The following is a 50408-nucleotide window of genomic DNA, read 5'->3' on the forward strand; positions in this document are numbered from 1 at the left end:
AAGTTGGCTGCGATCGCGGGCATTCCGAGCGGGTATTCGCTGACGATGCAGCCGTTCTCCGCGATTTCCTGCGCCAGGTTGCGGTTGCGCGCCGGGTAGGCGATGTCCGCGCCGGTGCCGATCACGGCGATCGTGGAGCCGACACCGCGCAATCCGCCACGATGGGCGGCGGCGTCGATGCCGAGCGCAAGACCCGACACGATGGTCAGTCCCGCGTCGCTGAGCGCTTCCGAAAACTGTTCCGCGTTGAGCATGCCCTGGGCAGTCGCATTGCGGCTGCCCACCACTGCCACCGAAGGCGCAGGCAGCAGATCCGGCCGGCCTTTCAGGTGCAGCAGCAAGGGCGGGTCGGCGATGTCGAGCAGTGCGCGCGGATAGGCGTCGTCCGCGAGCGTCACGACCGCATTGCCGGGTCGGCTCGCCCATTCCAGCGTCCGGTCGATCAGTGCGTGCGCGTCATCGTCCAGCGGCGCGGTCAGGGCGCGGGCAACGCGCTCCGGGACGACCTGCATGAGGGCCGGGAGGTCGGCGTCGAAGATCTGTGCGGGCAGTCCGAAGGCGCGCAGCAGCTTGCGCGCCGTTTCCGGGCCCACGCCCGGCGTGCGCCCGAGGCGCAGCCAATGCGCGAGTTCGCAAGCCTGCCCGGCCGGCGTCATCCGGGAAAAGCCTTATTCGGGAGACCTGGCGACGTCGCCGACCTGCACCGGCTCCGTCACCTGCATCACCAGGCCGTAGGCGATCTTGTCGAACACGCGGAAGATGAACAGGCTGCCGTACTGCATGTCCGGGAGTTTCACCGTCTTCTGTCCGAACAGCGGACCCATCGACCAGAAGGATTTCTTGTCCGTGCGGTCGACGACGGTCGAGCCATAGCGGTACAGCTCCAGCACGGTGCCGAGGTTGAGGCCTTCGTTCCTGCCACGGTTGATCGCCACGATCTGGTTCTGGCCTGCCTGCGACACGCCGCCGTACACTGACATGACGCGCGCGCTGACCTGCTGTTCCGGCGGATGGGGGACGTAGTTCAGCATGGGCGTGGGCGGCACCGGCAGCAGGCGGTCGCCGACGCCCATTTCCTGCTTGACGTTGACGACGTTGAACACATGCGCTTCGTCGGGCGCGCGCGCGGCGCGTTCCAGCTTGATGGTGCCAAGGTAGGCGGCTTCGTAGCCGATCACCGTGTTGGTGTCGGGGTCGCGCAGCGGCGTGCCGGGGCGGAAGACCTGGAATGAGGTGCCGGACTGGATGTCGCCGCGCACGTAAGCCTTGTCGTCCTTGCCCAGCATGACGCGCGCTTCCTGCGTCGCGACGATGCGCGGCGCGTCGTTCAGCTCGTCCTCGCCGACCACCAGCGGCTGCGACAGGAAGGGCTCGATGACATTCGACGGGATGGCGGGGACCGCCTGCTCGCCCAGGCCCTCGGTGCGAAGCTGCGGCGAGAGCCTGACGGTCGGCAAGCCGCCGGCCCCGGCCCCGGCGCTGTCGGAGGCGCCGCCGCCGACCCTGCTGCCCAGCCGCAGGCGCCCGGCGGCGCGGTCGAAGTAGACGACCTGGCCGGGATAGATCCAGTGCGGGTTGCGGATTTCTTCCTTGTTCATGCCCCAGACCTGCGGCCAGCACCAGGGGTGCTGCAGGAACCGGCCTGAAATGCCCCACAGCGTGTCGCCGCGCACGACGGTGTGCTGATCCGGCGCATTCGGCAGGAATGCACAGCGCGGGTTGTTCATCGCTTCTTCGCCTGCCGCCGCCGCGCTGCCCGAGGCGGAGGCGAGCGCGAGAACAAGGGCTGCTGTGCTAAACTTTTTCATAATCTGTCCGGTAAATGTGGCCTGGAGAAGCTAAGTTTATTACCGCCACTGCATATTGACATTGTGTTAATTATTGCCTGGCTAAAACTTGTCAAAGTGAATCAAATTCTGCACATAAATCCTTGAACTAGCAAGAGAAACCGCGCTCCTAGTTCGTGCAGTTGTTGCGCAAAAGCCGTATGTCCATACTCAATATTCTTCGCTATCCCGATCCGCGCCTGCACAAGGTCGCCAAGCCTGTCGCCGTATTCGACGAGCGCCTGAAAAAGCTCGCCGCCGACATGGCCGAGACGATGTACGACGCTCCCGGCGTCGGCCTTGCGGCCACGCAGGTCGACGTGCACGAGCAGGTGATCGTGATCGACGTGTCGGAAACCCACGATGCGCTGCAGGTGTTCATCAACCCGGAAATCGTTTGGGCCAGCGATGAAAAGCAGGTCTATGACGAGGGATGCCTGTCGGTGCCGGGCATCTACGACGGCGTCGAACGCCCGCGGCGGGTGAAGGTGCGCGCCTACGATCTCGAGGGGCAACCGTTCGAAGTCGAGGCCGACGGCCTGCTTGCGGTCTGCATCCAGCACGAGATGGACCATCTGAAGGGCAAGGTGTTCGTCGAATACCTGTCACCGCTCAAGCGCAACCGCATCAAGACCAAACTGCTGAAGGAAGAGCGCGAGCTGGCGCGCGACAAGAAGCGCGCCGGCGTGCGCTGAACCCCGTTTCGCTTTTGCCCCGTTCAGGGCCCGGCCTCGCACGAGTGCCGGGCCTTTCATCTATAAGAGCAAGAACACATGAAAATCGTATTCGCGGGCACGCCCGAATTCGCCGCCGTCGCGCTCAAGTCCCTGCACGACGCAGGCTTCGAGATCCCTCTTGTGCTGACCCAGCCCGACCGCCCGGCGGGGCGCGGAATGCAGCTGCAGGCCTCGCCGGTCAAGCAGTTCGCGTCCGCCCACGGCATGGCTGTCGCGCAACCGGTGTCGCTGCGCCTGACGGGGAAGTATCCGGCGGTGGCAGAAGAGGCGCATGCACTGCTGCGCGCCACGCCGCATGATGTGATGGTGGTCGCCGCCTACGGCCTGATCCTGCCGCGCAGCGTGCTCGACATCCCCAGGCTCGGCTGCATCAACATCCACGCGTCGCTGTTGCCGCGCTGGCGCGGCGCCGCGCCGATCCACCGCGCGATCGAAGCCGGCGACGCCGAGACCGGCGTGACCATCATGCAGATGGAAGAGGGGCTGGACACGGGCCCGATGCTGCTGATGGAGCGCTTGCCGATCGCCGCGGACGATACCACCGGCACGCTGCATGACAAGCTCGCCGCGCTGGGCGGCAGGATGATCGTCGATGCATTGCGGCGGCTGGAGCAGGGCGGGATGCAGGCGACTCCGCAGCCGGAGCAGGGTGTGACCTACGCGGCGAAGATTGCAAAGGAAGAGGCTGCGCTCGATTTCACGCTGCCGGCGCCGGTCATCGAGCGCCGCATCCGCGCGTTCAATCCTTTCCCCGGCGCCTTTGCCAGCTTCGACGGCGTGCCGGTCAAGTTCTGGCGTGCGGAAGCCGCCAACAGCGCCGGCGGCGCGATGCCCGGTCATGTGCTGGCCGCGTCCCCCCAGGACGGCGTGCTCGTTGACTGCGGCGAAGGCGTGCTGCGCGTGCTCGAAATGCAGAAGCCGGGCGGAAAGCGCCTGCCCGCCGCCGAGTTCCTGAAGGGCTTCCCGCTCAAGGCCGGCGACCGGTTCGCCTGATCAGACGTGGAGCTGGCGGCCGCCGCCGAACGACCAGTTCTCCCAGGCCGTCTCCTTGAAGCAGACCATCACATGCTCCGGGTCCAGGCCCGGCTCCCGGCGCACGCCTTCAAGGATGTCTGCCAGGATCTTCTTCTTGACCTTCACGCTGCGTCCGACCGACAGCAGGATCTCGATCAGCACGAAGTCGTCGGTACGCGCGGATTTCAGGTCGGGATAGACCGGATCGAAGCGGAAGTCTTCCGCGCCGAGTTCCAGTACGCGCTGGAACCGGTCGGTCTCCGGCACGCCGGACGCGACCAGCGCCTGGTGCACTGCCTGCAGCACCGCGGATTTGAACGCCGGGGATTTCCCGTTGCGCACGGTGAGTGTGACGAGCGGCATGATGTTCTCCTTTTCTTCGTTCATTGCACCGCGAGGGCGGTGATCTTTTCGGTAGTCAGCACTTCGGCAAAGCTGTCCGCCACCTCCGTCAGCGCGGCGCGGTGCAGTTCCGCATGCCCGACCACGCCGCCGTCCCACGCGTCGATCGCGCGGGTGGCGCTGGCGTCGCCGGCGACCAGCACCTGGTAGCCGAGCGGACGCGCGTCGCGCGCGGCGGTCGAGACGCACATGTGCGTCATCAGGCCGGCGATGATCAGCGTCTTGATGTCGCGCGCTTGCAGCCGCTGATGCAGGTCGGTGCTGGCGAAGCTGCTGGCGGTCGTTTTCCGCACTACCGCATGATGCGGCGCCGGCCGGATGTCCGGATGGATTGCGACGGTCGCGCCGTCCTGCGCGAACAGCGCGCTGCCGGCCGGGCCGACATGCTCGATATGCAAGACCGGCATGCCGTGCGCATCGGCGAACGCGATCAGCTGCTTCGCATTGGACAGGGCCGCCCGGCCGTCGGGAATCGGCAACTTGCCGCCTTCGAAGTATTCGAGTTGGAAATCGATGACCAGCAGCGCTGTGGTTTTCGCACGCAGCGAGTCGGTGGCGGGCGTGCCGCTCAGCGCGCGCAATGTCGGGTTCATGCTTCCTCCTGTTGTGTTGTCCACGGAGTTACTTTAGGTTACCGCCAGGGCGAAAAAAACCGGTCGTCAAGCACAGGATTTGTGCAATATCGAGACTAATTCGCACAGACCATGCACTATTCCTGCTGTTTTTCGAACAGTTACATGTTCTTATTGGAAAGAGATTGCGAGAATGCGGCTATTACAATTTCTTAACCAAGCCCTTGATTTCCCGTATAATTTTCTTGCGCCGATTTGATTGCACAAGTCAAAACCAGCTTGCGGGCGCCAGGGTGAAGTCCCATTAACAAATGCAGCTAAAGCGGAGATCAAACCCGGTCCTGCTTTGGCCGGGTTTTTTGTTTTCAGAGGAAGAAAAATGAAACGCGATGCCATTTCCGCCACCGAAGCGCTGCTGCGCGATCTGCTGTCCCGACGCATCCTGATCCTCGACGGCGCGATGGGTACCATGATCCAGCAGTACAAGCTGACGGAGGAGGATTACCGCGGCGCGCGTTTCGCTGATTTCAGCGTGCCCGGCAAGGAGCTCTTCATCAAGGGCAACAACGACCTGCTGGTACTGACCCAACCCGACATCATCCGCGAGATCCACGAGAAGTATCTCGCCGCCGGCGCCGACATCATCGAGACCAATACCTTCGGCGCGACCAGCGTCGCGCAGGACGATTACCAGATGGGCCACCTTGCATACGAGATGAACGTGCAGGCGGCGCGGCTGGCACGCGAAGCGGTCCAGAAGCATTCGACGCCCGACAAGCCGCGCTTTGTCGCCGGCGCGCTCGGCCCGACGCCGAAGACTGCATCGATTTCCCCCGACGTCAACGATCCCGGCGCGCGCAACATCAGCTTCGACCAGCTGGTCGCGGCCTACCTTGAGCAGACCCGCGGCCTGGTCGAAGGCGGCGTCGACGTGCTGCTGGTGGAAACCATCTTCGATACCCTCAACTGCAAGGCGGCGCTGTTCGCGATCGATACCTTCTTCGAGGAATCCGGCAAGCGCCTGCCGATCATGATTTCGGGCACGGTGACCGACGCGTCCGGCCGCATCCTGTCCGGCCAGACGGTGCCGGCATTCTGGCATTCGGTGCGGCATGCGAAACCGCTGACCATCGGCCTGAACTGCGCGCTCGGCGCGGCCGTGATGCGCCCGTATGCGGAAGAGCTGTCGAAGATCGCCGACACCTTCGTCTGCATTTATCCGAACGCGGGCCTGCCCAATCCGATGGCCGAGACCGGCTTCGACGAAACGCCGGACGTGACCTCCTCGCTGCTGAAGGAATTCGCGCAGAGCGGCTTCGTCAACATCGCCGGCGGCTGCTGCGGCACCACGCCGGCGCACATCAAGGCGATCGCCGACGCCCTGCGCGACGTCGTGCCGCGCCAGGTGCCAGAAAGCGACCACCGGATGAAGCTGTCCGGCCTGGAGCCGTTCATCATCGACGATGCGTCGCTGTTCGTAAACGTCGGCGAGCGCACCAACGTGACCGGCTCCAAGGCCTTCGCGCGCATGATCCTGAACGAGCAGTACGACGAGGCGCTGTCGGTGGCGCGCCAGCAGGTGGAAAACGGCGCGCAGATCATCGACGTCAACATGGACGAGGCGATGCTCGATTCGGTCGCCGCGATGACGCGCTTCCTGAACCTGATCGCTTCCGAGCCCGACATCGCGCGCGTGCCAATCATGATCGACTCCTCCAAGTGGTCGGTGATCGAGGCCGGCCTGAAGTGCGTGCAGGGCAAGGCGGTGGTCAACTCGATTTCGCTCAAGGAAGGCGAGGAGGAATTCCTGCGCCAGGCGACGCTGTGCCGCCGCTACGGCGCCGCGGTGATCGTGATGGCGTTCGATGAAACCGGCCAGGCCGACACCTATGCGCGCAAGACCGAGATCTGCGCGCGCGCTTACAAGCTGCTGACGGAGCAGGTCGGCTTCCCGCCGGAAGACATCATCTTCGACCCGAACATCTTCGCGATCGCGACCGGCATCGAGGAGCACAACAACTACGCGGTCGACTTTATCAATGCCACCCGCTGGATCAAGGAAAACCTGCCGCACGCAAAGATCAGCGGCGGCGTGTCGAACGTGAGCTTCTCCTTCCGCGGCAACGATCCGGCGCGCGAAGCGATCCACACCGTGTTCCTGTATCACGCGATCAAGGCCGGCCTGACCATGGGCATCGTCAACGCCGGCATGATCGGCGTCTACGACGACCTCGATCCGGAACTGCGCGAGCGCGCCGAGGATGTGGTGCTGAACCGGCGCCCGGATGGTGAAATGAGTGCGACCGAACGCATGATCGAGTTCGCCGCAACCCTGAAGGCCGGCGCGAAGAAGGACGAGCAGAACCTGGAATGGCGCAACGACCCGGTCGAGAAGCGGCTCGCGCATGCCCTCGTGCACGGCATCACCCAGTGGATCGTCGAGGATACCGAGGAAGCGCGGGTGAAGGTGCTGGAAGCCGGCGGGCGTCCGATCAATGTGATCGAAGGCCCGCTGATGGATGGCATGAACATCGTCGGCGACCTGTTCGGCCAGGGCAAGATGTTCCTGCCGCAGGTGGTGAAGTCGGCGCGCGTGATGAAGCAGGCGGTGGCGCACCTGATCCCCTTCATCGAGGAAGAAAAGCGCCTGGAGGAACAGAAGACCGGCGTGACGGCCAAGCCCAAGGGCAAGATCGTGATCGCCACCGTGAAGGGCGACGTGCATGACATCGGCAAGAACATCGTGTCGGTGGTCCTGCAGTGCAACAACTTCGAGGTGGTGAACATGGGCGTGATGGTGCCCTGTTCCGAAGTCCTGGCCAAGGCGAAAGCGGAGAATGCCGACATCATCGGCCTGTCCGGCCTGATCACGCCTTCGCTCGAAGAAATGGCTCATGTCGCGAAGGAAATGCAGCGCGACCCGCATTTCCGCATGCTCAAGATTCCGCTGCTGATCGGCGGCGCCACTACAAGCCGCGCGCATACCGCGGTGAAGATTGCGCCGAACTACGAAGGGCCGGTGGTCTACGTGCCGGACGCGTCGCGTTCGGTGTCGGTGGCGCAATCGCTGCTCACGCCCGGGCAGCGCGACAGATACGTCGCCGAACTCGGCAGCGACTACGAACGCATCCGCGACCAGCATGCGAATAAAAAGGCGACGCCATTGCTGCCGATCGCAGAGGCGCGGGCGAACAAGACGAAACTCGCGTTCGCGCCGGTCAAGCCGAGGTTTATCGGCCGCCGCGTGTTCAAGAACTACGACCTTGCGGTGATTGCAAGGTACATCGACTGGGGCCCGTTCTTCCAGACCTGGGATCTCGCCGGCGCCTTCCCCGCGATCCTGAAGGATGCGGTCGTCGGCGAGCAGGCCGGCAAGGTCTATGAAGAGGGCCAGGCACTGCTGAAGAAGGTGATCGAAGGCCGCTGGCTGACCGCGAACGGCGTCATCGCCCTGCTGCCGGCCAACAGCATCAACGACGACGACATCGAGATCTATACCGACGATACCCGCAGCAAGGTCGCATTCACCTACTACGGACTGCGCCAGCAGACCGAAAAGCCGGTGATCGACGGCGTGCGCCGCCCCAACCAGTGCCTGGCCGACTTCATTGCGCCCAAGGCCTCGGGCGTGGCCGATTACATCGGCCTGTTCGCGGTGACGGCCGGCATCGGCATCGAAAAGCATGAAAAGCGTTTCGAGGATGCGAACGACGACTACAGCAGCATCATGCTCAAGTCGCTCGCCGACCGTCTGGCCGAGGCGTTCGCGGAACACCTGCACGAGCGCGTGCGCAAGGAGCTGTGGGGTTATGCGCCGGAAGAGTCGTTCACCAACAGCGAACTGATCGGGGAAGCCTACCGCGGCATCCGTCCGGCCCCGGGATATCCGGCCTGCCCGGAGCATACGGTAAAGGCCGACATGTTCCGGTTCCTGCAGTGCGAGGAAATCGGCATGCAGGTGACCGAATCCTTCGCGATGTCGCCGGGCGCGTCGGTGTCGGGCTTCTACTTCGCCCATCCGGAGTCGAAATACTTCGTGGTCGGCAAGATCGGCGACGACCAGGTCGCCGACATGGCGGCGCGGCGCGGAGTGAGCCGGGAAGAACTGGAGAGGTGGCTGGCGCCGAACCTGTAACGGCTGCGACCGAAGCCAATGCCGCCGCAAGGCGGCATTTTTCCATGGGCATGGCGCCGGTCAGGCGTTGCGCGCCACCGCATCGCTCCATTCGAACGCGCTGAGCTGGAGCGTGTACAGGTTTTCGGTGGACAGGCTGAATTTATCGACGAGGTCATCCAGCATGCTGCCGGCTTCCTCGATGCGCTCCATCTGCTCCACCAGGCGCAGCATCTCGCCGTACAAGCCGCCACGGTTGAGCAGCGCATCCGTCACCGCGTCGACCACCGCCACCTGTTCCAGGATCTCTTCCATCGGCATCGAGAACAGCGTATCCATCAGCGACATGATGCCGACGGTGAAAGCAGTGTCGGCGACGTTGCGGTTGCGTGGGTGCAGGTGCTGCGCAATCAGCTCCAGCAGCTTGCCCCGGGTCGCGGCGAGCGTCAGCAGCGGCGTCATCGCATGCCCCTTCTTGCATGGTTCCGCGTAGAGCATGATCTGCAGCCAGCGCTGCAACTGGCTGCGCCCGAGGATCATCAGCGCCTGGGTGACGGAGTCGATGCGGCGCGGCATGCCGACCGCCGGCGTGTTCACCAGGCGCAGCAGATTGAAGCAGAGCGACACATCCTTCTTGATGCTGCGCTCGATGTCGGCATTGTCCGCGTCCGAATTGATCTGCGACATGAGCTGCATGATCGCCAACTGCGATGGGGACAGCTTCTTGCCGGACAGGATCACCGGCTTTGCAAAGTAATAGCCCTGGAAATAGTCGAAGCCGAGTTCCAGGCAAGTCTCGAACTGTTCCTGGCTCTCGACTTTTTCCGCCAGCAGCTTCTTGTTGGCCTGCTTGAAGCGCGGCGTCAGCTTCAGCAGGGCCGACAGCGGCATGTCCCGCAGGTCGACCTTGATCACCTCGACCAGCGGCAGCAACTGCTGCACATCTTCGGTATCGGTGATCACGTCGTCCAGCGCGAAGCGGAAGCCGTCATCGACCAGCTCCTGCACGCGCGCCAGGATCTCCGGCGTCACCTTCATCGTCTCCACGATTTCCAGCACCACCTTCTCGCGCGGCAGAAACTTGAAGATGTCGCTCATCAGCACCGCTGCGTCGACATTCAGGTAACCGACGGAATCGCCGATCACTTTTTCCATGCCGAGCTGCGAGGTGTGCGCGATCACGGAGGCGGTCGCCGAAAGATCGCTGGTCACCATCGCCGGGCCCGCCGCGGCATTGCGGAACAGGAGTTCGTAGGCGACCAGCGACTGGGCGCGGTCGAGGATGGGCTGGCGTGCAAGGAAAAACTCCCGCACGCGCAGCGGTATGGCGGTGGCTGAATCGCTTGTCGGATTGGCGGTCATTCGGTTCTTGTTATTTTCCCGTTTGCAGTGGCTTGCTGCAGCAAGCCGGCATCCGGACAGGAGTGCGGACAGGTCGTATGGGTCGCAGTCGCCGGGCGGGCGCGTACTGGATGGCGACGCTGGCCGGCCGGGAGCTGCAACGCATACGGCCTGTCCGTACTGGCGGCAGGACAAACCGGATGCCAGGCTTGCAAGTACACTCTAGCGCATTTTTATTTCCCTATCGCAACTTTCGATTGTGCAGTGCATATCACCGTGATTCACGAAAGAAACAGAGCGTGCGCTTACCTCCGTTGATGACTATACGGCGTGAACGCCGGGGGGGAGGAGCGGCCGATGCTGCATGTCCACACAGGAGGTCAAACCGGCGCGCCCTCGACGAATACCTTCATTTCGCCCTGGGCGAACTGGGTCCATGTCTCATTGTCCGTCAGCGGTGCGGTGACGATGATGGCCACCCGGTCGTTGGGCGTGGTCACGCGCGAGAAGTCGACGCTCAGGTCTTCGTCGGCCAGACTGGCGGTGGCGAAGGGATGCTGGCGCACGATGTAGTGAAGATGCGTGGAGCAATGCGCAAACAGTGCCGAGCCGTCCGACAGCATCATGTTGAAGGTGCCGTAGGAAGCAATGCGGCCGCTCAATTCGCGCAGTGCCTCGCCGAGCGCGGCGAGTTGCGGCGGCGTGTCGCCAAAGCGGCGACGCAGCTCCTGCAACAAATAGCAGAACGCCCATTCACTGTCGGTCGTGCCGACCGGCCGGAAGGCCCCGTCAAGCTCGGGTGCGAAGTTCTTGAGGTCGCCATTGTGTGCGAACACCCAGTAGCGCCCCCACAGCTCCCGCACGAACGGATGGCAGTTCTCGAGCGCGACCCGCCCCTGCGTGGCCTTGCGGATGTGGGCGATGACGTTCTTGGACTTGATCGGGCAGCGCTTGATCAGTTCGGCGATCGGCGAAGCGACCGCCGCTTCGTGATCGACGAAGTGGCGCACGCCGGCGCCTTCAAAGAAGGCGATGCCCCAGCCGTCGTTGTGAACGTCGGTGCGGCCGCCCCGGGTGGCAAAGCCGGTGAAACTGAACACGATGTCCGTCGGGACATTGCAGTTCATGCCGAGTAGCTGACACATGACCTGGATCGAAAATGCGGATGATATGAAAACATATCACGTCCGGGGCCGCCGAGGGGAGGCGTCAGGACAGCCAGGGATCGGTATCGGGGCGCGGGAACTGCTGCGCCATGAAATCGACGAAGCTGCGCACCTTCGCCGACAGCAGGCGCCGGCTCGGGTAGACCATCACCACGGTCAGGCGGCCGAGTTCGTGATCGGACAGCAGACGGACCAGGCGTCCGGCCGCGAGATCGTCGCCAAGCGAGAACGAGGGGCGGATCATGATCCCCATGCCGGCCAGCGCGCACTGGCGCAGCAGCTCGCCGTTATTCGACACTACCTTGCCGGTGACCGGGATATGGATCGTCTCGCCGTCCGGGCCTTTCACCGGCCAGTGGTGACGCAATTGTTCATACGAGAAATTCAGGCAGGCGTGGCGCGAAACTTCTTCCAGCGTCCCGGGCGCGCCATGCTGTTGCACATACTTTGGCGATGCGCACAGCAATGCTTCGCTCACGCCGATCTGGCGCGCGATCATGCCGCCGTCGAATTTCTGGAAGTCGATGAAGAGACCGACATCGAAACTTTCCTCGACCAGGTCCACGGTCCGGTCCGACAGCGTCACGTCAAGCGTGACGTCCGGATACTGCGCCGCATAGACCGGCAGCAGTTGCGCCAGTTGGGTCTGGCCGAAGCCAAGGTGGGAGTACAGCCGCAGAGTGCCGGAAGGTTTCTTCGATTGCGAGGAGGCGATTGCTTCCGCGTCCTCGATCTCCTGCAGGATCTGCAGCACCCGCTCCAGATAGGCATGGCCGGTCTCGGTAAGCGACAGGCGGCGCGTGGTGCGGTTGAGCAGGCGGGTACCCAGATGGTCCTCGAGGTCCGCGACGTGGCGGGTCACCACGGCATTCGAGATGTCGAGCGCCTTGCCGGCACCGGCAAAACTGCCTTGTTCAACGACCTTGGCAAATACCCGCATCGACTGCAGTCGGTCCATGGATCCGGCCCTCTTATTGTTTCATGATCGGAAATAGTGACCGGGAATTATTCGCCCTTTTTGTGGACGGCGCAATCGCGCTGCAAGCGCCACGACAGCGCGGTACGCCCGCACGCACATGACCGCCATGTTCCATCGCTTGCCGTTACGCAGCGTTCGCTCTTGTTACGTTATCTGACACGGGGTTTTTATCTCCCGTCTGCAAAAGATGCGCGGCGAGAGCAGGTGTGTATGCGCCGGGCCGGGATGCCGTGGTCCCGATGCAGGGCCGCAGTCGATTTTCGCTGCGCGGCGATGAAACACTTGTGGACGAGATCTTCGGCCGCCAATCGGAGGCTGTGCACTTTATTCATAAAGATCAAGAACTTGCGGTAGGTGGCATGTCACTTGCGATAGTGGTTGCGACTGACGGTGTGCATTGGTCGCATACCCAACCTCTCCGGTTCCCGCCATTGTCTGCGCAAGCAGGCGTGGCGGGTTTTTTTATGCGAGCAAGCAGCGCGGCATGCCTCGGGCCAGAGCCCCTGCCGATAGTTGCTCGCAGGGCTTGCAGCAGGTATCCGGAACAGGAGGGGGCAGCGTGGCGATTTTCCGACACGGGCGATACAGGTTTGACCTCGGCGAATATGCGGGCATATGCGGCTTGCATAATGGGTTTCAGCCCCCCGTGCAGGCCGGGCCTTTTGTCTGCATCCGGTGATGAACGAATCTGGATCGCGTTGATTGACCGGACGTTGACAGATCTGGGCAACCAGCGGTGGCGGGTGGCTTAAAAGCCTTGAAAAATCAGCGGCTTGCGGCAACGGGCGCAGGTTTTGCTTGAGGATTTCGCAGTAATTCGAAAGGCGTCCTGCAATGCTGTGACTTGCAGGCGCGCGGAACTGCAGTCACGGCAGGTAATGTCGCCTGGCGACGATCTCGGATGTAGCGGACCAGTCGCGGCACGATTCAGGACGGCATGCCTGCCAAACAGGAAGGGACCAAGATGACGCAATCGAGAAAGCAAGCGATGAAAACGGCGATCCACCACGACGGGGACCGCGCTACCTACCGCTCGCGGCCGCACGACATCCATAACCTCTACGTAAGTCTGAAGCAGTGGCGCATTTTCCACGCCGTGGTTGATTGCGGCGGGTTTGCGGAAGCGGCCAAGTCCTTGCATTTGAGTCAGTCGACGATCAGTTATACCGTCGCCAAGCTGCAGGATCAGCTGGGCACGGCGTTGCTCAGGATCGAGGGGCGCAGGGCGATACTTACGCCGGAAGGACGTGCCTTGCTCGAACGCTCGCGCAATGTGCTGAAGGAAGCGGTGGAACTGGAAACCTTCGCGAAGAATCTGGGACAGGGCTGGGGTGAGGACGTACGCCTGGTCGTCGACCACAACTTCCCCGTTCATCTGCTCACGCGTGCGCTGAGCAGGTTTACCGGGATCGGCAAGGGCGCGGCGCATGTGCGCGTGCGCGAAGTACCGACGTTGCAGGCGGAGGATATCCTGCGCGATCCAAATGTGGACCTGGCGATCAGCGAGCGTGTGCCGCTGGGTTACCTCGGTGAACCGCTGACCGAAATCGAGTACATCGCCGTGGCGCACCCGCGCCACCCGCTGCTGCGACTCGGGCGCGAAGTGACGTCGATCGACTTGCAGCAGCATATCCGGATCGACATGGGGCACTTGCACGCGGTCGACAAGTTCGCGCAGACAGGTTCCCAGCAGGCGCGGCGCTGGATGATGAACAGTTTCGATACGGTGATCGCCGCGGTGCGCGAGGGCCTGGGCTATTCCTGGCTGCCGGCGCATCGCGTGCAGAAATGGCTTGACGAAGGGGAGCTGGTGCGCCTGCCTCTGGGGGAAAAGCGTTCGTACAAGTCAGTGCTGTACCTGATCCACGGTCGTCCGTGGTGCGTCAGCCCGGCTGCGAGCCGGCTTGCGGAAGTGCTGCGGGGATTTGCCGGCAAGGAGCTCCGGTCGGGCGAGGACGAGTCGCCTGCGCCGGCAGCGCTCTCCTCCTGAGCGGGGCGGCGCCAGCCGGCATGTGGCGCCGCTCGCCCTCTGAGCGTTGCGCATGCGCGCAACGTCCTTTATTTATGCGCTTCGAGGTCGGCCTTGCTGCCGGCCATGAACGGCGGTGGCGCCGCGGGTACGACATCCGGGCGGATATTGTATTTCTCGATTAGCCGGTACAGCGTTACGCGCGACACGCCGAGCAGCGAGGCCGCGCGCGAGATCTGGTTGCGCGACTGCGAAAGGGCGCGCCGGATCATCATGCGTTCGGCCGCCGCGCGCGCATCCTCCAGCGACATCAGCTGCGACTGTTCGTTGGCACGCTCCAGGCCGAGGTCCTCCGGCTGGATGAAGCGTCCTTCCGCCATCACCGTCGCGCGCTGCACGCGGTTGACGAGCTCGCGCACGTTGCCGGGCCAGCTGTGGCTCAGCATGGCATTCATTGCCGCCTTGGAGAAGCCGCGCAGGCTGCGGTTGTGCGCGTTGGCGAACTTGGTGAAATAGTACTTGGCGATGTCTTCGATATCCTGTCCGCGGTCCGCAAGCGGGGGCATGCTGATGCAGACGACATTGATGCGGTAGTACAGGTCTTCGCGGAAGCGTCCCTGGCGCACCGCCTCCAGCAGATCGATATGGGTTGCGGCGATCACCCGCACGTCGATCTCGATCGTATCGTTGCCGCCCACGCGCTCGATGGTCTTCTCCTGCAGGAAGCGCAGCAGGTTGACCTGCATGTCGAAGGGCATGTCACCGATCTCGTCGAGGAACAGCGTGCCGCCCTGCGCGGCTTCGATGCGGCCGATCTTGCGCTGGCTGGCGCCGGTGAATGCGCCTTTTTCATAGCCGAACAGCTCGGACTGGAACAGCTGCGGCGCGATTGCGCCGCAGTTGACCGCGACGAAGGGGGCATCGCGGCGCACCGACTGCCGGTGGATCGACAACGCGGCCAGTTCCTTGCCGGTGCCGGATGGGCCGCTGATCAGCACCGAGGCGTCGGTGCGGGCCACCTTGTGCAGCTGGCTGAACAGCTGCTGCATCTGCGGCGTCCTGCCGACCATCACGAAATCGGCATTGTCGGGAGCGGGCAGCGGCGATGCATCGCGCCGCACGTCGCGCATGAAGGCCATGCCCCATGCATGCCGCAGCGTCAGCACGATATGGTCGAGGTCGGCGGGCAGGGTGATGAAATTAAACAGGTGTTCGCCGATGAATTCGCGCATGCGCGGCATCGAGATCAGTTCCTGTGACACCAGGCCGACCCAGGAAATGCGATTGTTGCTGATGAAGGGTTCGCACTTGTCGAGATGCGCGAGTTCGGATTCCTGGGTCACGATCAGCAGGCCGACGCGGCATCCGCTTTCCATTGCGTCGTAGGCTGCTTCGAGCGTGAAGCATTCGATCAGGTTGAGCCCGTGTTCCTTGAGTGTCTCGGTATAGGTGCAGGCTTGGCCGTTGCGGCTGGTCAGGCGAAGGACCAGGACGGGCTGGGTCGTCGATGCAGAATTGGAAACGTTAAGCATGTCGCAATACCCTTGTTGGTGTTGTTGCGGTCCGGGGCCGACGATGGTTTCCGCGTTCTTGCGGCAGGCGTTTTTGCTTCGTTGCAGTTGCTGCACAGACGCTCCGGAAGCCTCGCCGTTTGCCGCCTCCGGGGCGGTCAGAACGTGATTAAGCGCCGAGATTACCGCCTTTTAGTAACCCTAACAATGCCATAAATTAGGGAGTTGACAAGAACAGAAATCCCGTTTGTGCTCGGTCAAATCGATGTTTCTTGATTGAAATCACGGCCATACGCAGGTTCCGGTACGGTTTCCCCCCAAAGCCCGCGTGAATACTCATTGCCAGAATGTGTAACGCAAGAAAAATCGATTCTTACATGAAATTTACGGAGTAATGGAAGCGGGGGGGAGGACGGCGCTGCAACGCCATAAGCGGTGCCCGGATGCCCGGTATTTCTGCTCGAACGGCGTGATCGCCGGGAGCGCTTCCCAGCTCTCGACCGGCACGTCGATGCCGCTGAGCTGGGACAGGGCCGCCGCGCATTCCTCGACGTAGATGCGCCAGTTGCTCCGGCATTCAAAGCTGCCGCCCAGCGCCGCGACCACCGGGAACACCGGATGCCCGTGCCAGCGGCGCGACAGGTGTCCGATCTTGGGCCAGGGGTTGGGGTAGAGCAGGTAGTGCCGCGCAAGCCGGATGCCGGCCTCATGCAACAGGCGCCAGTAGTCGACCAGGTCGGCGCGCACGCGCACCTGGTTCGGCGGCGGCGTACCGTCCCAGGCAGTATTGCGCGCAATGCGATCGGCAGACTGGTCGACGCCGATCACGAAATGATCGGGAAATCGCGCCGCCAGGTTCAGGGTGGACAGGCCGACGCCGCAGCCGGCGTCGAGAATGAGCGGCGGCTGCCCGGCAGTCCGCCAGGCCGACATGCTGGCTTCAAACGCGTCGCGGTTGTACCGCGCAACCGGCTTGCGGAACACGGTGCGCGCATGCTTGGCAACCAGTGCGGACAATTGCTCGTGGATGCCGGTCTGGGCGCTTGCCACCGGGCTGGAGTTGCCGTACATGGCATCAACCCCACGCCGGCGAACGGTATTCGTCGGCCGCGAAATCGACAAAGGCGCGCACCTTCGGTGACAGGTGGCGGTTATGCGGATACACCGCGTAAAGCTCGCGCGCGCATCGCGTAGCCGGGCAGGACCGGCACGAGCGTGCCGTGCGCCAGATCCTCGTGCACGATGAAGGCGGCAGTGGTGGCGATGCCGACGCCGGCCAGCGCCGCCGAGCGCAGGGCGATGCCGTTGTTGGACTGGAAGCTGCCGGCGACCGCGACGTTGATCCGGCTGCCGTCGGGCCCGTTGAATTCCCATTCGTGCGGCCGCGGCACGAGGGTGTAAGTCAGGCAGTTATGATGCGCGAGATCCTGCGGCGCCGCAGGCGTGCCGTACCGCGCGAGATAGGACGGGGTTGCCACCAGCATGGTGGCGGTCCTGGCCAGCCTGCGCGCGATCAGCGAGGAATCCTGCATCTCGCGCGCCAGCCGCAACGCGACGTCGAAACCCTCTTCGATCAGGTCGACGAAACGGTCGTTGCATACCAGGTCGACCTTCAGCTCGGGATGGCGGGCCATGAAGCGCGGCAGCCATTGCGCCATGTCGAGCGTGCCGAAGGCCATCGGCGCATTGATGCGCAAGGTGCCGCGCGGTGCGGCATGATGGCGGCTGACGGCGAGGTCTGCTTCCTGCAGTTCGTCCAGGATGCGGCGCGCGCGTTCGTAATACGCCTGCCCGGCCTCGGTCAGCGCGAGCCGGCGCGTCGTGCGATTGAGCAGTTGCACGCCGAGCCGCGTTTCCAGCTGCCGCACCTGTTTCGACATGACCGTATGCGACACATTCAGCCCTGCAGCGGCCGCGGAGAAGCCCCCTGCATCCACCACACGGCAGAACGCCTTCAATGCGCTGAATTGATCCATCCGAAACCTCGCTGGTTGCCCCCGATCGCGCAAGCGACACCAGTCACGGGCGCAGCCCGTGCGGGAGTGCTTGTCGTTGAAAGGGGGATTCGACTGAATTGCCCGCCATCATGCCACAGGGCGGCAATCAGGCACAGTCGCTGCGAGATCCCGGATGGCCACAGAATGCCGTGTATTCTGCGGCGGAAGTTTGTAATTAGTGCAGGGTGACCGGTTGACGCATCAGCGCGTCGTATTTGCCGAGGAAGTCATCGATCTCTTCCACCGTCGGTTCGGTCGCGATCAGGTTTTCCACCTCTTCGCGGAACGACTTGGCGAGAGTGCCGCCGATAAAAATTTCACGCTTGCCGGATTTGTCCATGATTTCGTATCCGCCAAAGCGCAAGGCCTCGCGACCGTCGTCTGCGCCGAACTCTACCACGCTGTACTGCTCGCTGTTGTAGATCAAGTTCATGTTGCGCTCCTTTTGCTACGGAATATTTGCAGTGTACCCGTCTGCTGTAATGCAAAAATGAGGCCACCCCCGGGAATTTCAAGCGATCGCAGGAACCGGGCGGTTTTGCATGCCATCGATTGTTCCCTTGGAAGGAAAATCGGCGCTAGGCCTGCAAATCTTTAGTCAGGGTGAGTAAATTGTCGTAAGGCGGCGCATTGAGAAACGCGCGTATCCGGTCGAGATGAGCGACGCTTGCCAGGCCGATGTAAAGTCGTGCCGGCCGTGCACGCAGCATCCGGTTCAGCGTGACGCGCATGGTCAGGTTGCCGCTGCAGCAGAGGCAGCCAGGCGCAATACGGACGATGCGTGCTTGCGGGAGCGCATGTTCCAGCAAGGCACTACCGTCCGGCATTCCTTCAAGGATCATGGCCGCGCCATTTTCATTGCCGGCGGCGGCCGCGATCGCCGCTTCCCGCGCGGTCGGGGAAGCGCCGACAACCAGCGTGGTCGGAATCACCCCTTGCGCGAGAGCTTGCTTGGCTCGACACCCAGTTGCTTGAGCTTGCGATACAGGTGGGTGCGTTCCAGCCCGGTCTTTTCCGCCACGCGCGTCATGCTGCCGCCTTCGCGCACCAGGTGATGTTCGAAGTAGGCCCGCTCGAAGGCATCACGCGCCTCCCGCAGCGGCAAGTCGAACGACAGGCCGAATACCTGTGACTCGGCCGGCGCGACGGCTTGCGATGCGGCAACCGGCGCCGTCGCCACGGATGTGGCATAGGACACTGTTGCCGGCATCGCCGGTTCGTCAACGGGCGCCGCCGCTGCCGGGCGGGCCGCATGGTAGACCGGGGCCGGGCGCACCACTTCCGGCGTGCGCGTCAATCCCTGCTGTACGGCTTTCAATAGTTTTTGCAGGGCAATGGGTTTTTCGAGGAAATTCAGCGCGCCGATGCGGGTGGCTTCGACCGCGGTGTCGATGGTCGCATGGCCGGACATCATGATCACCGGCATCGTCAGCAGGCCGTCGCGCTGCCATTCCTTGAGCAGCGTAACGCCATCGGTATCCGGCATCCAGATATCAAGCAGCACGAGGTCGGGTGCTCCCTGGGCGCGCGCTTCACGCGCCTGCTGTGCGTTCTCCGCGGTGAGGACGACGTGGCCCTCGTCGCCGAGAATCTCCGAGAGCAGTTCCCGGATGCCCATTTCATCATCGACTACCAGAATGTTTGCCATATCCTTACCTTGTACGCTTCCATTGTCGCTGATTATTCTACGTCGCCACACGCTGGAGCCGGAGAGTTGTCACGAGTTGTTTCACGCTGCCGCCTGTTCCTCGTCCGGCGCTAACTTTAACAGCAAAATCGACACCTTTGCACCGCTGCCCTGCGACCGGTTCTTGATGTCGACCCGTCCGCCGTGTTCATCGATGATCTTTTTTACCATGGCCAGCCCAAGGCCGGTGCCGCGCGACTTCGATGTCACATAGGGTTCGAATGCGCGCGCCAGGATCTTCGGCGAAAAGCCCGGACCGTTGTCGCTCACCGTCAGCCGCACCGCGGCGCGCTGGCCGCCGTCGGAATCGTCGTAATGCACGGCTTCGGTCACGACTTCGATGCGCGCCTTGTCTTGCTGGAAATCACGATCCGCAACCGCGTCCTGCGCATTCTGCAGCAGATTATGAATCACCTGCCGCAGCTGCGTCGCGTCGCCCATCACCTTCGGCAGGTTCGGGCTCAGCGTCGGGTGGATGATGTCGCGTTCGTCGCCGCCGACGTAGAGATGCAGGATTTCCTCGACCAGTGCATTCAGGTCGAGCGGCGAGAGCACCGCGGGCGGGGTCTTCGCGTAATCACGGAAGTCGTCGACCATGCGCTTCATTGCGGAGACCTGGTTGACGATGGTGGCGGTGCCCTTGGTCAGGATCGCCGCATCCGGTCCGCCGAGCTTGGGCTCCAGCTTCATCTGCAGGCGCTCTGCGGATAGCTGGATCGGCGTCAGCGGATTCTTGATCTCGTGCGCCAGGCGGCGCGCCACTTCGCCCCAGGCGACCGAGCGCTGGGCCGATATCACGTCGGTGATATCGTCGAACACGACGATATAGCCGGTGCCGCCGGCGACCGGGAGATAGGAGCCGCGGGCGAGCAGGGTGATGTCGCTGTCGCCGTCCGGCTCGGCGCCGGCGCGCGGCACTTCGATCTGTTTTTGCCAGTGCAGGTCGGTCGACGCGCCGCCTGCCGACTGCGCGCGCTGCTCAGAGAACGAGCGCGTGATCGCGTCGGCCATCGGTTCCAGGCCGCGAATCGCCGACAGCGGCTTGCCGATGTGCGAATCGAAGTCGTTGAGCAGGATGCGTTCCACCGACTCGTTGCAGGTGACCAGCCGGAACTGGCTGTCGAGCACCATCACCCCGGCCGACATGTTGGCCAGTACCGACTCCAGGTAGGCTTTCGCATTCGCCAGTGCCGCGCGGTTGCGCTCGGCGGAAGCGCGCGCCTCCGACAACTGGCGGGTCATGGTGTTGAACGACTGCGTCAGAGTGCCCAGCTCGTCGGAAGTGGCGACGATCGGACGTGGCGACAGGTTGCCCTCGGCCACCGCCTTGGTGCCTTCGGCAAGCACCAGCAACGGCTGCGCAAGGTCGCCGGCGATCAGGAAAGCGGCGGCGATCGCGCCGAAAATCGCCAGCAGCAGCGTCAGCGTCAGGGTGACGAGGTAGATCTTGCGCAGGCCGGTGCGCGCCAGAGAACGTTCCTGGTATTCGCTGTACGCCGCGCGCAGCGCTTCGGCGTTGGTTGCCAGATGCGCCGGAACAGGCTGCAACAGTTGCAGGTAGCGCGTTTCGCCTTGCAGCGACAGGTCGTTGTTGGACGCCGGGATCGCCACCACCACCCTCAGCCGCAAGTCACCCGCGCCGGCGGGCTGGCTGGACGGGGAGCGTTGCTCCTGAGCGCTTTCGGCGGAACCTTCCTTCGTCATGCTGTCATGGAAGTCGAAGCCGCCTTCGATGGCGGCGTAGGCGCGCGTCATCCGGGCCTGCCGCATCATCGTCGCGCTGGGCAGGTCCGGTACCAGCGTGCCGATGCGGCCGCCGACGGTTGCCACGATTTGACCGCTGGAAGTGACAATGGTTGCTTCCTGGAGTTGAGTTTGATCACGCAGCCGCGACAGTTGCGTGACCTGCGACGACTCCGACATTTCGGACAGTTCGAGCGCGACGCTGCGCGCCTTCGCCGTCAGGTCGGTGAGCGACGCGTCGAGCGCGGTGCGTCCCAGGGTCAGGCCGGATTCCAGCGCCGCTTCTACCCGGACGTCGAACCAGGATTCGATCGAACGCGAGACGAACTGCACCGATACCGTGTAGATCACGGCACCGGGCAGGATGCCGATGAGCGCAAACAGCAGCACCAGCCGCGTCATCAGACGCGAGCCGAATTCGCGCCGCTTGTAGCCGCGGTACAGGCGAGTCAGCAGCAGCGCCACCAGCGCCAGCAGCGCGACCGCGATCAGCGCATTGAGGACCAGCAGTTCGGGATAGTGGCGGTCGAAGAAGGCGGAGTTCTCGGACGCCGACGCCAGCAGGAACAACAGGATGCTGACGACCGCGCCACCGACGACCAGGAAATAACGCAGGAATCTTTGCACGATTATTCCGCCCTGAAAGAGAATTGCTTCCAGTCGGAAGAGAAGCGCCAGTCGGAGCTGTTCATCGCATGGACCTGGAATGGTTTGGGCAGGCGCGCCACGTCCAGGCCCATGCGCACCGCGACGTTGTAGACTTCGCCGGACTTGAGCGCACCCTTTTCCGCGACTACCCAGCGGCTCGGGCGCCGGACCAGCGACAGCGCATCGTCCAGCGTGGCAAAGCTCTGCTGCAGGCGGCCGCTGATCGCCGCCTGGTACTGGTGCGTGAGGACATTGTAGGAAATGCGGATCGTCTGCGACGTGCTGACCGCCTTTTCGTCGAACCAGTACCAGCGCGGCCGGGTCAGCTGCACCTCGGTGGTGAAGTAGAGCGGGATGCCGCGCGTGACCGCGTCTTCCAGGCTGCGCGTCAGTTCGAAGGAAAAGCCGAGCGCGAGCCTGTAGCCCTCATCCGTGTATTCGAGCGCCGCCTGCGTGATCTCCACGCCTTCGGCGCGCACGGCGGCCGGCGCCAGCGCGCCCGCCAGCAGCAGGGCTGTCAACAGCCAGCGCGTCAGAAGTTGAAGGGCAGGACGGATCACTCGTAGAGGCGCAGTCGATAACGGGAAATCGGAAAACCGGTCAGGAAATGCCGCTTGTTCCTGGAGCGCCAGGCCGCCGGACGGGCAAGCGCCCCTCCGGTTGTCGACATGCATCTGGCTTGCCCATGCGTCTGTCCGGTCACGTCTCCGCGGAGATACTATCAGACGCCGGTCTTTTGGAACAGCGCGTAGAACAAGCCGTCGTGGTCCTCGCCGGCGTCCGCCACCGGCAGCAGCTGGCCGGGAGCATCGAGGCGGGCCGCGTTGTTTCGCGCCGCAAAGGCGGCGGCTTGCAGTTCGGACTCCTTGGGCCACAGCGAGCAGGTGACGAAAGCGAGTTTGCCGCCAGGCTTGAGCATGCGCCACAGGTTGTCGAGAATCTGCGCCGACAGGCCGGCGAGCCGTGCCGTGTCCTCCTTGCGCCGCAGCCAGCGGATGTCCGGATGACGCCGCACGATGCCGGACGCGGTGCAGGGCACGTCCGCCAGAATGCGGTCGAAAGGCGTGCCGTCCCACCATCCGTCGCCGGCGGCATCGCCCGCTTTCAGCGTCGCCCGCAGCTGCAGGCGTGCCAGGTTGTCATCGATGCGCGCCAGCCGCAGCGGGTCGCTGTCGAGGGCAAGCAGTTCGATGTCGGCGCTCTCCAGCATATGGCCGGTCTTGCCGCCCGGTGCCGCGCACGCATCAAGCACGCGCATGCCGTCCTGCAGGTCCAGCAGCGGCGCCGCCAGCTGGGCGGCCGCGTCCTGTACCGACACCATGCCTTCCGCAAAGCCGGGGATCTGCGCAACCGGTACCGGCCGTTCCAGGCGCACCGCAACCGGCCCGACACGCGTGGCGGCCATGCCGCAGCCTGCCAGTGTCTCCAGATAGGGGCCGACCTCGGTCTTGCGCCGGTTCACCCGCAGCGTGAGGGGCGGCGCGCGGTTCCCGGCGCGCAGGATGCTCTCCCAGTCTTCCGGATAGGCGGCACGCACCGAGTCGACCCACCAGGTGGGATAGTTCCAGCGGCCGGGCGGATGTTTTACCGCCTGCGCCAGCAGGATGGCGCGTTCGCGCAGGAAGCGGCGCAGCACCGCGTTGACCATGCCCTTCGCGTGCAGCATCGCGGGGTCGGACGCCGCCGCGTTCACCGCCTGGTCGACCACCGTGAAATCCGCATAGGGCGCATCCCGCGCCCCCTCCTCGTGCGCGAGCAGTGCCAGCGCGCAGCACAGCAGGCCGCGCAGCTCCGCGGAGGCAGGCGGCTTGTCGGCGAGCAGCGCCAGCAAGGCGTCGGCGCGGCCGAGTTCGCGCATCGCGCGATAGGCGAGGTCCTGGATCGCGCCGCGCGCCTGCGGCGGCGCGCCGGTTTGCGTGAAGATCGCGGCCAGCGCCTGCGGCAATGCGGTGCCGGCCTTGACCCTGGCGACGGCATGCGCGGCGCCCAGCAGCGCATGCGCGAGTGAATCGGTTCTCAGTTGGGTATTGGACACGTGGGTATGTGCGGATGGACCCGCATCATTTCAAAAAGGTCGGTCAAGTCTTGCTCAATGCGAGTTTTGCGCCGAGCGCGACGAAGGTGGCGCCCACCGTCCGCTCCAGCCACAGCCGTACGCGCGGACTGCGGCCGGCGCGGCGCGCCAGGGTGCCGGCGAGGAAGGCGGTGCCGCTGTTCCAGCACATGCTGATGGCGGCGAAGGCGACGCCGAGCAGGAGGAAGGCGAGTGTCTTCTGCGGCGCATCGGTGCGCACGAACTGCGGGATGAATGCGAGAAAGAACAGGATGACCTTGGGATTGAGCACGTTGGTGAGCATCGCCTGCAGGAAGATCGTCTTGAGCGAGCGCAGGTCGCCGCTGCCGGCGGCAGCCGGGCCCGCCGTCTGCTTCGCCAGCAGCATGCGCAGGCCGAGGTAGACCAGGTAGGCGCCGCCGGCCAGCTTGATGAACATGAATGCGGTGGCGGATGCCGCGAGGATCGCGCTCAGGCCGACCGCCGAGGCCAGCGCATGCACGCAGCAGCCGACGGAAATCCCGAGCGCGGACATCAGTCCGGCGGCACGGCCTTGCGCGATGCTGCGCCCGACGATATAGGCCGTGTCCGGACCGGGCGTCGCATTCAGCAGCAGCACCGCGACCAGGAACAGGCCGAAATTGGAAATGCCGAAAATATCCATAGCAAGCGTGCGCGCGGCGGCCGGCGCGAAAAGAAGAATGACGGGGACGAAGTCGACATTGTAGCCGCGATGCGCGGCTTATACCCGCGCGGCGGCGATTTCCGGGTGATGCGTCGCGAGCCAGCCGCGGATGTCGTCGAACACGCGGTCTTTACCGGTTTCGTTGAAGATCTCGTGGTAGTAGTCCTTGTACCGGTGTATCTTGCCCACGCCCGGCGTCAGGCGGGAAAAGAATGCGTCACTGCCGGCGGCATCGACCAGGCGGTCGTCGCCGGCAACCACCAGCAGCACCGGGATGTCGAGCGATGCGGCACCCGCATGCGCCGCATCGATATAGTCCAGCATGCTGCGCAGCAGGCGCGGGGTGATCGTTGCGTGCACCAGCGGGTCTTTCTTGTACGCCTGCTCCACCGCCGGGTCGTGCGACAGGTAACGCGTCTGCAGGCCGTTGGCCACGCCCAGGCCGGGCGCAACCGCGCCGAGCGTTCGCAGCAGTATTTTCTGGAAGCCGGACAGTGGAATCGCAAGCGCCGGGGAAGACAGGATCAGGCCGCGCAGCGGCGACAGTTTTCCGGTGGCGAAACGTGCCGCCAGCAGTCCGCCCATGCTATGTCCAAGAAGCAAAGGCGGTTCTTTCAGTTGTTGTGCGAAATCGTCGACAACGATCTTTGCATCCTGCAACAGCGCGTCGTTGTCGGGGACGTCGCCTCGCTTGCCGCCGGAACGGCCGTGGCCGCGGTGATCGTAGGTTCGTACCGACCATCCGCAGGCGTTGAAGAAGCGCGCGACATGCGCATGACGCCCGCCGTGCTCGCCGAGCCCGTGCATCAGCACCACGCCGTTGCGGTAGTTCGGGTCGCCGATCCAGTCCTCGGCGAACAAACGCGTGCCGTCCGCACCATGCAGTTCGCGTTCCGTTGCCCGCACTACACCCCCCACATGACGTCGTGTCCCTCCTGGCGTGCGGCGCGCAGCATTTCCAGCAAGGGATATGCCCGGGTTGCGAAGCTGACAAACTCGACCGGTTCATGCTCGTTGTCGTCGCCGTCCTCCCCGTGATGCGCCATCACATCGCGCCGCACTTCTTCGGAAGCCGAGTGACGGCGGCTTTCAGCGATCTCCGCTTCCAGCCTGGCCACCGCCTCTGGGGTTTCCTCTGCGGTAATGACACCGAGCCTGACGTCCTTGTCCAGCAAATCAAGTATGCGCCTGGCATGCTCCTCGTACATCAGCACTTCCGCCGCGGCCTTTGATTTGAATGTCACCAACATGGAGCCTCCGATCACTGTCTGTATGACTAAACCATAGCATGAGTTTGTGAATTTGCTATAGGCCAAATCAGCGCTTGATCGCGCTCCGAATGCAGGTCAAGAAGGCGGCCGGCCGCCATGTGTTTGCAGCAAGGAATCGGCGTCGGCAACGAAGCCTGCGGCAGGTCAGCCCGGCTTGAAGGAAGTAAAGAAGGTATCGGCGGCATCCCGCGAGATGGCCTTTTCATTGCCTAGCATCACCGCCTGGTAGATGCGCTTGTCCCTGGCGGCGAAGCGCGCAATCAGCACGCGCGCTTGCGCGCCTTTCGCCTCGACGTCGATGGTTGCCGGGCCGGCCGTCTTTTCCTGCGTGATGCTGCCGCCGATATTGCGCACCAGCGCCGTCTTCATCGCCGCCAGCGCCTGTTGCGCCTGCGCCGCGTCCTGCATTTCGGCGCTGCCCACAGCAAAGGTAACGCCGTCGACCTCGGCCGCCGTCATCGTCATTGCCACCTTCACGCCGTCGAGATCGATGGTGCGCGTATGCGATGCCGGCTTTGCCGGCAGCAGGACGATAAAAGGCGCATCGCCGCCGCGCACTTCGCGCCAGTCGAATTTGGGGCTGCATGCGGCAAGCAGCAAGGCGCAGGCGGCGCCCGCAAGCGAGAATGGCAATCTGGACATGGACGCAATGGTAGCAGCTGCGCCGGCATCCGTGCGGCGCCTACTCGGCGCCGGACACGACGGCCTGCTGCCCGCGACGCCCGGTGCCGCCATGATGCTGGAAAGCACGCAGACCGAACATGACACCGATGCACAGCAGCAAGATGCCGGCGAGCACGGAGATCGTCGGGGCGGTGCCGCGCCAGATGAAGGCATACAGCAGCGCGGACAGGGTTTCGAACACGATCAGCTGGCCGGCCAGCGAAGTGGGCAGGTGCTGGCTGGCCTTGTTCCACAGCATGGTGCCCAGCCAGGAAGCGCACAGGCCGAGCGTGAGCATCAGGCCGATGAATTGCAGCGGGCGTGGCCCCAGAGGAAAGTCATACGCGCCCGGCTGCAGCGCGGCGTACACGCCGTATGCGGCGTAGCCGGCCAGCGCCAGCGGCAGCGTCGCCAGTCCTTGCGCGGTCGCCCAGGTGGATGAAGCGATGTGCGGATGCTGCTTCAGGTGGCGCGCGTTCATGATCGGATACCAGGTCCACGCCGCCAGCGCGCCGAGCGCGACGAAGCAGCCGAGCGCGTAGTCGGCATGGGAACGCTTGCCGTCGAGGTGGGCCAGTTCGCTCGCATTGACCAGCATCAGCCCGAGGAAGATGATGGCCAGCGAAGGCGCGAGGCGGCGCCAGGCGACCACCTCCGACGGATGTCCGGGCGACCAGTTCGAGCAGATCGAGATCACGACGGGCAGGGTGCCGATCAGCATGGCCGGCAGCGGCGCGTCCGCGAGCTGGATGCCGGTTGCCAGCGCGGCGTAGTACAGGATATTGCCGACCAGTGAAAGCTTGAGTGCGGCGATCCAGTCCGCCTTCGACAGCGCGGCGATCCGGCGGCGATCGAACCAGGCGGGAACCAGCGCAATCAGGCCGAAACCAATATAGCGGCCGAAGGACAGTACCAGTCCCGGATAGTCAGCCAGCATCAGGGGCGCGACGAATACCAGCCCCCACAGGAGTCCCGCGCCGAGCGCGCACAGAAAACCGATCAACATGATGAACCACGACAGGAAAAACGACGCGCGGATGCGCATCCGAACGCCGATTATGCGCGTTGCGGCGCCGGCGGTCTTGTACCGATTTGCTGCTGGTATTGCGCCGGCGTCACGCCGTAGGTGCGCTTGAACCAGCGGTTCAGGTGGCTCTGGTCGGTCAGGCCGGCGGCGGCCGCTGCGTCCGATGGCGTGGCACGCTGCGCCAGCAGCGACTTGGCGCGGGCGGCGCGGCGCGCCTGCACGTACTGGTGCGGGGTGACATGGAAGGTCGCGGAAAAGGTGCGCACGAAATGAAATACCGACAACCCGGCTTCGGCGGCCAGCATGTCGATGCCGAGCGAGCCGTCGAGCTGCGCCTCGATACGCTCGAGCACGCGGCGCATCGCGGCCATGCGGCGCTGTTCGGCCGCCGTGGCCGGCTTCACCTCGCGCGCATTCCGGCCGTAGCGCGCCACGATGGCATCGACCAGCTGCGTGAATTCCGAGGCGAAGGCGATATCGTCGGCCGCATGCCACATGCGCCGGAAAACACGCCGGAACACCGCCGCCAGCGCCGGATCGTGGACAGCCGCCTGCGGGAACCAGGCTTCGCTGCCGGTCAGCGATTTCAGGGTGTCCGGTTCGATGTACAGCATCTGATAGGTCCAGCCTGCGTCGACCTCGGCTTCGCCGGTATGCAATTCATCTGGATTGAGCAGCACCAGGGTCCCTGCCGGCGCCAGATGTTCCGCGCCCTGGTAACGGAAGCGTTCGACGCCGGCTTCGATCGCTCCCAGCGAATAGCCATCATGCACATGTGGCGCAAAGGCATGATCGACCAGGCGCGCGGAGTACAGTTCCACGCCGCGCAGGTGCGGGCTGGCCTTGAAGCTGACGAATTCGGAAGGATGCTGGAACATGGGTGCCTCGGTCTACCGGCACCATCATAAATCCGAATCGGTTTTCGTGCGCGGCCGTTCAGCGGCGGCCCGCCGCTTTCGCCGGCAGCGCGCGGTGCAGGACGGCTGCAAGCAGCGCAAGCAATTTCGTTACCGCCCCGCCCGCCGGCGGCGCGTCCACGCAGACGACCTCCGCGCCGCGACGGCTCGACAGGCTGATCCAGCCGTCGTCTAGCAACGTGTGGGCGTCGCCTTCCTGCAGGTCGGTGCCCTGCTGCACCATGCCGCCGGCGAGCCAAGGGTCGGGCCCGGCAATATGCACCTTACCCCGCGCCGCCACCAGCATCATGCCGCGTTGCACCCGCAGGTCCAGCCGCTGCCCCGGGTGCAAAGCCTTTCGATCGAGAAAGCCAGTTTCCATCCGATGCTCCTTCCATGAATCGCAGGCTTCATGCTAGAGCGATTGCAAAACCGAAAACAGGTACAGCAGGCGCCGGGTTATATCGAAACAGAGTTGTGGCCCGGGCATCTGTTATTGTTCAATTTTCGGGAATCTATATCTGTTCAAGGCATGGGCAGCAAGGGATCATGTGACATGCACTCGCAACCCCTTTACCGGCAACTGGCCGAGCATTATCTCGGCGCGATCAAGGCGGGCACCCTGGAGCAGGGCGCGCGCATGCCCTCGGTCCGCGCCATCATGCGGCAGCACGGGGTCAGCCTGTCCACTGCGTTGCAGGCCTGCCGCCAGCTGGAGGGCGAGGGCTGGATCGAAGCCCGTCCGCGCTCCGGCTATTTCGTGCGCCGGCCGGCCCGGCCGGCCGTTCCGCCGCTGGAGGAGCCGGATATCGCGGCGCCGCCGGATCCGGCGCAATACGTCGGTATCCATGCGCAGGTGTCCGATTTCATTGCACAGGGGCGGATGCACCCGCCGCGGATCAATCTATCGGGAGCGCGCGGCGCGCCCGAGCTCTACCCGTCCGAAGCCCTGAAGAATGCCGGCATCCGGGCGCTGCGCAAGCAGCCGGAAATGCTGGTGAGGGCTGCCCCGCCGGACGGCAACCTGCAGTTCCGCACTGTGCTCGCCAAGCGAGCGATGAACAGCGGGCAGGTCTTGAAAGCAGAGGACCTGATCGTGACCCACGGCTGCATCGAGGCGCTCAATCTCGCGCTGCGCGCGGTCACGCAGCCGGGCGACGCGGTTGCCGTCGAGTCGCCGACTTTCTATGGCTTGCTGCAGATCCTCGAAAGCCTCGGGCTGCGCGCGCTGGAAATTCCGACCAGCGCCAGCACCGGCCTGTCGCTCGACGCGCTTGAGCTCGCACTGCGCACCTACGACGGCATCAAGGCGGTGGTGGTGGTGCCGCACCTGCAGAACCCGCTCGGCTGCATCATGCCGGACGCTAACAAGCAGCGCCTCGTGCAATTGTGCGAACAGCGCGGCATCGCGCTGATCGAGGACGATACCTACAGCGAGCTGGTCGACGGCGAGGTGCGGCCGGATGCGATCAAGGCGTGGGACCGCAATGGCAGCGTGATCCACTGCGCATCGCTGCACAAGATCCTCGCGCCCGGGATGCGCCTGGGCTGGATGGCGGCGGGCCGCTGGCAGGCGCGGGTGGCGATGCTCAAGTATGCACAGACGCGCGACAATGAAGAGTGGCCGCAGGTGGCCGCCGCCGAGTTCATGGCGTCGAGCGCCTACGACCGGCACCTGGTGCGCCTGCGCGCCGCATTGCGCGGGCAGCGCGAGCGCATGGCGGACGCCGTCGCCGCCTACTTTCCGCTCGGTACCCGCCTGAGCATGCCCCGCGGCGGGGTCTCGCTCTGGATAGAACTGCCCAACCGCCTGTCTTCACGCGCGGTGTTCGACGCCGCACTGCGGGAAGGCATCCTGGTCGCGCCGGGCGCGATGTTTTCCAATTCCGGACGCTTCGACCACTACATGCGCATCAGCTGCGGCCGGCGTTACTGCGAAGAGATGGATGACGCGATGCGACGCCTCGGCCATATCGTCGGACGCCTGTCGCAGAAGGCGGCCTGACGCCGCTTGTTGCTCCTCGGTGCTCCCGCAGCGTGCGGCGGGATTCAACCGTCGTTCCGGTTCCCCAAACGGACCAGCCTGTCATGCATGCATGAAAGCCTTGGGTCAGCCGTCCGATGCAGGCTTCCGCACTGCTTGCGCGGGAATCGATGCGGAATAGGGATCGGTGCCGGTCTGAACGACGACATCATCGTCACCGGCAGTCCTGCCGAACCCGTCGGCGGCAACGGCAAGGCTGCGTGCGCCCGGCATTGCCGCACTCTTCGAGGCGTCACCCTCGCCGGGATTCCCGATGGGGCGGTCTTCCGGTGCTGGAGCCGGCCACAGTCCGGCGGGACGATTCAGCATGACGAGCACCATTACCAAGCCGAGCAGCAGTTGCCGCATCACTTCGCAGGGAACCAGGACGTGGCCCAGGGCCGCAAGCTGCAACGGCTCGACGATGTGGCGCAGGATCTCGGGCAAGGCAGCGAGCATCACCGCCCCGAGGATCACTCCAGGAATGTGGCCGATGCCACCGAGGATGACCATGGATAGTACCGTGATCGACTCGGTAAGCGAGAAGGACTCCGGGGAGATGAAACCCTGGAAGGCTGCGAACATCGCGCCGGCCACGCCGCCGAAGGACGCGCCCATCGCGAACGCGAGCAGCTTGATGTTGCGGGTATTGATACCCATCGCCCTGGCGGCGACTTCATCTTCACGGATCGCGATGAAGGCACGTCCCAGGCGCGAATGTTGCATACGGACGGAGACAAGGATGATCGCGATGCACAGTACGAGGAACAGGTAGTAGTAGGCGTTGACCGAGGGCATGGACAGGAAGCCGAGCTTCACCGTCGCATTGGTACCGGGTTCGCCGTGCAGCGAGATGCCGAAGATGCTGACCGGGTCGATCATGTTGATACCCCTCGGCCCATCGGTGATGTTTACCGGCGCTGTCAGGTTGTGGATCAGGATGCGGATCACCTCGCCGAAGCCGAGAGTTACCATCGCGAGGTAGTCGCCGCGCAGCCTGAGTGTCGGCGCACCGAGCAGTGCGCCGAAGATGCCGGCCAGAGCCGCCGCAAGCGGGACGATCAGCCACACGGAGAGATGGATCCCGCCGCGCGCGATTTCCGGCCCGACCAGCTCGGCCAGCGCGATCCCGGCCGCAGGATAGGCGGCAATCATCGAATCGAGGAGAATCGGAAACTGCGGCGACGCGAGCAGGCCGGCCATGTAGGCGCCGAGCGCGTAGAAAGCGATGTAGCCGAGGTCCAGCAAGCCAGCGAAGCCAACTACGAGGTTGAGCCCCAGCGCCATCATCACGTACAGCAACGCCATGTCCATGATGCGCACCCAGGAATTGCCGTAGCTGGCGGCAAAGAACGGGAATGCCACGAGGACAGCAAGCAGAAGTCCGTAATAGATGTGTCGCAAGTTGCGTTTGGGTTTGAAAAGGATGGTCATTGATTACCTGTTCAAATGAAGTTGCGATACTGGACGCCGCGATCGTGCTGCACCCGACCATCTGTTCTCGCCGGTGCCGCGGAAGCATTTCTCACGCGGAGTGCATCCGTCGGCTGTTGCTGTGTGCCGATTCCAGGAACAGAGTGAAGGTGTCTACCTCCTAGGCATCGCCGCGGTTCTTGAGGAATATTTCCACGAGCAGGTCGAAGGACACCAGCTTCACCACATTGCAGGCGGACATACCGAGGCGGTGCTTCTGCACGAAATCCGCTGGCAGGCTCGCACAGCACGGCGTGTGGCGCCGAACTTCGTTACCAGCACGCCGCGCAGTACATGCTGCGGATGCCGACTTCAGAGTTCACGAGGCGCCGGATAGCGATGGTCGTCTCGCTCCAATTCAAGCTCAGTCTGTGATATTCCTGACGCCAGGTCCGAACCGGGGTAGCTTTTTGCAGCCACAGATCCTCGCCGTGCGTCATGTTTTCAACGTTCGCCAAGTGCTTTGTTGGAAAAACAATAACTCGCTTTCAACGAGGAAATATTTGGTTATTAAATTTGCAATCAGAATTTAATTTGCCTGCCATGGCCGGTGCACTGGAGCGGCAGGAATTTTTGTTGGATGTGAACTGTGAGTTTGTCTCACCAGCTGTATTGACCTGCTGAATACCTGCACAGGTCCTAATCTTGATAGCTAGATCACATGAGCCGCTGATGGTGGAAGAATTCGAACGCGGGACAGCCAAGCGCAAGTTCGAAAGGCGAAGACGGTCGAATCGGCACTGGAGCCATTGCGTCATCCATCTCTTCGCAGTAACGCCGGCCGCAGCCGATGCGTAATGTGGTGGTCGAAGCGTACTTGGGCTGTTCAGGCGGTGACAACATGGCTGACGCGCCGGCTCGGCCATATCGTCGGACGCCCTGTCGCAGAAGGCGGCCTGACGCCGCTCAGTGCTGCCTAGTGCTCCTCGGTGCGCCTCAGTGCTCCCGCAGCGCGCGGCGGTACTGCACCGCTTCGGCCACGTGCGGCTGCATGACTGTCTTGTCGCCGGCGAGATCGGCAATGGTGCGCGCCACCTTCAGCACCCGGTGATAGGCGCGCGCCGACCAGTTCAGGCGCGCCATCGCGGCGCGCAGCAGTTGCTCGCCGCCGGCATCGGGCTTGCAATGGGCGTCGATCTCGGCGGTCGACAGCGCGTGGTTGCCCTTGCCCTGGCGCCGCACCTGTTTCTCGAATGCGCCGTTGACCCGTTCCGCAATCGCCGCCGACGGTTCGCCATCGGCTTGCCTCAGCAGTTCCTCGTGCGGCAGCGCGCCGACCAGGATCTGCATGTCGATGCGGTCGAGCAGCGGGCCGGAGATCTTGTCCTGGTAGCGCGCGACCTGGTCGGGCGTGCAGCGGCAGCGGCCGCTGCCGTGTCCCTGATAGCCGCAGGGGCAGGGGTTCATCGCCGCGATGAGCTGGAAGCGTGCCGGGAAGTCCGCCTGGCGCGCCGCGCGCGAAATGGTGATATGCCCGGACTCCAGCGGCTCGCGCAAGACCTCGAGCACCTTGCGGTCGAACTCCGGCAGCTCGTCGAGAAACAGCACGCCGCGGTGCGCGAGCGAAATCTCGCCCGGGCGCGGAGTGCCGCCGCCGCCCACGAGCGCCACCGCGGACGCGGTGTGGTGCGGCGCGCGGTAAGGGCGGGTCTTCCAGCGCGCGGCGGAAAAGCTGCCGGACAGCGATTGCACCGCGGCCGACTCCAGCGCCTCCTCATCCGTCATCGGCGGCAGGATGCCCGGAAAGCGCGCGGCGAGCATCGACTTGCCGGTGCCGGGCGGCCCGACCATCAGGACACTGTGCCCGCCCGCCGCGGCAACCTCGAGCGCGCGCCTGGCCTGTGCCTGTCCCTTCACTTCCGCGAAATCCGGATAGGCAGGCGCGGCGGCTTGCGCCGCCGGGCGGTGCCGGACCAGCTTTGCGTCGCCATCCCTGGCGGCGAAGTGGCTGCACACCTGCAGCAGCGAGCCGGCGGGAAAAATCGCCGCGTCGCGCACGAGCGCGGCTTCATCCGCATTCGCGCCGGGCAGGATGAATCCGCGCCGGCGGCCCGCTGCGTCGCCGGCACGGTACATCGCATAGGTCATCGCGAGCGCGCCGCGGATCGGACGCAACTCGCCCGACAACGACAGCTCGCCGGCGAATTCATACTTGTCGAGATCGTCGGCCGGCATCTGGCCCGACGCGGCAAGGATGCCGAGCGCGATCGGCAGGTCGAAGCGGCCGGACTCCTTCGGCAGGTCGGCGGGAGCGAGATTGACGGTGATGCGCCTGGCGGGAAATTCGAAGCAGGCGTTCTGCAGCGCGGCGCGCACCCTGTCCTTGGCTTCCTTGACCTCGGTTTCGGGCAGGCCGACGATGGTGAAACTTGGTAATCCATTGGCGAGATGCACCTCTACGGTTACCTCTGGCGCATGCATGCCCGCAAGCGCACGGCTTTTCAGAACAGCTAAACTCATTTCGTTATCGTCTATTTGTTCGGTACTTTCGCAGCAGCTAGCTTCAACCAAGACTGACCAGAGGCGGACTTCCCATCGACTGAGACGTTAAAGACCGCGGTTTTGGGGGTGAACGTTTCATCAGGGATGGGGGTAAAGTCACCGTGAAATCGGAAATGTTTTTCGATATGCACCACTTTACCTTTGTGGCGAAACAGCATGACCATCTCTCCATCGTCAATTGATTCGGTGGTGATGACCTTATGGCATTCTGCAGTTGCTATGCGGAGACGCTTGCAAATGTCTTCAGCGGGTTCATAGGGGCCTGCCAAAATGAACTCATCCCATTCGAAATCGGTGAGCCTCGCGATGTCTACCTGTGTTGCTCGGTTGTCGCGTAGCTCATTCTTCAACGCCCAGCCGACCTCTCCACTGGTCATATAGCGATAGCTATCGCCACAGGCGTTGAGCAAGAAAGCCAGGGGCAGTGCCGCCAATGCGAGACGGACACGCCGTTGCAGGACATGGCTAGAAAAATAGTGCAATTACGGCCCCGCGATGGTGAAGGAAGGCAGGCCGTTGGCCAGATGCACTTCGACGGTGACTTCCGGCGCATGCATGCCGGCCAGGGCCCGGCTCTTGAGGACCGCCAGGCTCATTGAATTACGGTTTTTTCAGCAGCGCTTCCAGTTCGGCCACGCGCGCTTCCAGCGCCTCCAGCTTGGCGCGGGTCTTGGCCAGCACCTGGCTCTGGATGTCGAATTCCTCACGGGTCACCAGGTCGAGCCTGGAAAAGCCCTGGGTCAGCATCGCCTTGACATTCTTTTCAATGTCCTTCGCCGGCGAGTTTTCGAATGCCTGGCTGATTTTTGCCTGCAGGTCATTGAAGAAGTGTGTCTTGTCCATAATCAATCCTAAGGTGAAAAGAGCGCACCCTGCTGGTGCGCACGGAAGGTGTGCGCTTCAGGCTGGTGCGGATTTCCTGGTGCGCCGCCTTAAAACGGTGTGCGCGCGTAGTGAAATTGCATAAATGATAACGCATCCGGCTGGAAAAACGGTGGCATGAGTCCTGCTAAGTAGTTGGGAAAATGCAATTCACCCATTTCTCCAACACACAAAAGGGAAGCGCCATGAAAAAAATCATTCTTGCCGCCGCCGTCGCGGCCGCCTTTGCCGGCGGTCTTGCACGTGCCCAAGACAAGAAGCCGGACCATGAAGTCAGCTTCAACGCTTCCGTGGTGACGGACTACCGTTATCGCGGCATCTCCCAGACGCGCCTGAAGCCGGCGCTGCAAGGCGGGGCGGACTACGTTAACAACCCAACCGGATTCTACTTGGGAACGTGGCTCTCGACCATCAGGTGGATCAAGGACGTGCCCGGCGGCGATGCCGGCATCGAGTGGGATATCTATGGCGGCAAGCGCGGCGAGATCGTCGAAGGCGTTTCCTACGACATCGGCGTGCTGCGCTACCAGTACCCGTCCAACAACCTCGCCCCGAGCGCCAACACCACCGAAATCTACGGCCAGCTCGGCTACGGCCCCGCCTATTTGAAGTATTCGCATTCGCTGACCAACCTGTTCGGCTTCGTCGACAGCAAGCGCAGCGGCTATCTCGACATCGGCGCCAACATCGAAGTCGGCGAAGGCCTGGTGCTGAACCTGCACGCGGGGCACCAGAAGGTGCGCAACAATTCGCCGTTCAGCTACACCGACTGGAAGGTCGGCCTGACCAAGGATTTCGGCATCGCCTCCGGCTCCCTGGCGCTGATCGGCACCGATACCGACAACTACGTCGGCCCGAACGGCAAGAACCTCGGCAAGAACAGCCTGGTACTTTCCGTCAGCAAGACTTTTTGAGCGAGGCCATCATGAAACTGATCACGGCGATCATCAAACCTTTCAAGCTGGATGAAGTGCGCGAGGCGCTGTCAGCCATCGGCGTGCAGGGCATCACTGTTACCGAGGTCAAGGGCTTCGGCCGCCAGAAGGGCCATACCGAGCTGTACCGCGGCGCCGAGTACGTGGTCGACTTCCTGCCGAAGACGAAGATCGAGGCGGCGGTGGACGACGCGATCGTGGAGCGCGCGATCGAGGCGATCGAAGGTGCCGCCCGCACCGGCAAGATCGGCGACGGCAAGATCTTCGTCTACGACCTGCAGCAGGTCGTGCGTATCCGTACCGGCGAAACCGGTAAAGAAGCACTCTGAAGGAGGAGCGAGATGAAAAAGCTATTTGCAAGCTTGCTGGCGGCCGGCACCCTGCTGATCGCCGCCGGGTTCGCGCCCGCAGCGATGGCTGAGGAAGCGGCGCCGGCCAAGGTGGAAGCCGTGGTCGTCGCCCAGGCGGCCGCTCCCGCGGCCGAAGCGCCGGCAGCAGCGGCGCCGGCGGCATCTTCCGCAGCGCCGGCTGCGCCAGCCGCTTCCGAACCCGCCGCTGCGGCACCGGTGCCGAACAAGGGCGACACCGCCTGGATGATGGTTGCCACCGTGCTCGTGATCCTGATGACCATCCCCGGGCTCGCGCTGTTTTACGGCGGCCTGGTGCGGTCGAAAAACATGCTGTCGATCCTGATGCAGGTGTTCGTGATCTTTTCGCTCATCGTCGTGCTCTGGTGCATCTACGGCTACTCGCTCGCCTTCACCGAGGGCGGCAGCTTCATCGGCTCCTTCGACCGCCTGTTCCTCAAAGGCATCACGCCGGAATCCGTCGCCGCCACCTTCAGCAAGGGCGTGGTGATTCCGGAGTTCGTGTTCGCGGCCTTCCAGGCGACCTTCGCAGCGATCACCTGCGGCCTGATCGTCGGCGCCTTCGCCGAGCGCATCAAGTTCTCGGCGGTGCTGCTGTTCGTCGTGCTGTGGTTCACCTTCTCCTACCTGCCGATCGCGCACATGGTCTGGTTCTGGCCCGGCCCGGATGCGTACACCGACGCCGCAGCCGCCGAAAAAGCGACCGCAGCGGCGGGCTGGCTGTTCGCCAAGGGCGCGCTCGACTTCGCCGGCGGCACCGTGGTGCACATCAATGCGGCGGTCGCCGGCCTGGTCGGCGCCTATGTGATCGGCAAGCGCATCGGTTACGGCCGGGAATCGATGGCGCCGCACTCGCTGACGCTGACCATGGTGGGCGCGTCGATGCTGTGGGTGGGCTGGTTCGGTTTCAATGCCGGCTCCTCGCTGGAAGCGGGTCCCACCGCGGCCCTGGCCTTCATCAACACGCTGCTGGCCACCGCCGCCGCGACCCTGTCCTGGAGCTTCGGCGAATGGATGGGCAAGGGCAAGCCGTCGATGCTCGGCGCTGCCTCCGGCGCAGTTGCCGGCCTGGTCGCGGTCACCCCGGCCGCCGGTTTCGTCGGCGTGATGGGCGCGCTGGTGATCGGCCTGCTGGCGGGCATTGTCTGCCTGTGGGGCGTGAACGGCTTGAAGCGCCTGCTCGGCGCGGACGACTCGCTCGACGTGTTCGGCGTGCACGGCGTGGGCGGCATACTCGGCGCGCTGCTGACCGGCGTGTTCGCGGCGCCGTCGCTCGGCGGCACCGGCATCTACGACTACGTCGCCAACAAGGTCGCCGACGACTATTCGATTGCCGGCCAGGTCTGGATCCAGGCGCAGGGCGTGCTGACCACGCTGGTCTGGTCCGGCATCGTGGCCTTCGCCGCATACAAGCTGGTCGACCTGCTGATCGGCCTGCGCGTGCCGGAAGAGGAAGAGCGCGAAGGCCTGGACATTTCCAGCCACGGCGAATCCGCCTATCACTCCTGATATCCGCCAGCGGCAGACGTTTCCCCACTCGCGCCAGCGGGTTTGCAAAGCGCCTCTTACGAGGCGCTTTTTTTTTCTTAGGCATCTTTAAATCCGCGCCGCCGCCCCGATTTACCCTCCCCGGGACATGTTTGCGCGTGGCATTGCAATTTGTGAAATTCCTGCCGGCGCCAAACCCGTCATCCAACAACATACAGCAGGCGCAAGCCGGGGATTACCGTTAGAATCAGCATCACCCGGCTTGCAAAAATGCTTATACCCGAAGGTTCTTATGGTTCCGCATCTCGTTACGGCCCTGAACGGCCCGCTACTCGACCTGGAGAAAAAGCTCCTGGCCGCCACTCCGGCAATCGAACGCTGGTTCCGCCTGGAATGGCAGGAGCACACGCCGCCTTTCTATTGCTCGGTGGACTTGCGCAATGCGGGCTTCAAGCTCGCGCCGGTCGATACCAACCTGTTCCCGGGCGGTTTCAACAACCTGTCGCCGGAAATGCTGCCGCTGGCAGTGCAGGCGGCGATGGCGGCGATTGAAAAATATTGTCCGGATGCCAAGAACCTGCTGCTGATCCCGGAAAAGCACACCCGCAACACCTTCTACCTGCAGAACGTCGCGCGCCTGATCCAGATCTTCCGGCAGACCGGCCTGAATGTGCGGCTCGGCTCGCTGTCGGACGACGTCAAGGAACCGACCAACATCGACCTGCCCGACGGCACCACGCTGACGCTGGAGCCGCTGGAGCGCTCCGCCAACGGCCGCCGCCTGGGCCTGAAGAATTTCGACCCCTGCACCATCCTGCTCAACAACGACCTGTCGTCGGGCATCCCGAAGATCCTGGAAAACCTGCACGAGCAGAACCTGCTGCCGCCGCTGCATGCCGGCTGGGCGGTGCGCCGCAAGACCAACCACTTCGCCGCCTATGACGAGGTGGTCAAGAAGTTTGCCAAGCTGGTCGACGTCGACCCGTGGATGCTCAATCCGTATTTCGGCAAGTGCGGCCAGATCAATTTCCAGGAGCGCACCGGCGAGGAGTGCCTGGCCGCCAACGTCGATTCGCTGCTGGCCAAGATCCGCAAGAAGTACAAGGAATACGGCATCAAGGAAAAGCCGTTCGTGATCGTCAAGGCCGATGCCGGCACCTATGGCATGGGCATCATGTCGGTCAAGGATGCGAGCGAGGTGAAGGACCTGAACCGCAAGCAGCGCAACAAGATGTCGGTGGTGAAGGAAGGGCTGGAGGTGTCCGACGTCATCATCCAGGAAGGCGTGCACACCTTCGAGCACATCAACGACGCGGTGGCCGAGCCGGTGGTGTACATGATCGACCGCTACGTGGTCGGCGGCTTCTACCGCGTGCATGCGGAGCGCGGCATCGACGAGAATCTGAATTCGCCGGGCGCGCATTTCGTGCCGCTGGCGTTCGCGCAGCAGCATGCGCTGCCGGACCTGCAGGCCAAGCCCGGCACCGCGCCGCCGAACCGCTTCTACATGTACGGCGTGGTCGCGCGGATGGCGCTTCTGGCGGCGTCGATCGAGCTGGAAAAGACCGATCCGAATCCGGAAGTGTACTGACGGGAAGCGCCCATGAAATTCGCCTTCCTCGCCGACCCGCTCGACCATTTCAAAACCTACAAGGACACGACCTACGCGATGATGGCGGAGGCCGCGCGCCGCGGCCACGAGATCTTCGCGTTCCAGCAGAAGGACATGGCCTTCGAGGCGGGGAAGGTGGTCGCCAATGTGCAGCGCATCGCGCTCACCGGCGACCCGAAGGACTGGTATCGCGCCGAGCCGGCCGCGGCGACCCGCCTGGATGCGTTCGATGCGGTGCTGGTGCGCAAGGACCCGCCGTTTAACATGGAGTACATCTACCTGACCTATCTGCTGGAAGTGGCGGAGAGCCAGGGCGCGCGCGTGTTCAACCGGCCGCAGGCGATCCGCAGCCACAACGAAAAGCTGGCGATCGCGCAGTTCCCGCAATTCACCGCGCCCACGCTGGTCACCAGCGACGCCGCACGGGTGCGCGCCTTCCATCGCGAGCACCGCGACATCATCCTCAAGCCGCTCGACGGCATGGGCGGCGCCGGCATCTTCCGCGTGAAGGAAGACGGCATGAACCTCGGCTCCATCATCGAGACGCTGACCGCGAACGGCGCGCATACCATCATGGTGCAGCGCTTCATCCCGGAGATCGTGCAGGGCGACAAGCGGGTGCTGCTGATCGGCGGCGAGGTGGTGCCGTACAGCCTGGCGCGCATTCCGCAGGGCGGAGAAGTACGCGGCAACCTGGCCGCCGGCGGGCTTGGCGTCGCGCAGCCGGTCACCGCGCGCGACCGCGAAATCGGCGAGGCACTGGCGCCGGTGCTTTTGAAGCGCGGCCTATTGCTGGTAGGATTGGATGTGATCGGCGATTACCTGACGGAAATCAACGTCACCAGTCCGACGTGTTTTCAGGAAATCAGCCAGCAGGCAGGCTTCAATGTGGCAGGCATGTTCATTGACGCCCTCGAACAACAATGTAAATAAGCGCCCGCATCGCACCGGCGAACAGCGGGGTAACGACGAACGCGTCGCTTGCCCAGGGATGGCACAGGCCTGCGCAGCCGACGGTTCACGGCCGGAACAGACATGGTAGGAATTCTTCTTTTGACGCATGCGCCGCTCGCCAATGCCTTCATGGAGGCGGCGACGCATGTCTTTCGCGCGCGCCCGGAGCGGATGGAGGCGATCGACGTGCGCGCCGACCAGGACACCGCCGAAGTCAACCGCATCGCGCAGGATGCCATCCTGCGTCTGGACGACGGTTCCGGCGTGCTCGTGATCACCGATGTGATGGGGGGCACGCCGTCCAACTGCACGCTCAAGCTGTGCAACCCCGGGCATATCGAAGTGATCGCCGGGATCAGTCTGCCGATGCTGCTGCGGGCGCTGACCTACCGCAACGATACGATCGACGTCGTCGTGGAAATGGCGCTCGCCGGCGGGCAGAGCGGCGCCGTGCGAGTCGACAACCGGGTGCGGCTGTCGCCGAACTGAGCGCGCCGACTGAATCGACCGAACCGAACATCAGGGCTGGAAGAAAAAAAATGATTCAACAGGAAATCGAAATCATCAACAAGCTGGGCCTGCATGCGCGCGCGTCGGCAAAGCTCACGCAGCTGGCAGCGAAATACAAGAGCGAAGTCTGGCTCACGCGCAACGCCCGGCGGGTGAACGCGAAGTCCATCATGGGGGTGATGATGCTGGCCGCGGGCAAGGGTGCCAAGGTGCTGCTCGAGACTGACGGCGCCGACGAGAAGGCGTGCTTTGACGCCCTCGTCGAGCTGATCCAGAATAAGTTCGGCGAAGGCGAATAAGCCTTCCGCCACCGACTCGCGCGCATACAGAATGGCATCGTTTACGCTTCATGGAATCCCGGTTTCACGCGGCATCGCGATCGGCCGCGCGCACTTGCTCGCGCCGGCCGCGCTGGACGTCAAGCATTACCTGATTCCGCGCGAGCAGGTGGAGGATGAAGTGCTGCGCCTGCAGCGCGCGATCGCCACCGTCCACAAGGAGCTGCAGATCATCTGGAACGAGCTGCCGAAAGATTCTCCGGCCGAACTCGGCGCCTTCATTGACGTGCATGCGCTCATCCTGTCCGACCCGATGATCGCGGAAGTGCCGCTGGAAATCATCCGCACCCGCAACTACAACGCCGAATGGGCGCTGGTCACGCAGATCGACGAGCTGTCGGCGCAGTTCGACGAGATCGAGGATGCCTACCTGCGCGAGCGCAAGAGCGACATCCAGCAGGTCGGCGAGCGCGTGCTCAAGGTACTCACCGGCAGCGCCGTCGCGCTGCCGCACAGTGACAATGACGAGGACGCGCGCCGTATGATCGTGGTGGCGCACGATATCTCGCCGGCCGACATGCTGCAGTTCAAGGATCGCGCATTCGGCGGCTTCGTCACCGATCTCGGCGGGCAGAATTCCCATACCGCCATCGTCGCACGCAGCCTCGACATCCCGGCGGCGGTCGGCATGTCCCATGCATCGACCCTGATCCAGCAGGACGACCTGGTCATCATCGACGGCGACGCCGGCGTGGTGATCGTCGATCCGTCGCCGGCCGTGCTGGAGCAGTACAAGGAACGGCAGCTGCGCATCCTGCGCGAGCGCAAGAAGCTCGGCAAGCTGAAGAAGACGCCGTCGGTGACCAAGGACGGCACCGCGATCACGCTCCTGGCCAACATCGAACTGCCGGAAGACTGCCCCGCCGCGCTCGAGTCCGGCGCGATGGGCGTCGGCCTGTTCCGTTCGGAATTCCTGTTCATGGGGCGCGTCGGCACCCTCAACAAGCTGCCGACCGAGGACGAACAGTTCGAATCCTATCGCCAGGCGGTGGCGGCGATGAAGGGTCGGCCGGTCACCATCCGCACCCTCGACATCGGCGCCGACAAGCCGATCGACCCGTCCGGGCAGACCTCGCTCAATCCGGCGCTCGGCCTGCGTGCGATCCGCTTTTGCCTGGCCGAGCCGCAGATGTTCCTGCAGCAGCTGCGCGCGATCCTGCGCGCCTCCGCCTACGGGCCGGTGAAGCTGCTGATCCCGATGCTTGCGCATGCGTTCGAGATCGACCAGACGCTGGCGATGATCGAGCAGGCGAAGGCGCAGCTGCGCGATCAGAACCGCAAGTTCGACCCGCTGATCGAGGTCGGCGCGATGATCGAGATCCCGGCGGCGGCGCTGACGCTGCCGATGTTCGTCAAACGCATGGATTTCCTGTCGGTCGGCACCAACGACCTGATCCAGTACACGCTGGCGATCGACCGCGCCGACCATGAGGTGGCGCACCTGTACAACCCGCTGCATCCGGCGGTGCTGTACCTGCTGGCGAGCACGATCTCGATCGGTTCCAAGGCCGGCGTGCCGGTGTCGGTGTGCGGCGAGATGGCCGGCGACACCCGGCTCACCCGCCTGTTGCTCGGCATGGGGCTGCGCGAGTTTTCAATGCATCCGACGCAGATCCTGTCGGTGAAGCAGGAAATCCTCAACACCGACCTCAACGCGATCACCGCGCAGACCCGCAAGATCCTGCGCACGATGGAGCCGGCGGCGATCCAGGCGGCGGTGGAGCAGCTGCGGGAGCTGTAAGCGGCAGGGTTGGCAGCTTGCCAGGCTTGCCGTACGGTTTGACTGCCGGAACTGCTTTGGTTATTCTTATGCAATGCGCCGATTTGATAATCAGCTTGCGGGCGCGTAATAAATACGGCTAAAGCGTGCTTGCAACTGAAGCCCCGAACTAGCCCGACAAGCTGAACGCTTTCGGGCTTTTTTGTTTTCCGGCGCCGGCTCTGCATGCAGGGCGGCCGCCGCTTTCCGGATACCTATGTCAACCATCGGAATCGTTTCGCCGCAGTCGATGCATTTCCCGGAGCCGCTGCCGCTGCGCAGCGGCGCCTCGCTGTCCGATTACACATTGATGTACGAAACCTACGGCACACTCAACGCCGACCGCTCCAACGCGGTGCTGATCTGCCATGCGCTGAACGCGTCGCATCACGTCGCCGGCGTGTACGAGGGCGTGGACGGCAGCAGGAATGTCGGCTGGTGGGACAACATGGTCGGGCCGGGCAAGCCGGTGGATACCAACCGCTTCTTCGTCATCGGCGTCAACAATCCCGGCTCCTGTTTCGGTTCGACCGGGCCGATGCACATCAATCCGGCCACCGGCAAGCCCTACGGCGCCGATTTCCCGGTGGTGACGGTGGAGGACTGGGTACTGGCGCAGGCAAGGCTGGCCGACCGCCTCGGCATCGGGCAGTTCGCCGCGGTGATGGGCGGCTCGCTCGGCGGCATGCAGGCGCTCGCATGGAGCATCATCTTCCCGGAACGGGTGCGTCACAGCATCGTGATCGCATCCACGCCCAAGCTCTCCGCGCAGAACATCGCGTTCAACGACGTCGCGCGTCAGGCGATCCTGACCGATCCCGACTTCCACGGCGGCGACTACTATGCGCATGGCGTGGTGCCGCGGCGCGGGCTGCGGGTGGCGCGCATGGTCGGCCACATCACCTATCTGTCGGACGACAGCATGGCTGAGAAATTCGGCCGTTCCCTGCGCAACGGCGATTTCCAGTTCGGCTACGGCATCGACTTCGAGATCGAGTCCTACCTGCGCTACCAGGGCGACAAGTTTTCGGAATACTTCGATGCCAATACTTATCTGCTGATCACCAAGGCGCTCGATTATTTCGACCCGGCGCGCGGGCATGGCGACGATCTCGCCGCCGCGCTCGCCGGCACCCGCTCGGAATTCCTGCTGGTGTCGTTTACCACCGACTGGCGCTTTTCCCCGGAGCGCAGCCGCGAAATCGTGCAGGCGCTGGTGAAGAACAAGCGCCGCGTGAGCTACGCGGAAATCGACGCGCCGCACGGCCACGACGCCTTCCTGCTGGAAGACCCGCGCTACATGACAGTGGTGAAATCCTATTACGACCGCATCTGGCATGACATGAACGGGGGACGCGCATGAACTTCCGCGAACTGATTACCCACCGTCCCGATCTCGCGTTCATCGCGCACTGGGTGCGCAATGAATCGCATGTGCTCGACCTGGGCTGCGGCGACGGCGTGATGCTGGAGTATTTGCAGTCGGACAAGCGCTGCCTCGGCTACGGCGTCGAAATCGATGACGGCAAGATCCCGCTGTGCGTCAACCGTGGCGTGTCGGTGATCCAGCAGGACCTGGAGGCGGGGCTGGCAATGTTTGTCGATAATGCCTTCGACACCGTGCTCTGCCTGTCGGCGCTGCAGATGATGAAGAACGTCGAAGGCATCCTTGCCGATATCGCACGGGTGGGGCGCGAAGCGATCGTATCCTTCCCCAACTTTGCACATTGGCCACACCGCCTGGCGCTGCTGCGCGGGCGCATGCCGGTGTCGAAATCGCTTCCCTACGAATGGTACGACACGCCCAACGTGCGTTGCGCCACGATCAAGGATTTTGAGGAACTTGCGAACCGGGTGGGACTCGAAGTGCTCGAATGTGTTGCGTTGCAGGATGGAAAGCCTGTTACGTTCCTGCCGAACTGGCGCGGCAGCCTTGCCGTGTTCCGACTCCGTAAAAAGATCGCTGCATGATGGCCCCGCCGCTTCACGCCGGCGGGCGCATCGATGACCTGACCACAGCCCGGCCGCCGCATAATGCAGCGCGCGGCCGTCTGCCTGAGCCGCGCCGGCATCCTGCTGCCCGGCTGGAAACCGCCAACCTGGAATAGCCGGATGAGCAAAAAAGAAGAAGATCACAAGGCGGGAACGCGCATCCGCGACGCCTTCCTGCACCCGTCCGCATGGACCATGTTCTTCTTCGGCTTCGCGTCCGGGTTGCCGTTCCTGCTGGTGGCCGGCACGCTCGCCTACTGGCTGAAGGAAAACGGCATCACCCTCAAGGACATCACGATGATCGCCAGCGCCGGGCTGGCGTATTCCTTCAAGTTCCTGTGGGCGCCGCTGATCGACCGTTTGCACCTGCCGCTGCTGGGACGGCTCGGCCAGCGCCGCAGCTGGCTGCTGCTGGCTCAGGTGCTGGTCATGGCCGGCCTCGGCGCGATGGCGTCGATCACGCCGTCGCAGCTCGGGCTGTTCGTCGGACTGACGCTGATGGTCGCCTTCGCCGGCGCCACCATGGACATCGCGGTAGATGCCTATCGTATCGAGATCGCGCCGGTCGAGGCGCAGGGCGCGCTGGTGGCCACCTATTCGCTCGGCTACCGGCTCGCCCTGATCGTCACCGGCGCGCTGGCGCTGGTGCTGGCCGATTACACGGTGTGGCCGAACGTGTACCGGGTGATGGCGCTTTGCATGCTGATCCCGATCGTCGTCAACCTGATGGCGCGCGAGCCGGATGTGCTGCGCGTCAGGGCGCAGAGCTGGGGGGAGGGCCTGCGCGAGGGCGTGGTCGAGCCGTTTGCCGACTTCTTCCGCCGTTTCGGCGGCCGCGTCGGGCTGCTGATCCTGCTCTTCATTCTGCTTTTCAAGGTCTCGGACCAGGCGCTGGTCGGCGGCATCATGGGGCCTTTCTACCTGGACCAGGGTTTCACCAAGACACAGATCGCTGCCGTTTCCAAGGTTTACGGCATCTGGGTGGGCATTGGCGGCGCCTTTCTCGGCGGCGTTGCAGTGGCGCGCTGGGGTGTGGAGCGGGCGCTGCTGGCGGGCATCGTGCTCGGCGCGGCAAGCAACTTGCTTTACCTGGCACTGATCGGCGCCGGCGGCGATATCCGCATGCTGACCCTGGTCATTTCCGGGGAAAACCTGGCGCAAGGGCTGTTGGGAACCACTGCGGTGGCCTACCTGTCGGCATTGGTAAACCAGCGTTACACCGCCACCCAGTACGCGCTGTTCAGTTCGCTGATCACGCTGCCCGGAAAGGTGCTGGGATTTTATTCCGGCCGCATCGTGGAGGCGGTTGGTTACGCGCCGTATTTCTGGATTACCACGCTGGCGATCGTACCCGCCGTGGCACTGTATTTCTGGCTCCTGCCGCGCGTCCGGCTGGAAGGGGACGCGGCTGGGAGATAATGACGCGTTGCGGGCGATCGGCATGCCCGCGTGACCCTACGGAAAGGGCTGGCCATGAAACAATTGATTCCGATTCTGCTCGCGGTATTTTCGCTCGCCGCGGCCGCGCCTGTGGCAAACGCGAAGGACGAAGTCAGTCCGGATGGCGTCAAGGTCGAAAAGATGTCGCCGCTGCGCAAGCTCGTGCCCGAGGGGGAGCTGGAGGCGGCAGCCTTGCAGCAGTATGTTGCACTGAAGCAGCAGGCCGGGCAGCAGGGCGCGTTGCTGCCGGAAGACCATCCGCAGGTGCAGCGCCTGCGCACCATCGCCAAAAAACTCATCCCGCATGCGCAACGCTGGAACCCGGCGGCCACTGACTGGAAATGGGAAGTCAATCTGTTCGACGTCGATCAGGTCAATGCCTTCTGCATGCCAGGCGGAAAAATCGGCTTTTTCAGCGGCATCCTCAGCGACCTGAAGCTGACCGACGATGAAGTGGCGGTGGTGATGGGGCATGAAATCGCGCATGCGCTGCGCGAACACGGCCGCGAGCGGCTGGCAAAGTCCAGCGTCACCAATGCCGGCGCCAAGCTGCTTGGCTTCGGCCTGTCCGCCCTGCTGGGCATCGATCCCAACCTCACCGACACCGCGGCCGGCGTCGGCGCCAACCTGGCGATCCTGAAATTCTCTCGCGGCGATGAAACCGAAGCCGACCTGGTCGGCCTGGACATTGTCGCCCGTGCCGGCTACGACCCGCGCGCCGGCGTGGCGCTCTGGCAGAAAATGAGCAAGGTCAGCCGGGGCGCGCCGCTCGAATGGCTGTCCACGCACCCCGCGGGCAAGACCCGCATTGCGGAGATGCAGAAGCACATGCCGGCCGTGATGCCGCTGTACGCGAAGGTCAAGGGGCTGCCGCAGTCGAAGCTGCCGCCCTACACCAGCAATGTGAAGACGATCGCGCCTGTCCCTTGACGCGGGTCAGCTGCCGAGGAAGGCCGACGCGCCGGCGTACTCGATGGTCAGCGGCGCGTGGTCCGAGAAGCGCTGGTCCTTGTAGACGGCGGCCTTGCTCGCCTTGGCGGCAAGCCCGGGCGTGGAGATGTGGTAGTCGATGCGCCATCCGACGTTGTTCGCCCAGGCCTGGCCGCGGTTGCTCCACCAGGTGTAGGCGTCGCCGGTCGTTTCCGGATGCAGCGTCCGGTACACATCGACCCAGCCGGCCTCGCCCAGCACGCGCGACATCCACGCCCGTTCCTCCGGCAGGAAGCCGGAGTTCTTCTGGTTGCTCTTCCAGTTCTTCAGGTCGATTTCCTTGTGCGCGATGTTCCAGTCGCCGCACAGCACCACTTCCCGGCCGCAGGCGCGCAGCGCTTGCAGGTGCGGCAGGAACACCTCCATGAAGCGGAATTTCGCCTGCTGCCGCTCCTCGCCGGAGGAGCCGGACGGGCAATACACCGAGATCACCGACAAGTTGCCGAAGTCGCACTGCACATAGCGTCCTTCCGCGTCGAATTCCGGGCAGCCGAAACCGGTCCGGACCGCGTCCGGCGCAAACTTCGAATAGATGCCGACGCCCGAATAGCCCTTCTTCTCCGCATAGTGGAAATGGCCCTGGTAGCTGCCGGGCACGAGGAACTGCGGTGTCATGTCGGCCGCCTGCGCCTTCAGTTCCTGCACGCAGACGAAGTGCGCGTCCTGCGCTGCCATCCAGTCGAAAAAGCCCTTTTTCGCGGCGGAGCGGATGCCGTTGAGGTTGGCGGAGACAATCTTGAGCATGGTTTGGAGGGGCAAGAAAAACGAGCGGCTAGCATACCCGATTGGAAGGAAAATTGTGGCTGCCGGAATGGTGGCGCCGGATGTGGTTGCCATTACAATGCCAGCTTGCCCGGCGCCTGCGCCGGTTGTCAAATTATTCATGTCGAGGACATCTTGAGTAACCTGCGCCAGGAATTCATCGAGTTTTCCGTCAATGCCGGCGTGCTGCGTTTCGGCGAATTCATCACCAAGGCGGGCCGCACCTCGCCTTACTTCTTCAATGCCGGCCTGTTCAACGACGGCGCGACGCTCGGCCGGCTGGCCGACTTCTACGCACAGACGCTGCTCGATTCCGGCGTCGAATTCGACATGCTGTTCGGCCCCGCGTACAAGGGGATTACGCTGGCCGCCGCGACCTCGGTCGCGCTTGCGCAGAAAGGGCGCAACGTGCCGTTCGCGTACAACCGGAAAGAGGCAAAGGACCATGGCGAAGGCGGCACGATGGTGGGCGCGAAGCTGCAGGGCAAGGTGGTGATCATCGACGACGTGATTTCCGCCGGCACCTCGGTGCGCGAGTCGGTCGACCTGATCCGCGCCGCCGGCGCCACCCCGTGCGCCGTGCTGATCGCGCTCGACCGGATGGAAAAATCCGGCAAGGACGGCGCGTTGTCCGAACACTCCGCGGTGCAGGAAGTCACCAACGCCTACGGCATGCCGGTGGTATCGATCGGCAACCTCGCCGATTTGCTGGAATATATTTCGAAGGCAGGCGCCAACCCGGACCTGGCGCGCTACAAGGATGCGGTCGCCGCTTACCGGAGCCGCTACGGCGTGGCGTAGCGCATCCCAGGGCTTGCATCACCGCAGGTTCACCGCGCGCGCCGCTTCGGGGCCGGGCTCGTCCCGCGGCTTGCCGAACCCGCTGCGCACAAGCGTGACGATGCCGGTGCAAACGAACAGGCTGCCGACCAGGATCAACGGCGCCAGCGCCTGCGCGGCGGGTTCGGTCCACATCTTGTGCACCCCGACCGACGGCACGAAGGCGATAAAGGTCGCCAATCCGGTCCAGATGCCGGCGCGCTCGCGCGCCAGCAGCAGCCACAAACTGGCGATTGCGAGCGCCGCGATGGCGCCCAGGTACGGCCCGCGCGCGCTCGGCGGGTGCGGCTCCTTCCCGACCAGCATGGCAACGAACATGACGATGGCCAGCAGAAGCAGGCCGGCCATGCATGCAGTGGCAAGATGCGGTGTCTGACGCAGTTTCATGACCTGTCCCTTTCTGATGTGGTGACAGCCCATGCTAGACGCCGGGAAGGCCCCGTGCCTTAACAAATGATCAGCGTCCGGCCTTGATCCGGCGGCGGATTCTCGACAGGGACACGTCGGTGAGCCCCAGGAAACTGGCCAGTTGGAACAGGGGAATGCGCGCGGCCAGCGACGGCTGGCTTGCGCAGAGCTGCCGGTAGCGGGCGCCGCCGTCAAGCACGAGCAGGTCGTGTTCGCGTTGCAGTTTCTGCGTGACCAGGCCGGCGAGCAGCCGTGCGCGCAGCGGCTCCCACATGCCTTGCGCCGACAGCGCCGTCCGGAAATCCTCGACGCGCGCCTGCCACGCCACCGTGCGCTCCAGCGCCGAGATCGCAAACAGCGACGCCTGCGATTCCATCTCATGCGTCAGCGGGAAGATGAGCGCGCCTTCCGCATGGAAGTTCTTGTTGAACTCCTTGCCGTCGCCGCGCACGACATGCATCCGGACCAGGCCCTGTTCGATCAGGAATGCCTGCTTCCAGATTTCTCCCTGGCGAAGCAGCGTCTCGCCCTTCTCGTAGATGCGCGCCGCAAGAAGTCCGTCGAACAGGGCTGCGGTGTCCCGGTCCTCGATCTGCAGCGCCCGCATGAGCAGCGGCCCCGACGCCGCCGCCCTTTCGGTGCAACGCGGCAGCGCCTTGTCCATTGCCGGCGGGGAGGCACCCATCGGGGCGCTTACGCAGCCAGTTTCTTCTTCAGCAGCTCGGTCAGCTGCGCCGGATTCGCCTTGCCCTTGGTCGCCTTCATCGCCTGGCCGATGATCGCGTTAAATGCCTTTTCCTTGCCGGATCGGTATTCCTCGACCGACTTCGC

Annotated in this window: 49 protein-coding genes and 1 pseudogene; 18 read left to right on the forward strand and 32 right to left on the reverse strand. The window is 63.9% G+C overall.

Annotation, left to right across the window (positions count from 1 at the left end):
• On the reverse strand, positions 1–656 hold a 656-nt coding region (locus VEC01_RS07255; protein ID WP_324900136.1), incomplete at its 3' end, for a DNA-processing protein DprA.
• A gap of 12 nt (positions 657–668) precedes the next feature.
• Positions 669–1808: a LysM peptidoglycan-binding domain-containing protein gene (locus tag VEC01_RS07260; RefSeq protein ID WP_324900137.1), complete on the reverse strand. Its 1140-nt coding sequence runs from the start codon at positions 1806–1808 to the stop codon at positions 669–671.
• A gap of 179 nt (positions 1809–1987) precedes the next feature.
• On the opposite strand from VEC01_RS07260, the gene def reads away from it, so the two are divergent.
• Positions 1988–2521, forward strand: coding sequence for a peptide deformylase (gene def / locus VEC01_RS07265; protein WP_324900138.1), 534 nt, complete (start codon positions 1988–1990; stop codon positions 2519–2521).
• Positions 2522–2599: 78 nt separating this feature from the next.
• Entirely contained in the window at positions 2600–3556 is a 957-nt protein-coding gene (fmt, locus tag VEC01_RS07270) for a methionyl-tRNA formyltransferase (RefSeq protein WP_324900139.1), read from the forward strand.
• On the opposite strand, the gene VEC01_RS07275 is transcribed toward fmt, so the two are convergent.
• The gene (locus VEC01_RS07275; protein ID WP_324900140.1) at positions 3557–3940 is read right to left on the reverse strand and encodes a tautomerase family protein; all 384 of its coding nucleotides are present in this window, start codon (positions 3938–3940) and stop codon (positions 3557–3559) included.
• Positions 3941–3960: 20 nt separating this feature from the next.
• Positions 3961–4572, reverse strand: coding sequence for a cysteine hydrolase family protein (locus tag VEC01_RS07280; RefSeq protein ID WP_324900141.1), 612 nt, complete (start codon positions 4570–4572; stop codon positions 3961–3963).
• A gap of 358 nt (positions 4573–4930) precedes the next feature.
• Between VEC01_RS07280 and metH the strand changes: the two genes are divergently transcribed.
• Complete coding sequence (gene metH / locus VEC01_RS07285; protein WP_324900142.1) at positions 4931–8686, forward strand: methionine synthase; 3756 nt, start codon at positions 4931–4933, stop codon at positions 8684–8686.
• Between the two features lie 60 nt (positions 8687–8746).
• Here the strand turns inward: metH and VEC01_RS07290 are convergent, their stop codons facing one another.
• The 3 genes from VEC01_RS07290 to VEC01_RS07300 form a co-directional block, all read right to left on the reverse strand.
• Positions 8747–10027 (reverse strand): EAL and HDOD domain-containing protein, encoded by a 1281-nt coding sequence (locus VEC01_RS07290; RefSeq protein WP_324900143.1) that lies wholly within the window; start codon positions 10025–10027, stop codon positions 8747–8749.
• A gap of 359 nt (positions 10028–10386) precedes the next feature.
• Positions 10387–11151, reverse strand: a complete 765-nt coding sequence (locus VEC01_RS07295; protein WP_324900144.1) for a class II glutamine amidotransferase — start codon at positions 11149–11151, stop codon at positions 10387–10389.
• 64 nt (positions 11152–11215) lie between these two features.
• A complete protein-coding gene (locus tag VEC01_RS07300) occupies positions 11216–12130 on the reverse strand; it encodes a LysR family transcriptional regulator (RefSeq protein WP_324900145.1) in 915 nt (304 codons plus the stop codon).
• A gap of 985 nt (positions 12131–13115) precedes the next feature.
• Here VEC01_RS07300 and VEC01_RS07305 point away from each other — a divergent pair.
• On the forward strand, positions 13116–14141 hold the full coding sequence (locus tag VEC01_RS07305; RefSeq protein ID WP_324900146.1) for a LysR family transcriptional regulator: 1026 nt from the start codon (positions 13116–13118) through the stop codon (positions 14139–14141).
• Between the two features lie 68 nt (positions 14142–14209).
• Here the strand turns inward: VEC01_RS07305 and VEC01_RS07310 are convergent, their stop codons facing one another.
• From VEC01_RS07310 to VEC01_RS07385, 16 genes are all read right to left on the reverse strand, one after another.
• Positions 14210–15652 (reverse strand): sigma-54 dependent transcriptional regulator, encoded by a 1443-nt coding sequence (locus VEC01_RS07310; protein WP_324900147.1) that lies wholly within the window; start codon positions 15650–15652, stop codon positions 14210–14212.
• A gap of 363 nt (positions 15653–16015) precedes the next feature.
• Positions 16016–16702, reverse strand: coding sequence for a tRNA (guanine(46)-N(7))-methyltransferase TrmB (gene trmB / locus VEC01_RS07315; RefSeq protein ID WP_324900148.1), 687 nt, complete (start codon positions 16700–16702; stop codon positions 16016–16018).
• An 80-nt stretch (positions 16703–16782) separates the two neighbouring features.
• The gene (locus VEC01_RS07320) at positions 16783–17607 is read right to left on the reverse strand and encodes a LysR family transcriptional regulator (protein WP_324900149.1); all 825 of its coding nucleotides are present in this window, start codon (positions 17605–17607) and stop codon (positions 16783–16785) included.
• 196 nt (positions 17608–17803) lie between these two features.
• Positions 17804–18061, reverse strand: coding sequence for a BTH_I0359 family protein (locus VEC01_RS07325; RefSeq protein ID WP_088708802.1), 258 nt, complete (start codon positions 18059–18061; stop codon positions 17804–17806).
• 145 nt (positions 18062–18206) lie between these two features.
• Complete coding sequence (locus VEC01_RS07330) at positions 18207–18560, reverse strand: GTPase (RefSeq protein ID WP_324900150.1); 354 nt, start codon at positions 18558–18560, stop codon at positions 18207–18209.
• Entirely contained in the window at positions 18557–19276 is a 720-nt protein-coding gene (locus VEC01_RS07335) for a response regulator (protein WP_324900151.1), read from the reverse strand. The genes VEC01_RS07330 and VEC01_RS07335 overlap by 4 nt, the downstream gene beginning before the upstream one ends.
• 81 nt (positions 19277–19357) lie before the next feature.
• The gene (locus VEC01_RS07340) at positions 19358–21685 is read right to left on the reverse strand and encodes a sensor histidine kinase (RefSeq protein WP_324900152.1); all 2328 of its coding nucleotides are present in this window, start codon (positions 21683–21685) and stop codon (positions 19358–19360) included.
• A gap of 2 nt (positions 21686–21687) precedes the next feature.
• A complete protein-coding gene (locus VEC01_RS07345; protein ID WP_324900180.1) occupies positions 21688–22218 on the reverse strand; it encodes a DUF4390 domain-containing protein in 531 nt (176 codons plus the stop codon).
• Between the two features lie 209 nt (positions 22219–22427).
• Complete coding sequence (gene rsmB / locus VEC01_RS07350) at positions 22428–23741, reverse strand: 16S rRNA (cytosine(967)-C(5))-methyltransferase RsmB (protein ID WP_324900153.1); 1314 nt, start codon at positions 23739–23741, stop codon at positions 22428–22430.
• Between the two features lie 43 nt (positions 23742–23784).
• Entirely contained in the window at positions 23785–24417 is a 633-nt protein-coding gene (locus VEC01_RS07355) for a LysE family translocator (protein WP_324900181.1), read from the reverse strand.
• A gap of 84 nt (positions 24418–24501) precedes the next feature.
• A complete protein-coding gene (locus tag VEC01_RS07360) occupies positions 24502–25350 on the reverse strand; it encodes a lysophospholipase (protein ID WP_324900154.1) in 849 nt (282 codons plus the stop codon).
• A complete protein-coding gene (locus VEC01_RS07365; protein ID WP_324900155.1) occupies positions 25350–25694 on the reverse strand; it encodes a DUF1840 domain-containing protein in 345 nt (114 codons plus the stop codon). The genes VEC01_RS07360 and VEC01_RS07365 overlap by 1 nt, the downstream gene beginning before the upstream one ends.
• A 165-nt stretch (positions 25695–25859) precedes the next feature.
• Entirely contained in the window at positions 25860–26357 is a 498-nt protein-coding gene (locus tag VEC01_RS07370) for a hypothetical protein (RefSeq protein ID WP_324900156.1), read from the reverse strand.
• A gap of 40 nt (positions 26358–26397) precedes the next feature.
• Positions 26398–27384 carry a DMT family transporter gene (locus VEC01_RS07375; protein ID WP_324900182.1) on the reverse strand — a complete coding sequence of 329 codons (987 nt, stop codon included), beginning with the start codon at positions 27382–27384 and terminating at the stop codon, positions 26398–26400.
• A gap of 50 nt (positions 27385–27434) precedes the next feature.
• A complete protein-coding gene (locus VEC01_RS07380; RefSeq protein WP_324900157.1) occupies positions 27435–28283 on the reverse strand; it encodes an AraC family transcriptional regulator in 849 nt (282 codons plus the stop codon).
• A 58-nt stretch (positions 28284–28341) separates the two neighbouring features.
• Positions 28342–28683 carry a hypothetical protein gene (locus VEC01_RS07385; protein WP_324900158.1) on the reverse strand — a complete coding sequence of 114 codons (342 nt, stop codon included), beginning with the start codon at positions 28681–28683 and terminating at the stop codon, positions 28342–28344.
• Positions 28684–28857: 174 nt separating this feature from the next.
• On the opposite strand from VEC01_RS07385, the gene VEC01_RS07390 reads away from it, so the two are divergent.
• Positions 28858–30306 carry a PLP-dependent aminotransferase family protein gene (locus tag VEC01_RS07390; protein WP_324900159.1) on the forward strand — a complete coding sequence of 483 codons (1449 nt, stop codon included), beginning with the start codon at positions 28858–28860 and terminating at the stop codon, positions 30304–30306.
• Positions 30307–30411: 105 nt separating this feature from the next.
• Here the strand turns inward: VEC01_RS07390 and VEC01_RS07395 are convergent, their stop codons facing one another.
• From VEC01_RS07395 to VEC01_RS07410, 5 genes and pseudogenes are all read right to left on the reverse strand, one after another.
• Complete coding sequence (locus VEC01_RS07395; RefSeq protein WP_324900160.1) at positions 30412–31758, reverse strand: branched-chain amino acid ABC transporter permease; 1347 nt, start codon at positions 31756–31758, stop codon at positions 30412–30414.
• 975 nt (positions 31759–32733) lie between these two features.
• Positions 32734–34257: a YifB family Mg chelatase-like AAA ATPase gene (locus tag VEC01_RS07400; RefSeq protein WP_324900161.1), complete on the reverse strand. Its 1524-nt coding sequence runs from the start codon at positions 34255–34257 to the stop codon at positions 32734–32736.
• A gap of 11 nt (positions 34258–34268) precedes the next feature.
• Entirely contained in the window at positions 34269–34781 is a 513-nt protein-coding gene (locus VEC01_RS07405) for a hypothetical protein (RefSeq protein ID WP_324900162.1), read from the reverse strand.
• A gap of 6 nt (positions 34782–34787) precedes the next feature.
• A pseudogene (locus VEC01_RS20625) lies at positions 34788–34895 on the reverse strand (magnesium chelatase subunit ChlI); the annotation flags it as partial.
• 4 nt (positions 34896–34899) lie between these two features.
• Positions 34900–35142: an accessory factor UbiK family protein gene (locus tag VEC01_RS07410; RefSeq protein WP_324900163.1), complete on the reverse strand. Its 243-nt coding sequence runs from the start codon at positions 35140–35142 to the stop codon at positions 34900–34902.
• A 224-nt stretch (positions 35143–35366) separates the two neighbouring features.
• Here VEC01_RS07410 and VEC01_RS07415 point away from each other — a divergent pair, with 224 nt between their 5' ends.
• The 12 genes from VEC01_RS07415 (at position 35367) to VEC01_RS07470 (ending at position 47507) form a co-directional block, all read left to right on the forward strand.
• On the forward strand, positions 35367–36095 hold the full coding sequence (locus VEC01_RS07415) for a TorF family putative porin (protein ID WP_324900164.1): 729 nt from the start codon (positions 35367–35369) through the stop codon (positions 36093–36095).
• Between the two features lie 11 nt (positions 36096–36106).
• Positions 36107–36445, forward strand: a complete 339-nt coding sequence (locus VEC01_RS07420; RefSeq protein WP_324900165.1) for a P-II family nitrogen regulator — start codon at positions 36107–36109, stop codon at positions 36443–36445.
• 12 nt (positions 36446–36457) lie between these two features.
• Positions 36458–37993 (forward strand): ammonium transporter, encoded by a 1536-nt coding sequence (gene amt, locus VEC01_RS07425; RefSeq protein WP_324900166.1) that lies wholly within the window; start codon positions 36458–36460, stop codon positions 37991–37993.
• 271 nt (positions 37994–38264) lie between these two features.
• Positions 38265–39563, forward strand: a complete 1299-nt coding sequence (gshA, locus tag VEC01_RS07430) for a glutamate--cysteine ligase (protein WP_324900167.1) — start codon at positions 38265–38267, stop codon at positions 39561–39563.
• A 12-nt stretch (positions 39564–39575) separates the two neighbouring features.
• Complete coding sequence (gene gshB / locus VEC01_RS07435; RefSeq protein WP_324900168.1) at positions 39576–40517, forward strand: glutathione synthase; 942 nt, start codon at positions 39576–39578, stop codon at positions 40515–40517.
• A 102-nt stretch (positions 40518–40619) separates the two neighbouring features.
• Positions 40620–41027 carry a PTS fructose transporter subunit IIA gene (locus VEC01_RS07440; protein WP_324900169.1) on the forward strand — a complete coding sequence of 136 codons (408 nt, stop codon included), beginning with the start codon at positions 40620–40622 and terminating at the stop codon, positions 41025–41027.
• Positions 41028–41077: 50 nt separating this feature from the next.
• Positions 41078–41347, forward strand: coding sequence for an HPr family phosphocarrier protein (locus tag VEC01_RS07445; RefSeq protein WP_324900170.1), 270 nt, complete (start codon positions 41078–41080; stop codon positions 41345–41347).
• A 31-nt stretch (positions 41348–41378) separates the two neighbouring features.
• Positions 41379–43127 carry a phosphoenolpyruvate--protein phosphotransferase gene (gene ptsP / locus VEC01_RS07450; RefSeq protein ID WP_324900171.1) on the forward strand — a complete coding sequence of 583 codons (1749 nt, stop codon included), beginning with the start codon at positions 41379–41381 and terminating at the stop codon, positions 43125–43127.
• A gap of 235 nt (positions 43128–43362) precedes the next feature.
• Positions 43363–44508, forward strand: a complete 1146-nt coding sequence (gene metX, locus VEC01_RS07455; protein WP_324900172.1) for a homoserine O-succinyltransferase MetX — start codon at positions 43363–43365, stop codon at positions 44506–44508.
• Entirely contained in the window at positions 44505–45116 is a 612-nt protein-coding gene (gene metW / locus VEC01_RS07460) for a methionine biosynthesis protein MetW (RefSeq protein WP_324900173.1), read from the forward strand. Before metX ends, metW begins: the two co-directional genes overlap by 4 nt.
• A gap of 141 nt (positions 45117–45257) precedes the next feature.
• Positions 45258–46556 (forward strand): AmpG family muropeptide MFS transporter, encoded by a 1299-nt coding sequence (locus tag VEC01_RS07465; protein WP_324900174.1) that lies wholly within the window; start codon positions 45258–45260, stop codon positions 46554–46556.
• 54 nt (positions 46557–46610) lie between these two features.
• Positions 46611–47507 (forward strand): M48 family metallopeptidase, encoded by an 897-nt coding sequence (locus VEC01_RS07470; RefSeq protein ID WP_324900175.1) that lies wholly within the window; start codon positions 46611–46613, stop codon positions 47505–47507.
• A 6-nt stretch (positions 47508–47513) separates the two neighbouring features.
• Here VEC01_RS07470 and VEC01_RS07475 read toward each other — a convergent pair whose 3' ends face one another.
• Positions 47514–48311 (reverse strand): exodeoxyribonuclease III, encoded by a 798-nt coding sequence (locus VEC01_RS07475; protein ID WP_324900176.1) that lies wholly within the window; start codon positions 48309–48311, stop codon positions 47514–47516.
• A gap of 153 nt (positions 48312–48464) precedes the next feature.
• Here VEC01_RS07475 and pyrE point away from each other — a divergent pair, with 153 nt between their 5' ends.
• Positions 48465–49130, forward strand: coding sequence for an orotate phosphoribosyltransferase (gene pyrE, locus VEC01_RS07480; RefSeq protein WP_324900177.1), 666 nt, complete (start codon positions 48465–48467; stop codon positions 49128–49130).
• A gap of 18 nt (positions 49131–49148) precedes the next feature.
• Here pyrE and VEC01_RS07485 read toward each other — a convergent pair whose 3' ends face one another.
• From VEC01_RS07485 to VEC01_RS07495, 3 genes are all read right to left on the reverse strand, one after another.
• Complete coding sequence (locus tag VEC01_RS07485; RefSeq protein ID WP_324900178.1) at positions 49149–49556, reverse strand: hypothetical protein; 408 nt, start codon at positions 49554–49556, stop codon at positions 49149–49151.
• A 70-nt stretch (positions 49557–49626) separates the two neighbouring features.
• Positions 49627–50262: a Crp/Fnr family transcriptional regulator gene (locus VEC01_RS07490; RefSeq protein WP_324900179.1), complete on the reverse strand. Its 636-nt coding sequence runs from the start codon at positions 50260–50262 to the stop codon at positions 49627–49629.
• An 8-nt stretch (positions 50263–50270) separates the two neighbouring features.
• A partial coding sequence (locus VEC01_RS07495; protein WP_324900183.1) for a hypothetical protein occupies positions 50271–50408 on the reverse strand: 138 nt, incomplete at its 5' end.

Source organism: Noviherbaspirillum sp. (assembly GCF_035627455.1).
Lineage (GTDB): Bacteria > Pseudomonadota > Gammaproteobacteria > Burkholderiales > Burkholderiaceae_D > Noviherbaspirillum.

What these genes read in the sequence shown, in the direction of transcription:
- VEC01_RS07260 (WP_324900137.1), bottom strand. Translation starts at nt 1,808, where the DNA reads ATGAAAAAGTTTAGCACAGCAGCCCTTGTTCTCGCGCTCGCCTCCGCC.
- def (WP_324900138.1), top strand. Translation starts at nt 1,988, where the DNA reads ATGTCCATACTCAATATTCTTCGCTATCCCGATCCGCGCCTGCACAAG.
- fmt (WP_324900139.1), top strand. Translation starts at nt 2,600, where the DNA reads ATGAAAATCGTATTCGCGGGCACGCCCGAATTCGCCGCCGTCGCGCTC.
- VEC01_RS07275 (WP_324900140.1), bottom strand. Translation starts at nt 3,940, where the DNA reads ATGCCGCTCGTCACACTCACCGTGCGCAACGGGAAATCCCCGGCGTTC.
- VEC01_RS07280 (WP_324900141.1), bottom strand. Translation starts at nt 4,572, where the DNA reads ATGAACCCGACATTGCGCGCGCTGAGCGGCACGCCCGCCACCGACTCG.
- metH (WP_324900142.1), top strand. Translation starts at nt 4,931, where the DNA reads ATGAAACGCGATGCCATTTCCGCCACCGAAGCGCTGCTGCGCGATCTG.
- VEC01_RS07290 (WP_324900143.1), bottom strand. Translation starts at nt 10,027, where the DNA reads ATGACCGCCAATCCGACAAGCGATTCAGCCACCGCCATACCGCTGCGC.
- VEC01_RS07295 (WP_324900144.1), bottom strand. Translation starts at nt 11,151, where the DNA reads ATGTGTCAGCTACTCGGCATGAACTGCAATGTCCCGACGGACATCGTG.
- VEC01_RS07300 (WP_324900145.1), bottom strand. Translation starts at nt 12,130, where the DNA reads ATGGACCGACTGCAGTCGATGCGGGTATTTGCCAAGGTCGTTGAACAA.
- VEC01_RS07305 (WP_324900146.1), top strand. Translation starts at nt 13,116, where the DNA reads ATGACGCAATCGAGAAAGCAAGCGATGAAAACGGCGATCCACCACGAC.
- VEC01_RS07310 (WP_324900147.1), bottom strand. Translation starts at nt 15,652, where the DNA reads ATGCTTAACGTTTCCAATTCTGCATCGACGACCCAGCCCGTCCTGGTC.
- trmB (WP_324900148.1), bottom strand. Translation starts at nt 16,702, where the DNA reads ATGTACGGCAACTCCAGCCCGGTGGCAAGCGCCCAGACCGGCATCCAC.
- VEC01_RS07320 (WP_324900149.1), bottom strand. Translation starts at nt 17,607, where the DNA reads ATGGATCAATTCAGCGCATTGAAGGCGTTCTGCCGTGTGGTGGATGCA.
- VEC01_RS07325 (WP_088708802.1), bottom strand. Translation starts at nt 18,061, where the DNA reads ATGAACTTGATCTACAACAGCGAGCAGTACAGCGTGGTAGAGTTCGGC.
- VEC01_RS07335 (WP_324900151.1), bottom strand. Translation starts at nt 19,276, where the DNA reads ATGGCAAACATTCTGGTAGTCGATGATGAAATGGGCATCCGGGAACTG.
- VEC01_RS07365 (WP_324900155.1), bottom strand. Translation starts at nt 25,694, where the DNA reads ATGTTGGTGACATTCAAATCAAAGGCCGCGGCGGAAGTGCTGATGTAC.
- VEC01_RS07370 (WP_324900156.1), bottom strand. Translation starts at nt 26,357, where the DNA reads ATGTCCAGATTGCCATTCTCGCTTGCGGGCGCCGCCTGCGCCTTGCTG.
- VEC01_RS07375 (WP_324900182.1), bottom strand. Translation starts at nt 27,384, where the DNA reads ATGTTGATCGGTTTTCTGTGCGCGCTCGGCGCGGGACTCCTGTGGGGG.
- VEC01_RS07380 (WP_324900157.1), bottom strand. Translation starts at nt 28,283, where the DNA reads ATGTTCCAGCATCCTTCCGAATTCGTCAGCTTCAAGGCCAGCCCGCAC.
- VEC01_RS07385 (WP_324900158.1), bottom strand. Translation starts at nt 28,683, where the DNA reads ATGGAAACTGGCTTTCTCGATCGAAAGGCTTTGCACCCGGGGCAGCGG.
- VEC01_RS07390 (WP_324900159.1), top strand. Translation starts at nt 28,858, where the DNA reads ATGCACTCGCAACCCCTTTACCGGCAACTGGCCGAGCATTATCTCGGC.
- VEC01_RS07395 (WP_324900160.1), bottom strand. Translation starts at nt 31,758, where the DNA reads ATGACCATCCTTTTCAAACCCAAACGCAACTTGCGACACATCTATTAC.
- VEC01_RS07400 (WP_324900161.1), bottom strand. Translation starts at nt 34,257, where the DNA reads ATGAGTTTAGCTGTTCTGAAAAGCCGTGCGCTTGCGGGCATGCATGCG.
- VEC01_RS07410 (WP_324900163.1), bottom strand. Translation starts at nt 35,142, where the DNA reads ATGGACAAGACACACTTCTTCAATGACCTGCAGGCAAAAATCAGCCAG.
- VEC01_RS07415 (WP_324900164.1), top strand. Translation starts at nt 35,367, where the DNA reads ATGAAAAAAATCATTCTTGCCGCCGCCGTCGCGGCCGCCTTTGCCGGC.
- VEC01_RS07420 (WP_324900165.1), top strand. Translation starts at nt 36,107, where the DNA reads ATGAAACTGATCACGGCGATCATCAAACCTTTCAAGCTGGATGAAGTG.
- amt (WP_324900166.1), top strand. Translation starts at nt 36,458, where the DNA reads ATGAAAAAGCTATTTGCAAGCTTGCTGGCGGCCGGCACCCTGCTGATC.
- gshA (WP_324900167.1), top strand. Translation starts at nt 38,265, where the DNA reads ATGGTTCCGCATCTCGTTACGGCCCTGAACGGCCCGCTACTCGACCTG.
- gshB (WP_324900168.1), top strand. Translation starts at nt 39,576, where the DNA reads ATGAAATTCGCCTTCCTCGCCGACCCGCTCGACCATTTCAAAACCTAC.
- VEC01_RS07440 (WP_324900169.1), top strand. Translation starts at nt 40,620, where the DNA reads ATGGTAGGAATTCTTCTTTTGACGCATGCGCCGCTCGCCAATGCCTTC.
- VEC01_RS07445 (WP_324900170.1), top strand. Translation starts at nt 41,078, where the DNA reads ATGATTCAACAGGAAATCGAAATCATCAACAAGCTGGGCCTGCATGCG.
- ptsP (WP_324900171.1), top strand. Translation starts at nt 41,379, where the DNA reads ATGGCATCGTTTACGCTTCATGGAATCCCGGTTTCACGCGGCATCGCG.
- metX (WP_324900172.1), top strand. Translation starts at nt 43,363, where the DNA reads ATGTCAACCATCGGAATCGTTTCGCCGCAGTCGATGCATTTCCCGGAG.
- metW (WP_324900173.1), top strand. Translation starts at nt 44,505, where the DNA reads ATGAACTTCCGCGAACTGATTACCCACCGTCCCGATCTCGCGTTCATC.
- VEC01_RS07465 (WP_324900174.1), top strand. Translation starts at nt 45,258, where the DNA reads ATGAGCAAAAAAGAAGAAGATCACAAGGCGGGAACGCGCATCCGCGAC.
- VEC01_RS07470 (WP_324900175.1), top strand. Translation starts at nt 46,611, where the DNA reads ATGAAACAATTGATTCCGATTCTGCTCGCGGTATTTTCGCTCGCCGCG.
- VEC01_RS07475 (WP_324900176.1), bottom strand. Translation starts at nt 48,311, where the DNA reads ATGCTCAAGATTGTCTCCGCCAACCTCAACGGCATCCGCTCCGCCGCG.
- VEC01_RS07485 (WP_324900178.1), bottom strand. Translation starts at nt 49,556, where the DNA reads ATGAAACTGCGTCAGACACCGCATCTTGCCACTGCATGCATGGCCGGC.
- VEC01_RS07490 (WP_324900179.1), bottom strand. Translation starts at nt 50,262, where the DNA reads ATGGGTGCCTCCCCGCCGGCAATGGACAAGGCGCTGCCGCGTTGCACC.